We start from the raw sequence: 55,840 nt of genomic DNA, 5'->3' as shown, positions 1-55,840 counted from the left end.
CGACAAGGAGATCAACCGGCTCGGCGAACACATCGGCCAGTCCTTCGTGATTCTCGGGGCCTTACTCGCGCTGGTCTTCGCCATCACCGGGCTGGACGCGTTCTGGATCGCCAACGTGATCTACCTGGCCTTCGTGCTCTCGTCGATCCTGGCCTCCATCGCCAAGATCATCGCGTACCGCCGGGGATTCCAGTCATGGTGAAGGCGACGAGCGTGACCAACAACATCCGCGGGCTCCGCTTCGCGCACGGAGAGATGACCCAGGCCGCGCTGGCCGACCGGGTGGGCGTGACCCGGCAGACCATCATCGCCATCGAGCAGGGCCGCTATTCGCCCTCTCTCGAGGTGGCGTTCCAGATCGCCCGGGTGTTCAATCGACCACTCGACGACGTGTTCCAGTACCCGGCAACTCCCATCCTCACTCGACCTGGAGGCACATCATGAGGGCCATCGTCCACGACAGCTACGGCTCGGCCGACGTTCTACACCCCGCCGAGATCGAGCGGCCGGCCGTCGGCGCCGACGACGTTCTCCTGCGCGTCGAGGCCGCGAGCCTCAATATCGGTGACTGGCACCTGATGGCGGGGCTTCCCTACCTCGTGCGGCCCGCCGTCGGCCTGCGCGCCCCGAAAAGCCGGGTGCGGGGCATGGATGTCGCGGGTCGCGTCGAGGCCGTCGGCGCCAACGTCACCCGGTTCACACCGGGCGATGAGGTGTTCGGTGTCGGTGAGGGCTCCTTGGCCGAATACACGACCGCCCGGGCCGACAAACTCGAGCCCAAGCCGGCGGCCCTGAGCTTCGAGCAGGCCGCGGCCGTGCCGACCTCGGCCGTCACCGCCCTGCAGGCCCTCGCCCCGCTGCGGGACGCCGGCCCGGGGGAGCGGGTGCTCGTAATCGGGGCCTCCGGCGCCGTCGGCGGCTATGCCGTGCAGCTGGCCAAGACCTTCGGAGCGCACGTGACGGGCGTCGCCAGCACCGCGAAGCTCGACTACGTTCTCTCGCTCGGGGCGGATGCGGCCGTCGACTACACCCGCGGCGACATCACCCGGTCGGGCGAGCGCTACGACCTCGTGCTCGAAACCGGCGGCAACCGGTCGGTCTCCTCGCTGCGCAGACTGCTCGCGCCCCGCGGCACCCTGGTACTCGTCGGCGGCGAAGGCGGCGGCCGGGTGACCGGCGGTTTCGAGAGGGCCCTGCGGGCCCTGCTGCTGTCGCCGTTCGTATCCCAGAAGCTCACCGGTCTGGTCTCGGTCGTACGTCAGGATGACCTGCACACCCTCGCGGGCCTTCTCGAGAGCGGCGCGATCAGGCCCGTCATCGATCGGGTGTATCCGCTCGCCGAGGCCGCGACAGCCATGCGCCGTCTCACCGATGGAAGCATCCGGGGCAAGGTCGTCGTCATACCCTGACGCCCGCGCTCCTGATGACTAGTACTCCTGACGCTGGGCCGCGCCGCCGGAGACGCCGAGCAGCCCGGCGGCACGGCGCAGTTCGGCGCTGGGATCCTGGGCCCACCGGTCGAGCACGATCTGCGCCCGGCTGCGCGCCGGACCGGTCAGGGCATCGACCAGCGGCCGCACCACATCCGCTGTGAGCGGGTCCAGGAGAGCGGGCAGCTGTGCGGTCCGCAGGAAACCCTCGATGCGGGTGAGGTCGGAGGCGCGCAGCATTCGCACGTGGGATTGCAGCAGCACCACGGCCGCCAGCCGGCGCTCGTAGACCGGCACCGCCCACAGTTCGGAGCTCAGGGCCGTGATCTCGTCGTGGCCAAGGCCGGGGTAGCGCCGCCCGGCATCGCGGATCGTGCCGCGTATCGCGCCGACGGATGCGCCGTAGAAGGTGAGGCTGCCGCCCAGCCGGGCCCGATCGGCGTCGGCGCGCTCCCAGGAGCTCTCCCGCTGCAGGGTGGCGTCGATGAACTCGCCGGCAGCACTCATGGCTCCATTCTCGCCGATCTGCAAGGCTGGTCGGCATGACCGACGCCGACATGACCGCAGATCTCCGCCGCTACCTGCAGGAGGCCCGGGAAGCCCTGGTCTGGAAGCTCGAGGGTCTCGGCGAGTACGACATTCGCCGGCCCCTGGTGCCCACCGGCACCAACCTGCTGGGCCTGGTCAAGCACATGGCCGGGGTCGAGGCCGGGTACCTCGGTGAGACCTTCGGCCGCACCTTCCCGGAAGAGCTGTCGTGGATGGGCGACGACGCCGAGGACAACGCCGACATGTGGGCGACCCCGGATGAGTCCCGTGACGCGATCGTCGACCTGTACCGGCGGGTCTGGGCGCACTCGGAGACCACGATCACCGAGGTGCCGCTGGATGCCACCGGCCGGGTGGCCTGGTGGCCCGCCGACCGCAATGTGGTCACGCTCCACCGCATCCTGCTGCACCTGATCGCCGAAACCCACCGGCATGCCGGCCACGCCGATATCGTGCGCGAACTGATCGACGGGGCTGCCGGGCTGCGGGCCGGAAACGAGAACCTGCCGTCGGGAGACGCCGGCTGGTGGGCCGGCTACCGGGACCGGGTGGAGCAGTCCGCCCGCCCGGCCTGAGGCCGTCGGGCTGCAGCCCGACTGCGGTGTTCGCGGTTCGGACGCCTAAAGTGGACTGCGCCTGAAAAGGCCAAGCTGTTTACGCGCCCGAACCCGAAGGACGATGCCACTCGTGTCGAGAATCTCTGCCCGCCGGACCCTCCTGGGCGCGAGCGCCGGCTTCGCCCTGCTCGCCCTCACCGCCTGCACCGGCCAGCCCGTCGCCGGAGCCGGCTCGGGAGCCGGCGCAGCCCCGGCCGACGACTCCGGCCGCACGTACGCTCTCGTGGTGCACTCGGTTCCCGGCGACGCGTTCTGGGACGTCGTGAAGACCGGCGCCGAGGCCGCCGGAAACCGCTACGGCGCCACCGTCACCTACCAGGGTGACCCCGATGTGCAGAAGCAGAGCCAGCTGATCGAGACGGCGATCGCCGCCAAGGTCGACGGCATCATCGTGTCCATGGCCAACCCCGAGGGCCTGCGCGGTGCCGTCACGGCTGCCGTGGCCGCCGACATTCCCGTGATCACCATCAACTCCGGAGCCGAGGAGTCCGCCGCGCTCGGCGCCATGACCCACATCGGCCAGGGCGAGTACCTGGCCGGTCAGGGCGCCGGCCGCCAGCTCGCCGAGGCGTCGGCGAAAAAAGTCATCTGCGTCATCCACGAGGCCGGAAACGCCGGGCTCGAGGACCGCTGCCGAGGGGCCGCGGACACCCTCGCCGGCAGCCTGACCAACGTGCAGGTCGACATCGCCAACGTCGCCGAGGCCCAGAGCACCATCACGAGCGCCCTGCTGGCCGACCCCGGCATCGACGGCGTGCTCACCCTCAACTCCGCGGTGGGTGTGGCCGCCGCGCAGGCCGTGGCCGAGGCCGGCAGCGACGCCCAGATCGGTACCTTCGATGTCTCCGCCGACGTCACCAGCCTCATCACGGACGGCAGCATCCTCTTCGCCGTCGACCAGCAGCCCTACCTGCAGGGCTACCTGCCGGTGGACTTCTTCGAGCTGTTCTACACCAACGGCAACGTCGTCGGCGGCAGCCAGCCGGTTTACTCCGGGCCGGGCTTCGTGACGAAGGAGAACGCCGAGCAGGTGGCGACGTTCGCCGGCAACGGCACCCGATGACGATGCTGACCGCACCGGGCGCCGCGCCGGATGCGTCGCCGGACGAGCGCCTGACGCGCACGCATCCGATGGTGCGGCTGCTGCGTCGGCCGGAGATCGGCGCCCTCGTCGCCGCCCTGGCGATCTTCGGGTACTTCTCCGTTGCGACGACATCCTTCCTGTCGACGGCGGGCGTGGCCACCTGGCTCTACTCCGCGTCGCTGTTCGGCATCATGGCCGTCGCCGTGGCGATGCTCATGATCGGCGGCGAGTTCGACCTCTCGGCCGGAGCCATGACCGGCACCACCGGGCTGCTCGTCGGCGCGTTCACCACCCAATGGGGCATGAACCTGTGGTTCGCGATGCTGCTCGCCCTACTGATCGCCCTCGCCGTCGGCGCCTTCAACGGGTTCCTGGTCGTCAAGACCGCCATCCCCAGCTTCATCGTCACGCTGGGCACCTTCTTCATCCTGCAGGGGCTCAACCTCGCCGGCACCAAGCTCGTCACCGGCCAGGTCGCCATCCAGGGCATGACCCTGGTGCCCGGCTTCGACGCCGGCAAGGCGATCTTCGGCTCGACGATCCCGGTCTTCGGGGTCAACCTCAAGGTGTCGGTCTTCTGGTGGCTCGGCATCACCGCCGTGGCCAGTTGGCTGCTGCTGCGCACCCGTTACGGCAACTGGATCTTCGCCATCGGCGGGCAGTTGCAGAGCGCCGTTCAGACCGGCGTGCCGGTCAAGCGCACCCGCATCGGCCTGTTCATGGGCACGGCGGCGGCCGGCTGGCTGGTAGGCATGCTCTCGCTCTTCGACGTGGCCACGGTGCAAGCCACCACGGGCATCGGCCAGGAGTTCATTTACATCATCTGCGCCGTCGTCGGCGGGTGCCTGCTCACCGGCGGTTACGGGTCCGCGATCGGCGCCGCCCTCGGCGCGCTGATCTACGGCATGATCCTGCAGGGCATCGTGTTCGCTCAGTGGGACAACAATTGGCTCAAGGCCTTCCTGGGCGGGATGCTGCTGCTCGCCGTGCTGGTGAACCTCTCGGTGCGTCGCCAAGCCGGGGTACGCGCATGAGCGCCGCAGGAGCAACCCGGCCAACGCCCATCCTCGAGGTGCGCGGCATCGGCAAGGTCTACGGGTCGGTCATCGCGCTCAGCGACATCTCCACCTCGGTCGGCGCCGGTGAGGTGCTCTGCGTGCTGGGCGACAACGGCGCGGGCAAGTCGACCCTGCTCAAGGTCCTCGCTGGTGTGTACCCGCACTCCTCCGGCGAACTCCTGCTCGACGGGGCCGCGGTGCGCTTCACCGGGCCGCGCCTCGCTCTCGACGCCGGTATCGCCACGGTCTACCAGGACTTGGCGATCGTGCCGCTGATGCCGGTGTGGCGCAACTTCTTCCTCGGCGCCGAACTCAGCGCCGGGATCGGCCCGTTCTCCCGCCTCAAGGTTGCCGAGATGCGCGCGATCACGCTCGCGCAGCTGGGCCGGATGGGCATCGACCTGCGTGACGTGGACCAGCCCATCGGCACCCTGTCCGGCGGAGAACGGCAATCCGTCGCCATCGCCAGGGCCATTTACTTCGGTGCCAGGGTCGTCATCCTCGACGAGCCCACCTCGGCGTTGGGCGTCAAGCAGGCCGGGGTGGTGCTGCGCTACGTGGCGCAGGCCAGGGACCACGGCCTCGGCGTGGTGTTCGTCACCCACAACCCGCACCACGCGTACCCGGTGGGGGACAGGTTCCTGGTGCTCAACCGCGGGGCCAGCCTGGGCGAGTTCGACCGGAAAGGCATCACCATCGACGAGCTGACCCGGCTGATGGCCGGCGGGGCCGAACTGGAGTCCCTGGCCCGGGAGCTCGAGCGGGACTGATCCCGCCAGGCCAGCGCGGGGTCGGGCACGCCTCATCCGTTTCGGACGATTCCGGAACGGCGCCATCGGCGGGACGCGGATTGGTTGCTACCGTCTGCGGCGTGAGGCCGGCGTGCCGTCGTGGTGCGCCCGTCGAACACCGAAGAATCCGGAAAACGCGAACACCAACAGGGTCCAACCCTGGAAATGGAGCGATACCCATGGCCACAGGAACAACCCCGGTACTGGATGCGGCGGCCGAGATCAACGCTGTCTCGCTGTCCCGCACCGACCTCGATCCGCGCACGCTGATGATCGCCCGGATCGCGGCCCTGGTGGCCGTGGATGCACCGGTCGGTTCGTACCTCATGCACGTCGGACCGGCAGCGGAGGTCGGGCTGACCGCCGACGACATCGAGGACGTTCTCATCGCCGTTGCCCCGATCGTGGGCACGCCACGGTTGCTGTCATCGGCTCGCAAGATCGTCGAGGCCTTCGACCTCGCGATCCAACTTGACTCCGAGGGCGACACCCAGTAACGCCCAGAGTCCACCGCAGCCGCGTCGTGCGGCAGATCCAGTGAGGAGCACCCCCAGTGAGAAAGCCCATCGTTTTCATGGCCCTGCTGGTGCTCCTTGCCGGATGCGCGCCCGCTGACGGCACCGATCCGACACCGAGCAGTTCGTCGCCATCGGCCGCAACGGCCACCCCGTCACCCGGTCAGACGGCGTCACCTCCGACAGATGCACAGATCACCTGGGCGGGCACGGTCTGCAGCGACGTATCGACCGTGCAGACCGACGTTCAGGGGCTGGCGACGGCGGCGGTCACCGGGGGCGATTCGGTGGGTACCGCGGTGTCCAACCAGATGGATACCGTGTCGGCCTCGGTGAGCGCCCTGGTCGACACTGTGAAGTCGCCACCGGAGAATCTCGGGGACGACCCGGAGCTCCTGGCCGTGCAGGAGTCGATCGACACCGTCGATCAGTCGTTCACGACCTTGCGGGCGAGCGCCAGCGCGGTGGAGGGCACCAGCGGGGCCACCCTGGTCGATGCGCTGGCGACGCTCGTCGGTGACACCGGTACAGTGCTCTCCGACGTGGGTGCCGCCGCTCAGACCATCACCACGGCAACCCAGGACACCTCCAGCACCCTCGGCCAGGCCTTCCGAGCTGCACCCGAGTGCGCCGACCTCACCTCCTAAGACCCGGTGACCCGGCCTGTGTGTCGTGCGCCCGGTGGCAGTGACTTCGGCGTCCGCCGGACGCAGTGCGAGCGCGGATTCAGGGAAATCTCAGGATGCCGCGGGAATGAAACGCGCGCCCAAACGTTGACTTGAGTCGAGGTCACTCAAGTTTTGGGTTTCCTCCTCGTTCAGATTCCCAGGAGGTTTCCTTGCCTACATACTTCGGCCCGACCGGTTCCGACAACGGTTCGTTCGACGAGTTCCTGGCCCGCTACCTGCAGGGCCAGCGCGCCGCGCAGTCCGGCCGCCCCATCGAGATCACCCGGCTCCTCAGCCGCCGCACCCACGAGATCCTCGTGCAGGCGGCCCAGTTCGCCGTCGCCCACGGTCACGCCCACGTTGACGCCCTGCACCTGCTGCGGGTGATGGTCGAACAGGAACCCGCCGCCTCGGCCATCCGCCGTGCCGGTGGTGACCCCGCCGCCATCGCGGCCGCCGCCGACCAACGCCTGCCGGAGTCCGGCGACCGTGAGTCCCAGTCCGCGCCCGGTCTGACGCCCTCGGCACAGCGCGCCCTGCTGGATGCTCACCAGGTGGCCCGCGCCTTCGGCTCCACCTACATCGACCCGGAGCACCTGTTCTTCGCCTTCGTGGTGAACCAGGACTCACCCGCCGCCCGGGTGCTGGCAGAGTCCGGCGTCACGGCCGAGTCACTGCAGGCCGGCGCCCAGCAGGCCGAGGACGACGAGGCCCAGGCCGGCAGCTCGGCCGCCGACAGCGCCTCAGACACCCCGATGCTCGACACCTACGGCATCGACCTCACCGAGCGTGCCCGCTCCGGCAAGCTCGACCCGGTGATCGGCCGTAGCGACGAGATCGAACAGACCGTCGAGATCCTCTCCCGCCGCACCAAGAACAACCCGGTGCTGATCGGCGAAGCCGGGGTGGGCAAGACCGCCGTGGTCGAGGGCCTGGCCCAGGCCATCGTCGACGGCCTGGTGCCCGAACAGCTGCGCAGCAAGCGCGTCATCTCGCTCGACCTGCCCGCCATGCTCGCCGGCACCCGCTACCGCGGCGACTTCGAAGAACGCCTGACCAAGACCATGGACGAGATCAGCGAGCGCAGCGATCAGATCATCGTCTTCATCGACGAACTGCACACCGTGGTCGGTGCCGGCGGGGCCGGCGAGGGCGGAATGGACGCCGGCAACATCCTCAAGCCGCGCCTGGCGCGCGGTGAGCTGCACGTCGTGGGCGCCACCACCCTCAACGAATACCGCAAGGTCGAGAAGGACCCCGCCCTCGAACGGCGCTTCCAGCCCGTGCGGGTGAATGAGCCCAGTATCGACGACGCGGTGCAGATCCTCGCCGGCCTGCAGGGCCGCTACGCCGAGCACCACTCGGTGCGTTACACGGATGCCGCGATCCGCGCGGCCGTCGAAATGAGCGCCAGGTACGTTCCAGACCGGTTCCTGCCCGACAAGGCCATCGACCTGATCGACCAGGCCGGGGCCCGGGCGCGTCTAGCGCTCGGCTCGAGGGTCGACATCGAAGGCCTGCGCGAACAGCAGGCCGGCCTCGAAACGGCCAAGACCATCGCGGTCGCCGCCGAGGCCTACGAGGAGGCGTCCCGCCTGCGGGACGAGACCGAGCAGCTGGCGGAGCAGATCACCGCGGCCGAGGCCGCCCAGGATGCGTCACAGCCGGCACCGTCCGCCGTGGTGGACGAGGCCGAGATCGCCGCGATCATCGCCCGCGCCACCGGCATCCCGGCCAGCCGCCTCACCGCGGGCGACCGCGAACGCCTTGCCACGCTCGAGGACGACCTGCACCAGCGGGTCATCGGGCAGGTGGACGCGGTGACCGTGATCGCCAAGGCCGTACGGCGCAACCGCACCGGAATGGGCGATGCCTCCCGGCCTGTCGGCAGCTTCCTGTTTCTCGGCCCCACCGGGGTGGGCAAGACCGAGCTCGCCAAATCGTTGGCCGAGTCCCTGTTCGGTGACGAGAAGGCGATGCTGCGCTTCGACATGAGCGAGTTCGGTGAACGTCACACCGTGAGCCGCCTGGTCGGTGCTCCTCCGGGGTACGTCGGCTACGACGAGGCCGGCCAGCTGACCGAACACGTGCGGCGGAACCCCTACTCGGTGGTGCTGCTGGACGAGATCGAGAAGGCGCACCCCGACGTCTTCAACCTGCTCCTGCAGGTGCTCGACGACGGCCGCCTCACTGACGGCCAGGGCCGCACTGTGGACTTCCGCAACACCGTGATCATCATGACGTCCAACATCGGCTCCGAGGTGCTCGCCAGCCGCAGCGGCGCGCTCGGCTTCACCGCCGACCTCGACGGAGCGCACAACGGCTTCGGGTCGGAGAAGGCCCTGCGGGACCGGGTGATGGCCAAGCTCCGTGAGGCCATGCGGCCCGAGTTCCTCAACCGCATCGACGAGGTCGTGCTGTTCCGGAAGCTCGATCAGCCCCAGCTCCGCCAGATTGTGCGGCTGCTGCTGAACCAGACCGAGGCCAGGCTGCACGCCCAGGGACACGCGCTCACCGTGAGCGACGCGGCCGTGGACTGGATCGCCGAGAACGGCTACGAGCCCGAGTACGGCGCGCGGCCGCTCCGCAGGGTCATCCAGCGTCAGCTCGACGACAGAATCGCCGACCTGCTGGTGGCTTCAGAGCTCGGCGCCGGGGGAGTGGTGGCCGTGACCGTGGCCGACGGTGCCCTGCACGTGGCGTCCGAACCGGCACGGATGCCGCTGGCGGCGTAACCGCGGATGAGAACGCCCCGACCGGACCTTGACGGGTCCGGCCGGGGCGTTTCTGCGTTCGGCCTGTTCGTGGAAGCTACAGAATGAAGAGCATCTCCTGGTAGGTCGGCAGCGGCCACAGGTCATCGGCCACGATGCCCTCCAGCACGTCGGCCGCCGCGCGCACCGCGCTCATGGCCGGCAGCAGGTCATCCCTGGCGTGCTCGGCCTCGGCCAGCGCGCTGCCGGACTCGGCAGCCAGGGCATCTTTGAGCACGGCCAGGGCGGTGCGCAGCTTGGCGATCGGAGCGCTCACCTCCAACAGGGCGGCTATGTCGGCATCCCCGCCGGCGGCCCTGACGGCGCCGATGTTGAGTGCCACCTCGGTCTGGTGCCGCATCGCGGCCGGCAGGATCTGCGTCGAGCCGATCTCGAGGGTGAGCCGGGCCTCGACGCCGATGGTGAGCGCGTACTGCTCCAGACCGATCTCATAGCGGCTGTGCATCTCCCGGTGGTTGAACACCCGGTACTTCTCGAACAGCTCCAGGGCGGACTCGGTGATCAGCTCCGGCAGGGCGTCCAGCGTCGTCCGCAGATTCGCCAACCCCCGCTTTTCGGCCTCGATGGGCCAGGAGTCCGCGTAGCCGTCGCCGTTGAACACGATGGCGCCGTGCTCGGTGATGATCTGGGTCAGCAGGGCCTGCACGGCGGTGTCGAAGTCGGTGCCGGCCGCGACGGCCGCCTCAAGGTCGGTGGCGATGTAGTCCAGCGACTCCGCCATGATCGTGTTGATCGTCACCATCGGGCCGCTCACGGTCTGCATCGAGCCCGGCGCGCGGAACTCGAACCGGTTGCCGGTGAAGGCGAACGGGCTGGTGCGGTTACGGTCGCCGGGATCGGTCGGCAGCTGGGGCAGCGTGTCGACGCCGATGATCATGGTGCCCTTGTCCTTCGAGGAGGTCGCGGGACCCTTGGCGATCTGCTCGAAGACATCCGCCAGCTGGTCGCCGAGGAAGATCGAGATGATCGCCGGCGGGGCCTCGTTGGCGCCCAGACGGTGGTCGTTGGTCGCCGAGGCGACGGAGACCCGCAGCAAACCGGCGTACTTGTGCACGGCACGGATGACCGCGGCGCAGAAAACCAGGAACTGGGCGTTGTCGTGCGGGTTGTCGCCGGGGACGAGCAGGCTGCCGAGCTGGTTGTTGCCCAGCGAGAAGTTGACGTGCTTGCCTGAGCCGTTGACTCCCTGGAAGGGCTTCTCGTGGAAGAGGCACTCCATGCCGTGTTTCTTGGCGATGGTCTTGAACGTGGTCATCAGCAGCTGCTGGTGGTCGGCGGCGATGTTGCCGCGTTCGAACATCGGCGCGATCTCGAACTGGCCGGGCGCGACTTCGTTGTGCCGGGTCTTGGCGGGGATGCCGAGCTTGAACAGCTCCCGCTCGGTGTCCATCATGAAACCGAGCACCCGCTCGGGGATGGCACCGAAGTAGTGGTCGTCGAATTCCTGGCCCTTGGGCGGCTTGGCGCCGAACAGGGTGCGGCCGGAGTTGAGCAGATCGGGGCGGGCCAGGAAGAAATGCCGGTCCACGAGGAAGTACTCCTGCTCAGGGCCGCAGAACGCGACGACCTTGGCCGGCTTGACGTGGCCGAACAGGCGCAGGATGCGCTCAGCGTGTTCGCCCATCGCCTGCTGCGAGCGCAGCAGCGGCGTCTTGTGGTCGAGGGCTTCGCCGGTCATCGAGACGAAAACCGTGGGAATGCACAGGGTGTTGCCGTTCGGGTTCTCCAGAACGTAGGCGGGGCTGGTGACGTCCCATCCGGTGTAGCCGCGGGCCTCGAAGGTGTTGCGCAGGCCGCCGTTGGGGAAACTGGACGCGTCGGGCTCGCCCTGCACGAGGGTCTTGCCGGCGAACTCGGCCAGCGCGGTGCCGTCGCCGACGGGTTCGAGGAAGCTGTCGTGCTTTTCGGCGGTGAGGCCGGTGAGCGGGTAGAACACGTGCGCGTAGTGCGATGCGCCCTTTTCCATCGCCCAGTCCTTCATGGCGGAGGCGACGGCGTCGGCGACCAGGGGATCCAGCATCGCACCGTGCTCGATGGTGGCCATGACCGACTTGTAGACGAGCTTGGGCAGCCGCTTCTGCATGACGACGCTGCTGAACACGTTCTCACCGAAGATCTGGCCAGGGGTTTCGGCGTCGGTGAAGCTGACGGCCGGGGGCACATAGGCCTCGACATCCCTGATCGCCTGCAGACGCATGGCATTTCCACTCATGGTTTACCCCTCTATTCGGGTCTATTCGGGCTCTGTCCGCGACGGGGTGCGGAATCCGGTAGCCCAAACCTAGGGAGCGTGTATGCCGGGGACATTTCGGCCGCGTGACGGATTGGCTCTGCCGGTGCTCCCGGTTGGGGGTCGAAACCCAGCAGCATCGTCAGCGGCTAAACTGGTCGTTTGATTTGAGGGGTGTTTGAGTGGTTGATACGGAGCTCGCGCGCGAACAGGACTATGTCGCCACGCTGTACGCGCGCCTCGACGCGCTGCAGCGGGAGGCCGAGGCCCAGCTGAAGGCCGTGCGGATTCTCGACGTCGGTGGTAACCACCAGTCCCGGTCCGAGCGCGACACCTTTGCCCGCACCTACGAGGACCGCATCGTGCAGCTGCGCGAGGTGGACGACCGCCTGGCCTTCGGCCGGCTGGAGACCGCCCCGGAAGAGGACGGCGCACCCGTCTACAGGTACATCGGCCGGGTGGGCCTCCGCGACGAGAACCTGCAGCCGATCCTGCTCGACTGGCGGGTACCGCAGGCCAGCGCCTTTTATCAGGCCACCGCCGCGACGCCGCTCGGTGCCCGCTCCCGCCGGCACCTGCTCTCCAGCGGCCGGCGCATCATCCGCATCGAAGACGAGATTCTGGATGCGGCGCTGCTGGAGGGCGACACCGCCAACCTGCATCAGGGCGAGGGGGCGCTGCTCTCGGCGCTGACCGCCCAGCGCACCGGGCACATGTCCGACATCGTCTCGACGATCCAGGCCGAACAGGACCGCATCATCCGCTCGGAGCTGAACGGTGTGCTTGTCGTGCAGGGCGGCCCCGGTACCGGCAAGACCGCCGTGGCCCTGCACCGCGCCGCCTACCTGCTCTACACGCACCGCGACAGGCTGCAGAACGCCGGTGTGCTCATCGTCGGACCGTCCACGTCGTTCCTGCAGTACATCGAGGCGGTGCTGCCGTCACTCGGTGAGACCGGGGTGGTGCTCGCCTCGGTAGGCCAGCTGTTCCCCGGCGTCGAGGCCGGCCACGAGGACGCGCCCGCCGTCGCCGCGCTCAAGGGCCAGACGTTCATGGCCGACCTGATCGCTCGGGCCGTGAAGAGCAGGCAGAAGGTGCCGGCCGCCGCCCAAAAGCTGCTCGTGAACGGCGACACCCTGGTGCTCAAGCCCCAGCTGATCGAGGCAGCCATCCACCGCGCCCGCTCCGGCGGCAAGCCGCACAACGAAGCCCGCGTCGTCTTCGTCAAGCACGCCCTGAACGCGCTGGCCCGCGAGTGGCTCGAGCAGCTCCAGCGCCAGGGCCGGTCGATGGACGACACCGACCTTCCGATGCTGCGCGAAGACCTCCGGCTGGCCGACGATGTACGGGTGGCGCTGAACACCGCGTGGCTGCCACTCACCCCGCAGAAGCTTGTGCAGGACCTCTACGCCCGGCCGCAGTGGCTGGAAGAGCTCACGCCGCGCTGGCGGGCCGCGCAGCGCGCGCTGCTCCACCGACCGCGTGACGCCGAGTTCACCATCGCCGACATCCCGCTGCTCGATGAGGCGGCCGAGCACCTCGGCGAGTACAGCGCCGTCGACGCGGCCCAGAAACGTGAGGCCAAGGAACAGCGCAAGCGCGACATTGAGAACGCCGAGCTGGCGATCAAGAACATGGACGTCAAGGGACTCGTGAATGCGAAGGCCCTCGCCGACAACTTCGCCGAACTCGGCGACCGCGCCACCACGGCCGAACGGGCGGCGCTGGATCGCAGCTGGACCTACGGGCACGTGATCGTGGATGAGGCGCAGGAGCTCTCGCCCATGCAGTGGCGGCTGCTCATGCGCCGCGGCCCGCGCCGCTCGTTCACCATCGTCGGCGACATCGCCCAGGCCGCCGCGGCCGCCGCGGCGGACAGCTGGCGGGAGGCCCTCGCACCCGTGCTCGAGGCCTCGTTCGAAGCCGACAGGTGGCGCCTGGAGGAGCTGACGGTGAACTACCGCACCCCCAGCCAGATCGCCGAGGCCGCCGAGGAGATGGCGGTGGCGCACGGCCTGCCGATCACGGCGTCACGCACGGTGCGCGCCAGCGACTGGCCGGTCGTTATCGTGACGGACGCCGTGGACGCCCTGCGGCGGGAGCGCGCCCTGGGCGTGGGCGGCACTGTCGCGGTGATCGTGGTGGAGGAGCACATCGATGCCCTCGCCGAGGCTCTCGACGCCGAGTTCGGCGACATCGTCGGCCGCGGGGCGCTCGGTCTGCTGCGGGATGTGGCGTTGCTCACCCCGCACGACTCCAAGGGTCTCGAATTCGACGCCGTGATCGTCGTCGACCCCACCGCCATCGTGGCGGCGTCCGAACGCGGAGCCGGAGCGCTCTACGTGGCCATGACCCGCGCGACCCAGCGCCTGTACCTCGTGAGCGACGGTCCGCTGCCCGCCGGGCTGAGCGACCTGCCCTAACGTCCGGCTGCGCTGCCTCGCCGCACCGACGTCGCCACTTCGGGCAATAGTCCCCTTCACGCGTGCAGAAGGAGGTATTTGCGGCAAGTCGGCGGGGGCAGATTCGCCGACTTCGGCAAGAAATCCGCTTCACGGGCGCTGAAAGGGGTTTTTGCGGCAAGTCGGGGGAGACCTGTCTCGGGCCCCTCTGCCTGCCTCGGCGCCGGCCTCCTCAGGACGACTTGCCACTTCGCGCCCATTGCTCGACGGTGACAGGGCCTCACCTGGCAACTCACCGAGTCGGGCCGTGCCGACTCTTCGTCTGGCGCCCCCTCGTTGCCCGCCAATGGGCTAAAACTGGCAACTCGATGCGGGCGGTGCCGGCGGGTGATGGGGTGACGGCGGTCAGGCGGCGCGCGGCCGCAGGGCCCTGATGGTCGCGAGCATCGCTTCGGAATTGATCAAGGCCGAGTTGCGGATCGCCTGGATGGAGGCGCCCTGAATGAGCGCCACGACTGTGGCCGCGAGGTCGGCGCCCGAGACGCCCTCCCCGCCGGCAGGGGACCCGGCCGCGCCGACCGCCTCGCGGCAGACCGGCAGGAACGCCTCCAGGTAGCGCCCGAATGAGGCCTCGATGCGGTCGCGAAACAGGTCGGCGTGGCGGGAGAAGTAGAACGCGAAGAGTAACTCCACGCCCGCGTGGTGCTCGACCAGGCGTTCGAGCTCGACCCTGACCATCCGTTCGAGGCGGTCCCACGGTGCCAGGGCGGCCAGGCTCGGGTCGGTGAGCGCGTCGAGGGTGCCGTCGAGCAGCAGCGCGAGCAGGGCCTGGAGCAGGCCGTCCTTGGACTGGAAGTGGAAGAACACCAGGCCAGGGGAGATACCCGCTGCGGTGGCGACGCGTCGGGCGGTGACGGCATCGAGACCGTCGGTGAGGGCGATCTGGTAGGCGGCGGTCAGGATGGCGTCGCAGCGTTCCTGTTCGGGCAGTTTGGGTCCGCCCATGGGTCAGTTGCCGCCGTCGGTGCGCCGGCCGGTGCGATACTCGCGCCACGCCTTCCAGGCGCCCGTTGACCAGAGCGCCCAGAGCACAAGCACGGGCTGGAAGAGCAGCCGGATGGTGCGGTCGAGGTCGGTGTTCAGCCCGAATGAGTCGGTCTGGGTGACGAGCTGGGAGATGTTGCCGGGAAAGATCGCGACGAAAAACGCGGCCACGATCCAGCCGACCTGCACACGGAACCGGCCCAGCGCCAGCAGCGCCGCACCCAGGATGATCTCGACGACGCCCGAGGCCACGACCACGAAGTCGCCCTCCAGCGGCAGCCAGGTAGGTACCTGGGCGAGGAACGCCTCGCGGTTGACGGTGAGGTGGCTGATGCCGGCGAGCAGTAGGAAAGCGCCGAGCACCAGGCGCAACACTGTGCGGACAAGCGTGGTGCGGGTCTTCTGCGGGGCGAGGAGGGTCATGGCTCCCACCCTACATTGATCACTGGGTCAATGACTCGGCCTACCGCGGGGCGGCGGCCACCAGTTCGGCCACTTCGGCGTCGGTGCGGGCCTCGAACACGCCCCACATCATGTGGGTCGGCCCGCTGCCATCGCTACCCGCCCTGGCGGGGCGGCTGATCCACCGATTGGCGGTTGCCGCGGCGCCCAGGGCGACTAAGGAAGGGGCGATGACGGTCTTGCGCAGAGTGCCGGCCACGACGCTGCCGTCGCTCCCGAGTCGCCAGCCGCGGCTCGCGGCCAGCACCTGGCCCACCTCTTCATCGGTCAGCCAGCGGGAAAAGCTCCGACCGGGCGGGTCGATTCTGGTCAGCTTCATGGGAACAACACTAATCTCGCCGCCCGAGGCGCTTAGGCCGGGACCAGGGCGAGTTCGGCTTCCAGTCGTTCCACGTCGGCCCGGTGGCAGAGCTCGGTGGCAGGTGTCATCGCGGTGGCGCTGCCGGCCGCGACCGCCGCTCTGAAGGCCGCGGCAGGGTCGTGGCCCTGTGCGATGCGCAGCACGAACGCGCCGAGGAAACTGTCGCCGGCGCCGACAGTGCTCTGCACCGTGACCTGCGGAACGGCCAAGCGCATCACGCCGGCCGCCGAGGCGAGCACGGCACCCTTGCCGCCGAGCGTGAGGGCCACGAACTCGGCGGATCCCCGGGAGACGAGGGTGCTTGCCGCGGCGATCTGGCTCTCTTCGGTGTCGAGCGTCGAGCCCACCAGCTCGCCCAGTTCACGTCCGCTGGGTTTGACCAGGAAGACCCCTTCCGCGAGGGCTGCGGCCAGGGCCGGCCCGGACGCATCCACTATGCAGCGCGCGTCGTGCGCGCGGGCCAGGCGGGCGACCCTGGCGTAGAAGTCGTCGGGCGCGCCCGGCGGCAGGCTGCCGCTGGCCACCACGTAGCCGCCGTGCGGGATCGACTCCGCCACCCGGGCGAGGCAGGCACGCCACTCGGGTTCGGTGATTTCCGGACCCTGCAACACGAAGCGGAACTGTTTGCCGGTGGTCGTCTCGTCAACCGTGAAGCTCTCCCGGGTGCTGCCCGCGATAGGCACCACCACGGTGGGGAGGCCTTCGGCTTCGATGAGCTTGCGGTAGGCGTCGCCGGTCGGCCCGCCGGCTGCATATATGGCCAGGGTTTGGCCACCGAGACGCTGGATGACGCGGGAGACGTTGATGCCGCCGCCACCCGGGTCGAGCCTGGAGAGTCCGCAGCGCATCTTGTGCTCACCGACCACGTTTTCTGTCGAGGTGCTGACGTCGAGGGCGGGGTTGACCGTGAGAGTGAGTATCGGTCGCAGCGTTGTCGGCCTGGGAGCATCCATGACCCCAGCGTAGGACTGTGAGCGCTTTTCGCCGTTCAGCCGCGGGAGAACAGCCTGGTGAAGAAGCCTCCCCCGGAGGGCTCCTTCTGGTGTCCGGCGCAGCGATCGATTCGGGGGACGCCCCGCATGACCTGGTCGACGTGTTGACCACAGCCCGCCCAGGTGGTCTTTCCGCAGGTTCTACAGGTCACGGCTCGGCACACGGGGGACTCCTTCTGGTTGGCCAGGCCGGGCGGCCTGGAGGACTCAACAATACCCCATGGGGTATCCAATTCTCTGACCGGATGCTGAGCGTCGCGGGGTCGGGCCGCCCCGGCGGCGTAGGGTGGCGGCGTGCATCCCTCACCCGTGCCGACCTACACCGCAGCCCAGGTGCGCGAAGCCGAAGCACCCTTCCTCGAGCAGGGAGTGCCCCTCATGGCCCGGGCGGCCCGGGCACTCGCAACCGAGGCAGCGGCCCTTCTCGCGGCGCGGCGCGGCGGATCGGATGGCGGAGCGGTTGAGGGTGCGCGCGTGCTGGTTCTGGCCGGGTCGGGCAACAACGGGGCAGACGCCTTGTACGCCGCGGAGCTGCTGGCCGGCTGGGGCGCCACCCTCTGTATCCTGCCTACCAGCGACCGCCCACACCGGGAAGCGCTCGAGGCGGCCCTCGCGCACGGAGCTGACCTGCGCCCGGTGGACGAACCACCCGAGGTCGTCACAGGCCTCGCTCGTTCGGCCGACCTGATCCTCGACGGCATCCTGGGCACCGGGACCACCGGCAATCCCGCCTTGCGTGGAGTGGCGCGCGGCACTGTGTCGGCTATTCTGCCGGCCCTCGCCGGTGAGCATCCGCCCCTGGTCGTGGCCGTGGACCTGCCCAGCGGCATTGGTGTGGACGATGGCAGCGTGCCCGACCCCACTGTGCTGCCGGCCGACCTGACGGTGACCTTCGGCGGTTGCAAGACCGGGCTCATCACGCGCCCGGCCGCCGACTATGTCGGCCGGGTCGTCGTGGCCGACATCGGTATCGGTGGCGAGCTGGAGCGCATCCTCCGACGTGACCTGGGCTAACGCGCCGGGGGCACGGGCTCCGGCAGCGCGCCGACCGCGGCGATCACCCGGGCGCGCAGGCCGTTGCTCCGTTCGGTGAACCCGCGTTGCCGCCGCACGTACTCGGCCTTGCCGGCCGGGGTCTCGATGGCGACAGGGGAGTAGCCCCACTCGGAGAGGTCGTAGGGGGATGCCTGCATGTCGAGTTCCCTGATGTCGCGGGCGAGGTCGAAGCAGTCCAGCAGCAGGTCCCCGGGAATCAGGGGGCCGAGCTTGATGGCCCACTTGTAGACGTCCATGCCCGCGTGCAGACAGCCGGGCTGCTCCAGACGCGGCTGGTTCTCCCGGGTCGGAAGTACGGGGCGGGCCTGCTCCGAGTTGAGGTCCACGGCGGCGGGGGTGAAGAATCGGAACGCGTCGAAATGCGTACAGGCGATCCGGTGGGATTCCACCACGGTGTCGGTGTCGCCCTGGCTGAGCCGCAGCGGAGATTCATGGCGGTGCTCGCCCTGTTTGTACACCATGGCCCATTCGTGCAGGCCGAAGCAGCCGAAATTGCCGGCTCGCTGTGCGGTGCGGCCCAGCAGTGTCACGATGAAGCGGATGCTCCGCGCGTTCTTCTCGATGAAGGCGGCGTGGTCGACGACCAGGTCGTCCCGCTCGGAGCGGTACCATTTCCACCCGGCCCGCTCCTCGGTCGCCGCGCCCTGCAGGACCACGTTCGCACCGGGATGCCACCGCCGCAGCAACCCTGGACGGAACGGGTAGTAGGTGAACAGAAAGTCGTCCACCGGATGCGTGTGTGCGGTGCCGGCGCGTTGCCGGCGTCCCAGCGTGGCGGCGTCGGTCCGATCCTGGTGCCGCCGTTCCAGTTCGCGCCAGTCGCCGGCGGTGAGCGCTGTGAGCGCGGTCGCGGGAGAGATGTGCACCATACGAGGGTACTCGCGGCCGTGCGGGGCCCGTCCAATCCGCAGGTCGGGTCGCCCGCCAACGTGATCACCCCGTAGAGTAGTCACTAGGCGGAACGATGTTCCGTCCAGCAGAACATCCAGCGCGACCCGGCACACTCACAGAGGAGCACCAACATGACCGCGAACCCCTTCGACCTCACCGGCAAGGTGGCCATCGTCACGGGCGCCAGCAGCGGCATCGGGCTCGCCATGGCCGAGGGACTCGCGGCCGCCGGAGCCGACATCGTCGGCGTGAGCGTCAACATGCCGATGACCGGCAGCGAGGTCTCCCAGCGGGTTGAGGCACTGGGCCGCACCTTCACCCCCTACGACGCCGACTACGCCGACCGTGCAGTGATCACCGCCCTCGGCACCGAGCTGGCCGCCCTGAACGCCGACATCCTCGTCAACAACGCCGGCACCATCCGCCGGGCCCCGGCCGCCGTGCACTCTGACGAGTTCTGGGACGAAGTGATCGCCGTGAACCTGTCGTCGCAGTTCGTGCTGAGTCGCGCCGTCGGCGCCAACATGGTGGCTCGCGGCCACGGCAAGATCATCTTCACCGCCTCCCTATTGAGCTTCCAGGGCGGCGTGAACGTGCCCGGCTACACGGCATCCAAGTCGGCTATCGTGGGCCTGGCCAAGGCGCTGGCGAACGAATGGGCCGCGTCCGGCGTCAACGTGAACGCCATTGCACCCGGTTACATCGCCACCGCCAACACGAAGGATCTGCGGGCGGACGCCGACAGGTCCAAGGCGATTCTCGATCGCATCCCCGCCGGACGCTGGGGCGAGGCCTCCGACCTCGTCGGTGCCGCCGTCTTCCTCTCCAGCAACGCATCCGACTACATCAACGGAATCACGCTGCCGGTCGACGGTGGCTGGCTCGCCCGCTAGGCGCGACTGAATTGCAGAAATCCCCCCTTCCTGTTGCCAGGCAAGGGGGGATCTCCGCACCTCAGTGCAGCCTAGAGCGCCGGCACCCGCTCGCTTTCGAGCGGCGCCTCCGGCGGGGTGCCGTCGCCGAACGGGCGGCCGCCCAGGGCCTCGCGGCCGTGCGCGGTCAGCCACCCCGACGCATCCGGCCCAGCGGGCACGATGCCGGTGGGGTTGATGTCGCTGTGCGTCACGTAGTAGTGCTTCTTGATCTGCTCGAAGTCGATAGTGTCGCCGAAGCCCGGGGTCTGGAACAGGTCGCGGGCGTAGGCCCAGAGCACCGGCATCTCGCTGAGCTTGTTGCGGTTGCACTTGAAGTGACCGTGATAGACCGCGTCGAACCGGGCGAGCGTGGTGAACAGGCGGATGTCGGCCTCGGTGATGGTATCTCCCACGAGGTAGCGCTGGTTCGTCAGGCGTTCTTCGAGCCAGTCGAGCCTCGAGAAGAGGGTGCCGTAGGCCCGCTCGTAGGACTTCTGGCTGCCGGCGAAGCCACACTTGTAGACGCCGTTGTTGACGTCGTGGAAGATCAGGTTGGCGACCTCGTCGATCTCGGCGCGGAGGGCCACCGGATAGAGGTCGGGCGCGCCGGGCCGGTGGTAGTCCGCCCACTCGGTCTCGAAGTCCAGGGTGATCTGGGGATAGTTGTTGGTCACGACCTTGCCGGAGGGTACATCCACGAGCGCCGGCACCGTGATGCCGCGGGGGTAGTCGGGAAAGCGCGCGAAGTAGGCCTGCTGGATGCGCTCGATGCCCAGCACCGGGTCTACTCCGTTCGGGTCGAGGTCGAAGGTCCAGCTGTTTTTGTCGTGGGTGGGGCCGGGCATGCCAAGGGAGATGACCCGCTCCAAGCCGAGCAACCGGCGCACGATGGCGGTGCGGTTCGCCCACGGGCAGGCGCGGGCGGCCACCAGGCGGTAGCGGCCGGGTTCCACCGGCCAGCCGTCGCGGCCGTCGAGGGCGATGCGGTCTTCGATGTAATTGGTGTCGCGATCGAAGTCCTTGCCGGGCTCCACGTAACTGGGACGCAGCGTGCTGGGAGTGAGGGTCTCGTTGCTCATGGCTCCACGCTACGGGAAAGAACCCGTGCGTACGCATAGAGTTGCCCTCATTCGTGCAGGTGGTGCACCGGCCAGCCGGCGACGTGGGCGAGCAGGTCCAGCAGCGACTGGGCGGAGGCGCGGGCCTCGGCCTGGCCGCGGGGATCGTGCACATCGAGGGTGAGGGGCGGGGCCTCACCGAATTTCGGGATGTCCACTTCCACCCAGCCGCCCTGCGGTAGCCCCACGAAAGCGGAGGCCGTCCGCGCCCCCTGCACCGGGGCATCCAGCGTCGCGGCGATTACGGCCAGCGCCTCGGGCTTGGTCAGGTGAATATCGGCGACGATACTGGCGACGTGGTCCATGGGGGTCCTTCGATATCGACACTCACAGGCGCTGCCTGCTCAGCGTCAGCTTAACCGACCTTCGGTAGCTGTGGATGTCGGTGTCCCTCCCTGGTCATCGCTCAGCGGCCCGGTGACCTGCACCTCGATGTGGCCGTTTTGGGGGTGCGCGGAACCTTAACGCGCGGCAAACGGCGGCGAGCGGGTTTTGTGACACCCAGTCGCTCCGGTATTGATTTTGTATGAGCTTAGAATTTCCGCCTGTAGCCCGGGAACTGCATGCTGACCGGCCCGTCAGCGTCGGCGAACTGGCCACACCCGCCCGACTGGTACCGGGAGACACCCCGCTGGCCGACATCGACCGGACTTTCCGGGCCGAGCGCCAGCTCCGCTCCCTGGTCGTGCACGACGGTGAACGATACGCGCTGTTGTCGCGCGAGCACGTGGAGTACACGCTCACCGGGCGACTCGGCTACGGACGGGGGTTGCACGTGAGGTCAACCGCGGCGCAGATGGTGTCGGAGAATTCCTTCTCGCTGCCGGGAAACCTCGAACTCGGCCACGCCGCCCAGCGCATCCTCGCCCTGCCGGAGGAGTCCCGATATCGGGACGTGCTGGTACTCACCGATGCCGGGCCCGGTGTTGTCGCGGTGTCCCAGCTGTTCGAGCGGCTGTCGTCCGACTTCCGCTACGCCGCACTGCACGATTCCCTCACCGGACTGGCCAACCGGCGCCAGCTTGAGGAGCGGGGCTCGACGTTCACCGCGGATGACCTGGCCGGCGTGGCCGTGTTGTTCATCGACCTTGACGGGTTCAAGGCCGTGAACGACACCTTCGGACATCGGGCCGGCGACGAGGTCCTCGTCGAATTCGCCGACCGGCTGCGCAGGCTGGTGCGTCCCACGGATGTTCTGGCCCGGCTGGGTGGGGACGAATTCGCGGCGCTTCTGGTGAACGTGACGGAGGCCCAGGCCCTCGACGTCGCGGACCGAGTGCTGATCAGTGCCACCGCACCGTTCCCGAGCGACGGCCACCTGCTGCACGTATCCGCGTCGGTAGGTGTCTCGATGGCCGTCGACGTGGTCGACGAACTGGAGCTGAACCAGCTCGACGCGCTGCTCAGACACGCCGACGGAGCAATGATCAAGGCCAAACAGTCCGGCAAACGCCAAGTGGCAAGGCTCGACGGACAGGGCGCCGCGCCGATCACCCGGAACGCGCTCATCCGCCGTCGGCTCACGGCGGCGTTCGAATCCCGCACCTTCGCACTGAACTATCAACCGCAACTGGACCTGGTCACGGGAGACTGCTCCGCCGTCGAGGCTCTGCTGCGCTGGAACGACAGGGTGCTGGGTGAGGTGTCGCCGGCCGAGTTCATCCCGATCACGGAGCTGTCCGGCGACATCCACCGCATCGGTGAGTGGGTGATCGACCAGGCGTGCGCCCAGGCGCGCCAGTGGCTGGATGCGGGTGAGCCACGCAGCATCGCGATCAATGTGTCGCCGCTGCAGCTGGCCGCCCGCACCCTGGTTCCGCAGGTGCTCGCGGCACTCGCCGCCCATGGGGTGCCCGCGGAGCTGCTGCAGATTGAGATCACCGAGGGGTCCGCGATCACCGACCTGCCGCGGGCGATCGGCCAGCTGCAGGCGTTGCGGGACGCGGGCCTGAGCATCGCGCTCGACGACTACGGAACCGGGTACTCGTCGCTGGCGATGTTGCGTGACCTCCCACTGACAACCGTGAAGATCGACAAGACCTTCATCGACACGATCGAGGACTCGCCCCAGGACGCGCTTCTGGTGGGTGGGGTCATCGACACGGCCCACGCGCTGGGCCTGCGGGTGACCGCTGAGGGGGTGGAACGTCCCGGCCAGTTGCACCTGCTTCGGGCCATGGGCTGCGACACCGCACAGGGCTACCTGATCTCGCGGCCCGTGCCCGCCGAGCTGCTGCCGGTGGCGCAGCCGTGCTGACGCGAACGGCCTGATGCGGCGCACACCTCGCGCATCTGCGCCGTCCGGTTGATAATCGGCAGCGTACGCAGACGCACCTTCCACCACCGATGGCACGGGCAGCGAGGTCCGGGCAGCGAGGAGACATCATGAGCACGAAGCTCAACCCCTATCTCGGATTTCGTGACAACGCCAAGGAGGCGATGGAGTTCTACCACTCGATCTTCGGCGGCGAATTGACGCGCAGCACGTTCGCGGAATACCAGGCCAGCGAGGACCCGAGCGAGCAGGACAAGACCATGCACGCGGCGCTCACCACCCCGAACGGCCTGTCGTTGATGGCGGCGGACACCCCGAACGCCATGGAGTACACGCCCGGCAACAACTACTCGGTCTCGCTCAGCGGCGACAGTGACGACGCCACAGTCTTGCGCGCCTAGTGGGACCGGCTTGTCGACGGCGGATCGGTGACGATGCCGCTGGAGGTCGCGCCGTGGGGCGATAGTTTCGGCATGTGCGTCGACAAGTTCGGAGTGGCCTGGATGGTCAACATCGCGGGGGCCGCGCAATAGGTCGCGCACTAGGCTCGACCGGTCCGACCACCCCGAACTGGGGTGGTCGGTTCTGGGTGTTCGCGGGCTGCCGTCGATAGCCTAAGCACATGGCGACATCTCGGGGGAGATCCATTGTTCGTGCACGTTTATTCGTTCTGATCGGGGCTTTGGCAGTGGCGCTCACGGGCTGCGCCGGGGAGGGATCGGCAGGCACCGCGGCCTCGCCAGAGCCGTCACAGACATCCGTCGCCAGCCCGACCGCAACGCCGGTGCCGACGGAAACACCCGCACCCGCGGCCGCCGCCACCGTCACCGGAATCGTTGTGACGCCCGAGGCCATGCAGGTGACCTCGAGCGACGAAAGCGTGGTGTCCTTCAGCTACTTCGACCCGATCGAGGACGTCGTCGCCGCCCTGACCGCGGCCTTCGGCGTCGACCCGGTCGTGGACAGGGAGTATCCCACCGTCGAGCCCGGCCCCCAGACCCGCTACGACTGGCCAGGGCTGCGGATAGTGGACGAGGACTGGCCCGCCACGGCGCCGCTGGACTCGAACTACTACGTCGTTCTCGAGGCGCCGGAACTGAACGGCGTGTCACTGACGACGATAGACGGTATCCAGATCGGCGACTCGGCGCTTGCGCTCGCCGATCAGTATCCGCACACCGTGACCGACGAGGACAGCTTCACCGTGTTCGTCGGCGGGGTCGCTATCCCCAGAAGCGACGCGAATCCACGAGACAACTCGTCGATCTCGGTGTGGGTGTCGACCGACAATCCCGAGCGCACGATCACCAGCATCTCCTCGCCGGCCGAGGACTACGGCGTCTGACCTCGCTCAGATGAACAGTGTCGTGGTCGGCTCCGAGGGTTCGCCGAGCAACGTTGTGACGCCGCCGAGGTCGACGCCGGGCATCAGGTCGGATTCGGCGCCGCGCGAAGACATCCGCGAGCTGGGAGACAAGCCCCAGAAATCGCGAATTTCTGAGGCTTGACTCACGGTTCGCGGGGGAGATCCGGGTTAGGTTGGGCGCATGGCGAGTGAAGCGACGGAGCTTGTTGTCCAAGGGCCACACGGCGAAAGAGTCATGCGCGTCTCCAGCCCGAGCCGGGTGCTCTGGCCGGAGGTCGGCATCACCAAACTCGACCTGGCCGAGTACCTCGTGGCGGTGGGGGAGTCCTTCGTCGCCGCGAACGGCGACCGCCCGGTGTCGCTGCAACGGTTTCCGGGCGGCATCGACGGCGAACAGTTCTTCTCGAAGAACCCGCCCAAGGGCGCCCCCGAGTTCGTGCGGGCGGTGCCGGTGGTCTATCCGAGCGGGCGCACCCATCCGCAGCTCGTGATCGACGAACCGGCCGGTGCCGTCTGGGCGGTGCAGATGAACACCGTGGTCTTTCACCCCTGGCCATCGCGGGCAGAGGACACCGACAACCCCGACCAGCTGCGTATCGACCTCGACCCGCAGCCAGGCACCGACTTCGACGACGCCATCCCGGTGGCCATCGAGCTGCGTGCCGTGCTCGCCGAGGCGGGCCTCACCGCGTTCGTCAAGACCTCCGGCAACCGCGGCCTGCACGTCTTCGCGCCCATCGAGCCGACCCGCGAGTTCCAGGTGGTGCGGCACGCGGTGATCGCGGCCGCCCGCGAGGTCGAACGGCGGATGCCGACGACTGTCACCACGAACTGGTGGAAGGAAGAGCGCGGGGCCCGCATCTTCGTGGACTTCAACCAGGCGAACCGGGACCGCACCATGGCCGGTGCCTACAGCCCGCGGGCGCTCGCCCATGCGCCGGTGTCGTGCCCGATCACCTGGGACGAACTGGGGAGCACCGACCCCAAGGCGCACACCATCCTGACCGTGCCGAAGCGCCTGCAGAGCACCGGCGATCCCTGGGCGCAGATGCACGAGAAGCCGGGCCGTATCGACGTATTGCTTGAGTGGTGGGAACGCGACCTGGCCGCCGGGCTGGGCGAGCTGCCCTTCCCGCCGGACTATCCCAAGATGCCCGGCGAACCCCCGCGGGTACAACCCAGCCGGGCCCGCCAGGACCCGTAGCGCGGCTCCCGGCATCTCCGCCGAGCGACGGATGTCGGCCGGTCGGTTGCTGACTAGCGTTGCAGCCATGAGCACACCAACCCTCAGCGATCCACAACCCTCGACCACCGCGGCGGCGGTTCCATTTCCGGATCGGGTGCCGTGGACCGCGGTGGCGGTGTTCGTGATTCTGGCGTGCGGCCTCGCCTGGCTGGTGGCCCTCCCGCTCTGGCTGGACGGCAGCGGACTGGCCAACCCGCTCGCCGCACTCCTGCTGCCGGTCATGATGTTCACCCCCGGCATCGCCGCGCTCTTCGTGGTGCTCGTGGTGCAGCGCCCCCGCCCCCGATCCATCCCGGAGTACCTCGGCCTGTGGCCGTTGCGCCCGCTCAAACGCACTCTCTGGATGACCGTGTTCGGCCTTCTCGGCAGTGCCCTGCTGGTGATCACGGGCGTATTCCTCGCCGCGGCGCTCGGGCTCGTGCAGCTTGATCTTGTGACCTTCTCCGGCTTCGCGCAGGTGCTGCAGGACGCCGATCCCGCCGGGACGGCCGCACCGTCCTCGGTTCCGGTTGGGGTCATCGTGCTCCTGCAATTGCTGACGCTCCCGGTGGCCGCGATCTTCAACGGTCTCTTCGCGCTGGGCGAAGAGATCGGCTGGCGCGGCTGGCTGCTGCCGTCCCTGCGCCCGCTGGGCACCTGGCCGGCCTTGCTGATCAGCGGGGCGGTCTGGGGGTTCTGGCACAGCCCGGTGATCCTGCTCGGCTACAACTTCGCCCAGCCCAACCTGCTCGGCGTCGCCCTCATGATCGGGGGCTGCATGTTCTATGGCGTCCTGATCGGCTGGCTGCGGCTCCGCACCGGCTCGGTGTGGCCGGCGGTCTTCGCACACGGCGCATACAATGCCGCCGCGGGCTTCCTGTTCCTGGTGGCCGTTGACGGCACCTCCGCCGACCCTGTGGTGCTCGGCCCTCTGGGCTGGGTGGCCTGGATCGTGATGGCCGTTGTCATCGCGGTGCTCGCGCTCACCGGACAGTTCCGGATTCAGCCGGCCCTGCAGCGTCGGGCGCGTCAGCTGGCGCCGGCCGACCGCTAGGCGCACGTTCACCGGGCGTGTGTTGCGGCGCCCTGGCGGTGGCTAGGCGGGTTCGCGATGGTAGCTCACGAAGCGGTAGCGGAGGTCTGTGCGGGAGGTCTGCCACTCGGTGACGGCGGTCTGCGTGAACGCGGCGTCGATCACCGGAGCCAGGGTGTCTCCGACGGGTTCGGCGTCGACCTCGGTGACCTCGAGATGATCGGCCAGCGGCATGGCCTGGCGATAGATCTCGCCGCCACCGATGATCCAGACGCGTTGGGGGGCGGCAGCGGACTCCTGGGCGGCCCAGTCCAGCGCGGCCGTCAGGGAGTGCAGCACGGTGGCGCCTTCGGCGACCCAGTCCTCCTGGCGGGTGACGACGATATTGTCGCGCCCGGCCAGCGGGCGGAACCGTTCCGGCAGCGAGTCCCAGGTGCGGCGGCCCATGATCACGGCGCCGCCGAGGGTGAGCTCCTTGAACCGGATGAGGTCCTCGGGCAGTCGCCAGGGGATGCTGCCGGCGTCGCCGATGACCCCGTTGACCGCCTGCGCCCAGATCAACCCGATCCGGGCGTCCTCAGACGGCAACTGGAGCCTTGATCGCGGGGTGGTGCACGTAGTCGACGACCTCGAGGTCCTCGAACTCGTAGTCGAAGATGCTGTCGCGCTCGGTGGTGATCTTCAGCTGGGGCGCCGGGAACGGGGCGCGGCGCAGCTGCTCGGTGACCTGTTCGAGGTGGTTGGAGTAGATATGGCAGTCGCCGCCGGTCCAGATGAAGTCGCCGACCTCGAGGCCGGTCTGCGCGGCGACGAGGTGGGTGAGCAGCGCGTAGCTGGCGATGTTGAACGGCACGCCGAGGAACAGGTCGGCGCTGCGCTGGTAGAGCTGGCAGGAGAGCTTGCCGTCGGCCACATAAAACTGGAACAGGGCGTGGCACGGTGCCAGGGCCATCTCGGGGATGTCGGCGACGTTCCAGGCCGAGACGATGATCCGACGGGAGTCCGGGTCGGTCTTGAGGGTCTCGATGACCTGGGCGATCTGATCGATGTGGCCGCCGGCCGGGGTGGGCCAGGAGCGCCACTGCACGCCGTAGACCGGGCCGAGTTCACCCTGCTCGTCGGCCCACTCGTTCCAGATGCGCACGCCGTGCTCCTTGAGCCAGCCCACATTGCTCTCACCGCGCAGGAACCAGAGCAGCTCGTAGGCCAGCGATGGGAAGTGCACCCGCTTGGTGGTGATCAGCGGGAAGCCCTGGCTGAGGTCGAAGCGCAGCTGGGCGCCGAACACGCTCAGCGTGCCGGTGCCGGTGCGGTCGGCCTTGGTGGCGCCGGTTTCCAGAACCAAACGCAACAGGTCTTCGTACGGGGTGGCGATCGGGCTGGTCTCGGCTCGAGTGTTCATCGACTCAAATCTACAGGGCGATGCCAGAAGACGGGAGTCACATCCGGTGCCCTGGCCGCCAGACTCGGTAGCATGGGGCGGTGAAGCCCTTTCTGCTGCTGGCGACCCGTTCCGAGGATGAAGCCGCCGACGACGAGTACGCCGGCTTCCTGGCCGCCGGCGGCCTGCTGCCCGAGCAGCTGCACAGGGTGCGCCTCGAGGCCGCCCCGATGCCGCCGATCACCCTCGCCGACTACTCCGGCGTGATCGTGGGCGGCAGCCCGTTCAACGCGAGCGACGCCGACGAGACCAAGTCGGCGGTGCAGCACCGCGTCGAAGGCGAACTCGCCGGCCTACTCGACGACGTGGTGGCCCAGGACTTCCCCTTCCTCGGCGCCTGCTACGGCATCGGCCTGCTCACCAGCTACCTCGACGGCGTCGTCGACGACACCTGGTCGGAGGTGGCCGGACCCATCGTGGTGAGCCTCACGCCCGAGGGCAGCGCCGACCAGCTCTTCGGCCGGATCACCCCGACCTTCGAAGCCTTCGTCGGTCACAAGGAGGCCTGCACGGTGCTGCCGACCGGTGCAATGCTGCTGGCCACGGGGGAGGACTGCCCGGTTCAGGCGTTCAGGATCGGCCGGAACGTCTACGCCACCCAGTTCCATCCGGAACTCACCCAGGCCGGCATCCTCACCAGGCTGCGGGTCTACCACGACAACGGCTACTTCGAGCCGGATGCCTATGACGAGGTCATCGCCGCCATCGATGCCTCGACGGTGACCGAGCCGGCCACCATCATGAAGGCCTTCGTGGAGCGGTTCGGCACGGCCTAACCCTCTAGAGCAGTTTGCGCGCCGTGGCCCACGCCGTGAGTTCGTGCCGGCTGGAGAGCTGCAGCTTGCGGAGCACCGCTGACACGTGGGTCTCCACGGTCTTGGGGGAGATGAAGAGCGCACTGGCGACCTCCTTGTAGGCGTAACCGCGGGCGATCAGCCGCATCACCTCTTGCTCTCTGGCCGAAAGCCTGTCGAGCTCGTCGGTGGTCGCCGCGGTCTCGCCGGCGACCGCGCCGAAGGCATCCAGCACAAAACCGGCCAGGCGCGGCGAGAAGACGGCGTCCCCGCCGGCCACCCGGCGGGCGGCTTCCGATACCTCGGCCCCTGACGCGCTCTTGGTGATGTATCCGCGGGCACCGGCACGGATGACCGTGACGACGTCGTCGGCCGCATCCGACACGCTCAGGGCCAGGAACAGCGTCGACGGAGCCAGCGGCGCGGCGGCCCGGATCACTTCGGCGCCGCCACCGCCGGTGCCACCGGGCAGGTGCACGTCGAGCAGCACCACCCGCGGCTGGGTGGCGACGACCACCGCGATGGCCTCGTCGACCGTCGCCGCCTCGCCGAGCACCCGCAGCGCCGGGTCCAGCTCCGAGCGCAGCCCGGACCGGAAGATCGAGTGGTCGTCAACGATCACGACGGTGAGGTCATTCATGGGGTGTCTTCCTGGATGTCGAGGGGGAGGGAGAGCCGGATCTCGGTGCCGGTGCCACCCGGGCCGGGGCTTACCGAGGCGGTGCCGCCGGCCCGCTGCATGCGGGCCAGGATCGACTCGCGCACGCCCATGCGGTCGGCTGGGATGTCACCGATCGTGAAGCCCGGCCCGCGGTCGGTGACACTGACCTCGATGGCGGTCGGCGACGACTCCACGTACACCGACACACTGCCGCCGGCGTGCCTTGCGGCGTTGAGGATTGCTTCGCGTGCGGCCGCGAGCAGGGCCTCGGGCACCTCCCGGTCGACGGAGCCGACCGCGACGACGTCCACGTGTACCGCATAGTCGCGTTCGACGGTGGTCGCGATACCGCGCAGCTCCGCGGCCAGGTCGACCGGACCGTTCGCGGCCCCGGTGAACAGCCAGTCCCGCAGATCGCGTTCCTGGGCGCGGGCGAGCCTGGCGGCATCCGAGTGCGGGCCCGCCTTCTGCTGGATGAGAGCAAGGGTCTGCAGCACCGAATCGTGCAGGTGCGCGGCCATCTCGGCCCGGCCGGCCTCCCTCTCGCGTGCCGCCCGCTCGTCGGAGAGGTCGCGGGTGAGCCGCACCGCCCAGGGGGCCACGACCACGGCGACCCCGACGAGCACCGACATGGCCGCCACGACGACGGTCCAGACGTTGGGGTTCTCGCTGGTGACGAAGAACAGCAGGATGCCCAGCGCCACCAGGACCAGCGCCCCGAGGGCTCGCACCAGCATGCCGGAGCTGCGGGGACCGGCGCCGCTGCGCAGCTCGGCGAACTGGCGCCAGGCCAGCCCGGTGCCCGCCAGTGCCACGATCGCGGGGATGATGGCGTCCAACGGCAGGTCGGCGCCGAGCCGGTTGGCGATCAACGCGCCGGCCGTACCGACCAGCGCGAGCCCCAGCAGGATCTCGGTGACCGGCGCGCGACGGGGCTCCGCGGAGCCGGCCTCCGCCTCCGGCCCTGCCGTTCCGACGGCCGGACCCGACGTCGCACCGGCGGACGGGGCGCCCGGCGGGGTGCGCGCATCGGGCAGGGTCACGGTGGAGCCGGTGAGCGCGGCCTTGGGCAGGAGGTCCCGGCGCGGGGCACTGCCGGCCGCGCCATCCGCCGATTCGTCGGGGGTCGTGGCCCACAGCCAGCCGTAGAGCAGCACCCCGGCGCCGCCGCAGAGGGCCAGTACGAAGGTCACGGTGCGCACAAAGGTGACGGGCAGGCCGGAGTGCCGGGCGAACCCCGCGCACACGCCGGCCACGATGCGCAGGCGTGGCCGCACGAGGTGCCCGGTGAAACGGGTGTCGGTGGGACGCAGGTCGGTCACAGCACCATCCAAGCACCCATGGGCTGCTCGCTCGCACCCCGAACCGCTTCGTCAGGGTGCAATCAGGGTCTTCCCCCATGGTCGGCCGCACCGCACGGCAGCAAGATGGAGTCATGACCGAGACACCGTCCTACAACCCGCCGCCGACCCCGTACGGCGCTCCAAGCGCCACCCGGCCGCCCCAGGCCCCTGGCGGCGCCGCGTTCTTCGACTGGGTGCGTGGCCTCGGCTTCGTGCGTGGACAGGATCGTTGGCTGGCCGGCGTCTGCGGGGCCGTCGCGGCACGCACCGGTCTCGACCCGTTGATCGTGCGCGGCATCGCCGTCGTGGTCGCCATCCTCGGTGGCCCGATCTTCTTCCTGTACGCGGTGGGCTGGGCGTTGATGCCCGATGAGTCCGGTCGCAGCCTGGTGGAGCAAGCCGCCCGGCAGATCTTCGAACCCGCCATGATCGCCGTCGGTGTGCTGCTGTTTCTCACCTTCGTCCCGTGGATGCAGGGAATCTGGTGGCAGGGACCGCCAGAGGTCTGGGGGATGCCCGGCTGGCTGGAGGTGCTGCTGCGCACCAGCTGGGCCATCGGACTCACCGCGGGCATCATCGTGCTGGTGATCTACATCGCCAAGCGAGTGCCGTCGCCGCGTAACCAGCCGGCTGGCGGCAAGGGCGCCGGGGTGTACCAGCCCAGCACCGCGCCGCAGCCGGGCACAGCGCAGCCTGGCGCGGCTCAGCCGAGCGCGGCTCAGCCGACCGCTCAGTCCGAGTCAGCTGGTGCGTCCCAGCCGACCCCCACCGCGACCTTCATCCCGCCGATTCCGCCGGTGCCGGAGCCGCCCGCCGCCGGCCCGTCACTCTGGGACGACCTGACGGGCAAAACCAGCGCGGCCGGTTCAGCGCCGTACGGATCAGCGCCGCACGGATCAGCGCCGTACGGCTCTGCGCCCTATGGGTCCGCCGCCCCGTACGGGACGGACCCCGGCCAGTCTGCTCCGGCGTCCACCTTCGACCCGCACAGCTACCGGGCGATCCAGCGCCGCAAGCACCTCGGCGCCGGCTTCATCTCCGTCGTCGCCGGTCTCGCCCTCAGCGCGGGAGCCGTTGCGGCATCCTTCGTTGCCGACGGGGCCTGGTCGAACAGCGCCTTCCTGGTGGGTGCCTCCGCCGCGCTCGCCGTGATCGCCCTGGGCATCGTCGTCGCCGGAGTGCGGGGCAAGGAGGGCGGCTGGCTGAACTTCTTCAGCATCGTCCTGGCCGGCGCCATGGCCTGGACCGCCGTCATCCCGGTGGGAACCGATGTGGTCCCCGTCGGCGATCCCACCTGGCAGTACACCACCAGCAGCCCCAACGGCTTCGCGATGTTCGCCGGCGCACCCGTGATCGATCTGACGGATGTCGACACCGCGCCGGCCGGCGCCGACCACACCGTCGATGTCTGGATCGCGTTCGGCGACGTTGAGCTGCTGCTGCCCGACAACCGCACCGTGGCCGTCGAGGCCAGCAGCCTCGCCGGCGGGGTGGATTACACGGGAATGGACGATCTCGACAGGGGCGGCGTGCTGTTCCACGACTCCCGCGTCGTGGCCGAGGGCCGCGGCACCGGCGTCACGACAGTCCGGGTCTGGACGCTCTTCGGCCAGGTCACCATCAACCAACCGGCACTGCGGTAGCCGGCACTGAGCTCGTAGGAGAACACCATGACCGACCCGAACAGCCCCACCGAAACCACGCCGCTGAAGACCTCACCGGCGTCAGAGACTTCCTCCCCGACGCCTGACCGGCTGCCCAGACAACGACCGCTCTTCGCGACCATCCTCTGGGGCGCCCTGATGCTCGCGCTCGCGGCGTTCATGGCGGCCCGTGAGTTGGTGCCGGGTGGGTTCGACCTGGTCACCTGGCTTCTCACGGCTGTCGTGGGCATTGGGCTCCTGCTCGTGGTGGCCGGTATCATCGCTGCCTCCCGTCGCGCCGGCTGATGATGCCCCAGGACCGCGCGCATTTCCAGCCCCGACGAGCTAAAAGACCCTGAACACCTTGCTGATCACGGGTTCATCATCCGTCAGCTGCCAGTCGGGCTCGCCGAGGTGCTTGCGGACGGCGGGAACCAGGGTCTCCCAGTAGTCGCGGTGCACGGTGCGCCAGTGCTCGAGCGTCGGCGCTTCGTGCTGCGCCTGCTCGAGGGTGACCTCACGAACCGTGGTCTCCACCACCTCGAGGATCTCGAGCACGGCGACCCGGGTGTTGGCGGAGTCGACCAGGGCGTAGAGCGAGCCCACGGTGGGCAGCGCCTCATCGGTCATCTCGTAGGCGACCCGCAGGTTGGAGGAGCCGGTCTTCGCCCCGGTCATGACCAGGGCCACCATCAGTTCGCGGAACTCGCTCGGTTCACCGAACACGAGCGGGGGAAGGGTGTCGATATCGGCGATCATGGTGGCTTTCTTACGCGGGCGCCCGCGTCTACGCGCGCGAGAGGGGAACACCAGCATAAGCGGCACTGACAGCTCAATGTCCCGGCGCGTCGCGCGAGCGGTGCGCCGGTGGCATGATGCGACTAACGCGCTCCGCCAGTTCCGGTGCCTGCGCGGCAACGATGGGAGAAAACCATGGCATCACGGAAGTGGAGCGAGATGACCGGAGGCCAGAAATCCGGCGTCATCGCCGGCGGTCTCGTGCAGCTGGTTCTGGCCGGACTCGCCTGGAGCGACCTGGCGCACCGGCCGGCAAAGAAGGTCAACGGACCCAAGGGTGTCTGGGCCGCCGTGATCTCGATCAACTACGCCGGCCCGATCGCCTACTTCATCGCCGGCCGCAAGGACTAGCCACCGAACGATCGTGACCCCGCGGTGCCGGTGATCGGTCAGCGGCGCATCCGAAAGCGCAGGTGGAGCACCCGGGTGCCCTGAATCACCACGTCCGGATCCTCCAACAGGTGCTGTGCGTGCACCGACCCGAAGTAGCGCTTGCCGGACCCGAACACGACGGGGACGACGTCCATGCGCACCTCGTCGACCAGGCCCGCGGCGAGCACCTGGCCACCGACATCGCCGGCGGCGACCTCGACGATGCGGTCACCCGCGAGCTCCCGCGCCGTGGCCACGGCTGCCTCGACCCCGTCGACGAAGTGAAACGGCGCCTCGGCAGCCCAGCCCTCTGGCTTCGGCCGGTGCGTCACCACGACCACGTGGTCGACCCCGCCCGGAGGCATCCCGTCCCAGCCGTCCGTGATGTCGAAGACGTGACGGCCGACGATCGTCACCCCGATCTGGTCCCAGTAGGGCCGGATGTAGTCGTAGGACGTCTGCGACACCGTCACCGCGCCGCTCTCGTCCACCGGGACGTCACCGCCGGACAGCCAGTCGAACAGCGGTCCGGGCTGGTCGTTCTCGTCCGCGATGAAGCCGTCCACCGACACCGAGCTGTACATGACCACCGTGCTCACGGGGCTCTCCTTTGGTTGGGGGTGCGCCAGACGTCACACCCGGTCATCCGGCCGGTCAGTCCAGCACGTCGCCGAGGTCGTAGTCGATCGGCCGTTCCAGCTGGTCGAAGGTGCAGGACCGGGCGTCCCGGTCCGGGCGCCACCGCTCGAACTGCACGGTGTGCCGAAACCTCTCGCCCTCCATGTGGTCGTACCGCACCTCGAGCACGCGGCTGGGCTGCAACCGCACGAAGGAGGTGTCCTTGTTCGCCGAGAACCGGTTGCGCTCGGTCTCCCCGGTGACCACGGCGCCCTCCTCGTCGCGGAGCACCAGCGGTTCCAACTCGTCGATCAGCCGCAGCCGCCAGGCATCGCTGAACGCGGATGCGCCGCCGACGCTGTGCAGTTCACCGTCGTCGCCGTAGAGGCCGAGTAGCAGCGATCCCACACCGCTGCCGCTCACGTGCGTGCGGTAGCCCAACAGCACGACATCGGCCGAGCGGTGGTGTTTCACCTTGAACATCGACCGCTTGCCCGGCGCGTACACGGCCGCGAGCGGCTTGGCGACGATGCCGTCAAGGCCCGCGCCCTCGAACTCGATCAGCCACCTTCGGGCCAGGGCGACATCCCGCGTGGTTCGGGTGAGGTGGATGGGGTCGCCGAGGTCGCCGATCAGGTCTTCGAGGGCCGCCCGGCGGTCGACGAACGGGGTGTCGAGCAGGCTGTGACCATTGCGAGAGAGCAGGTCGAAGGCGACGAAGGTGGCCGGGGTCTCGTCGGCGAGCCGGCGCACCCGGCTGGCCGCCGGGTGGATGCGCTGCGACAGCTGCTCCCAGGAGAGGTGTTCGCTGCCCGGGTCCCCGGTGCGCAGCACGATCTCGCCGTCGAGGACGCAGGGCTCCGGCAGCAGGTCTTCGAACGCGTAGGTGAGTTCGGGGAAGTACCGGGTGAGCATCTTGGATCCGCGGCTGGCGATCGTGCTGCTGGTGCCGTCGAAGGTGACAATGCTGCGGAAGCCGTCCCACTTGGGCTCGTAGCTCAACCCGCCGGGCACACTGTCCGGTTCGGGAACCGTGGCGACGGCCCTGGCGAGCATGGGGGATACGGCTGTTGCGACTGCCATGCCCGCAGTCTGGCCCGCTTCGGCCTGGCCGAACACCCCTTCGTGCACATATTCCCAGCCAGATGGGTGTCCATGCCCGTGGAGGCATCCAGGGTGAGGAAGATGGAACCATGACTGAGCGCCCGAGTACGACCAACTTCCGCCGCGCCCGCGACCAGCTCCTCGAGCTGCGGGCCGACCACCAGGGCGCCGCCGCCGCCTTCGTCTGGCCGGACGTGGGCGACAGCTTCAACTGGGCCACCGACTGGTTCGACGTGATCGCCACCGGCAACAACAAGACCGCCCTGTGGATCGTCGAGGAAGACGGCCGCGAACTGAAGGTCAGCTTCGACGCGATGGTCACCCGCTCCGACCAGGTCGCCACCTGGCTCGTGCAGCACGGCGTCACCCGGGGCGACCACGTCATGCTCATGCTCGGCAACCAGGTGGAGCTGTGGGAGACCATGCTCGCCATCCTGAAGGTCGGCGCGGTCATCCTGCCCACCTCCACGGTGCTCGGCAGCCACGACCTGGCCGACAGGGTGCTGCGCGCCGGCGTGCAGCACGTGATCGCCAACACCCCGGACACCGCCAAGTTCGCCGACGTGCCCGGGGAGTACTCGCGTATCTGCGTCGGCGAGCCGGCAGCGGGCTGGACCGACTACGCCGAGTCGCACCGCGCCGAAGCCGACAAGGTCGACGTCGCGGTATCCTCCACCGACCCGTCGCTGATCTACTTCACCTCCGGCACCACGAGCAAGCCCAAGATGGTGGTGCACAGCCAGACCTCGTACCCGGTCGGGCACCTCACCACGATGTACTGGCTGGGCCTCCGCCCCGATGACGTACACCTGGCAATCAGCTCACCGGGCTGGGGCAAGCACGCCTGGAGCTGCTTCTTCTCGCCGTGGATCGCCGAGGCCACGGTGTTCATCTACAACTACTCGCGATTCAACCCCGCCGCGCTGGCCCACCAGCTGCACCGCGCCGCCGTCAGCACCTTCTGCGCGCCGCCGACGGTGTGGCGCATGCTGATCCAGGCGGATGTCGGCGCCAAGCCGGCGAGTCTGCGCGAGATCCTCTCGGCGGGTGAACCGCTCAACCCCGAGGTCATCAACCAGATTCAGCGCGCCTGGGGTCTGACCATCCGCGACGGCTACGGCCAGACCGAGACCACCGCGATCGTGGGCAACGTGCCCGGCTCGGTCCTCAAGGCCGGTTCGATGGGGCTGCCGCTGCCCGGTGTTGCCGTGGTGCTCGTCGACCCGGTCACCGGGGCCCTCACCGAGGAGGGCGAGATCTGCCTGGACCTCAGCACGCCCGCCGCGAACCTGATGTCCGGCTACCACGGCGACACCCGGCGAAGCGCCGAGGTGCTGCGCGACGGGTACTTCCACACCGGCGACGTCGCCATCCGCGACGAAAACGGCTACCTCACCTTCATCGGTCGCACCGACGACATCTTCAAGTCCTCCGACTACAAGGTCTCGCCGTTCGAGGTGGAGAGCGTGCTGATCGAGCACCCTGCCGTGATGGAGGCCGCCGTTGTGCCCGCCCCCGACGACACCCGGCTGAACATCGCCAAGGCCTATGTGGCCCTTGCGGCGGGCTGGGCGCCGGATGCCGAGACGGCCCTGGCGGTGCTGCGGCACGCCCGCAACGGCCTGCCGCCGTACATGCGGGTGCGCCGGGTGGAGTTCTTCGAGCTGCCCAAGACCAACTCGGGCAAGATCCGCCGGGTGGAGCTGCGGGCGCGGGAGACCGAGGCTGCGGCAGCGAACGTGCGCCTGGCCGATGAGTGGCGCGACGACCAGTTCCCCGAGCTGAAACAGCGGTCCTAGCGGGGAAACTCGCGGGGGTCAGCCCGGGCTGTGGGCGGCGGCATGGGCATCCTGGGCGAGGCGCCGCACCGCACGAAGCGGAATCGGCAACCAGGTGGGCCGGTTGCGGATCTCGTAGATGCTCTCGTAGACGGCCTTGTCGAGTTCGAACGCGGCCAACAGGGCCTCCTGCCCGGCATGGGCGGTCCCGGCCTGGGAGTCGCCGTCCCCGGCGTGGTAGCCCAGCAGGAAGGCCGCCCTGGCGGTCATCGCCCACTCGATCGCGGCGGGCGCTGCAGCGGGGTCCCGCATGGCGATGGTCGCGCCCACGTAGTCGAACGAGCGGAGCATGCCGGCCACGTCGCGCAGCGGGATGTCCGGCAGCGAGCGTTCGGCGAGCGGGCGCAGAGGTTCGCCCTCGAAGTCGATCAGCACCCAACCGCGCCCGGGCACATCAAGCACCTGGCCGAGGTGGTAGTCGCCGTGGATGCGCTGCAGCCGCGGCCACGGCGCCGCCTTGGCCCTGGCGAAGACGGCCTCGATGGCCTCGCGGTGCGCGGCCAGCTCCGGTACCTCGCGGGCGGCCAGACGGTACCGTTCCCGCATGGTCAGGCACAACTGGTTGATCACATCCGGGGTGGACGCCACGGTGGGGAACACCCTGTCGAGGTCCCGGTGTACCGCGGCGGTCGCGACTCCGAGGGCGTGGGCGGGGATGCTGAAGTCGTCACCGGCCGCGGCAGCAGCCAGGGCGACCCGCCAGGCGTCGTCGACCCCGGGCAGGAACTCCTGAGCGAACACGAGGTGACCGCTGTGCCGGGCGGCAGAGAGCGGGTTCGTCCACTCGCCCGACACGGCTCCGATCGGCTCGGGAACAAACCTGGATCCGGCGCCGGCCAGGGCCGACTGCACCGAGACATCCGGGTTCGACCCGGCTGCGACCACCCTGAACACCTTGCAGATCACCGGGCGGCCGGGCCGGCCGGCCTCGTCGGCGACATCGAGGACGATCGAGGTGTTCGACTGTTCGCCGCTGATGACCCGGCTGGCCGTGACGCTGTACGGGGTCGAGTCATCGGGCCCCATTCCCGCCCGCAACAGCTCACCCCGCGCGGTGACACCGCCCGGGTCGTCGGACGATAGCGACGCGGCCGAGGTGATGAACCTGAGCAGCGCCGCGGCGTAGACGGGATCGTGCGGGGCGTCGTACACGTAGCGGGGGAGCCCGTCGCGACCCACCGTCTGGGCGATGAGAGCCGACGACTCAGGCAACGGCGCCGTGCGCTCGGTCAGCGGCAGCTGGTAAAGCGTGGAGAACCTGCTGGCCGTGTCGAGCACCAGGTGGCAGGCGATGCGCACCCCCGCCTCGTCGGTCGGCAGCGCCCACTGGCCGATGCTGCGCAGCACCGGGCTGTGCGCCTTGCCGGCAAACCAGCGCTGCGCGCCCACCCAGCCGTCGATGGCCGGGGTGAGGTCGATGCCGGTGCCGGCGCTGGCGTGCTTCATGTGGTTCAGCGTAGCCGGACCCGCTACCGCCCAGACGCCGAACGAACCTTCGGAACGGCTGCGCTCAGCAGCGACACGACCACGGTGTCGTTTTTGGTGGCCTGCTGCCCGATCTCGGTGAAGCCCAGCCGGCCGTGAAAGGCCAGCGACTCGGGATTGGCCGGCCGTAGGTTTACCTCGCAGAACACCACATCGGTGGGCAGGGCACGCGCGGTGTCGAAGACCGCCGCGTAGAGCCTGGCGCCGAGGCCCCTGCCGCGATGGCCGGCCGCCACGACGATGCGGTCCACGTAGAGGAAGGTGCGGGCGCGGCCGGAGAAATATCGGTAATTCTCACTGGCATAGTCGGCGCCGGCCGCGAACAGGATCGCGAAGCCGAGCACAGTGTCCGGCTCGGCATCCGCCACGACGACGATCGCGCTGTGGCTCGCAATGATCAGCGCCGCCAGGGCGTCGGCGTCGAGGTCGTTGACGGCGGGCACGGCGGCGCTGTTGAGCGCGAGCACCTGCGCGGAATCGGTGTCGAGGAAAGGACGCAGGGACACCTGAGGCAGCGTTGCGGTCATTCTCTGACGATAATCGATGTTTGCTCCGGTGTATCGCTGGGCACGGGGGCGGGGGCGCTACGCTGATCCCGACGTGAGGGGGAGCCGTGACGCAGGACCCGACGCTCGCGGCGCCCGCCGTCGAATCGTCGTCCGTCCCCACGCCCCGTCCCAGAACGCGCCGCACCATCCTGACGACGCTGGCCGTGCTGCTCGCCGTGGCCGTGGGCGGTGGCGGATTCTGGGGTTGGGGCGCAGCCGCCCAGGACCGCTACGAGACGGCAACCTCTGCGCTCACCGCCCAAGTCGGCGAGGAGACCGACGCCAGGAACGCCTCCGACGCCAGGTCACGCAACCTGGTCCGGCTCGCCGAGCGAATCCGCGCTGTGGCCGCCACTCCCGCCTTCGCCGCCGACGCACTCCCCGAAGCCGACGCGCTTCGCGAGATCCTGGCCGAGCTCGAACCCGTCATCGAGGCATCCGGCACCGCCGAAGCGATCAGACCCCCGGCAAACGACGAGCCCGTCAGCGACAACGACCACAGCCTGCCCTGGCAGGCCATGGCCGAGGCCGAGCGCATCGAGGGCCTGACCGGTCAATCACAGAGTGCCGAAGACCGGCTTCGCGCGTCGGCTCAGGCGGCGACGACCGGCCGGGACGACCTCGATGCGGCGGAGGCGGCATATTTCACCGCGGCGGCGACCCGGGCCGAGCAGACGATCGTCGACAACCGACTCTCGAATCGTTCGGTACAGGTTCCGCTCATCCGTCTGATCGAATACGCGCGGGATCCCGCCATGTCGAGCGCCAGGGACGCCGTGTTCCTGACCTCGATGACGGATGCCGAGGCGCAGGTGCGTTCCTCGGAGGCCATCCACCAGGCCGAGGCCCACGATCCGGCCTGGGCGGTGCGACGGGAGATCGAAGCGTACGCCCGCTCGCTCAGCAACGGCATCGCCCTGGAGTTCATCTGGGCACCCGAGGTATCCGGTCTCGGCGCGGACTGGCTCTCCGGCACCGCAGAGACCTACGATTCCGATGGCGGCTGGTCGATCATCAGCCTCAACTACACCATCGAGAATGTCTGGTACGAGGGCTCGGACGCCCACGCGGTCGTCGCCCACGAGGTGGGGCACACCCAGGTCTACCGGGAGAACTGCTGGCCGCTCTTCTCGGGCTCCGCCTTCAGCCAGGATCAGGAGGCCTGGGCCACGGCCTGGTCGATCAGCCAGGGCTTCGACGAACCTGGGTCGGGCATCGAGGCCTACGGCCGCCCCACCAACGAGCAGATCGCCGTCGCCGGTACGTGCCGCTGAGCCCGGCCCCGCAGGCCGCGGCACTCTAGCCGCATCCGCCGCAGAGCAGTAAGTTGCGGCTGGGGAGTGCGGCGCTGCACCAATGCCAGGAGGAATCATGCGTGGTCGCGAAGTGGTCTGGTTCAATTCCATCGGCCTGACGGACATCCCGCAGGTCGGCGGCAAGAACGCCTCCCTGGGAGAGATGGTGCGCTCGCTCTCGGCGCGCGGCGTGCGGGTACCCAACGGCTTCGCCACCACTGCGGATGCCTACCGCGCGTTCATCGAGGCCAACGGCCTGGAACCGGTGATCCGTGAGCAGCTGGACCGCTACCACTCCGGCGCCGCGTCGCTCCGCGAAACCGGCCAGAACCTGCGCGAGGCCTTCCTGGCCGGCGAGTTCCCAGCGGCCATCGCTGAGGACATCCGGGTGTACTACCGCACTCTGTCCAAGGACGCCGAGGTGCCCAACCTGCCCGTCGCCGTGCGCAGCAGCGCCACCGCCGAGGACCTGCCCGACGCCAGCTTCGCGGGCCAGCAGGAGACCTTCCTGAACGTGAGCGGCGAACGCGACCTGCTCGACGCCTGCCGCCGCTGCTACGCGTCGCTGTTCACCGACCGGGCCATCAGCTACCGCGAGGTGAAGAAGTTCGACCATCTCGACGTGGCCCTGTCGATCGGGGTGCAGCGGATGGTGCGCAGCGACCTCGCCGGCTCCGGCGTGATGTTCTCCATCGACACCGACACCGGTTTTCCCGGCGCCGCCGTGATCAGCGCGGCGTGGGGCCTGGGCGAAACGGTGGTGCAGGGCGCCGTCGACCCCGACAAGTACCTGGTCTTCAAGGCGCTGCTGGACGAAGAAGACTACGAGCCCATCATCGAGAAGACCCTGGGCCGGAAGGACCGCAAGATGACCTACGCGGAGGGCGGCAGCGCACGCACCCGGGTCATCGACACCCCGGAGCGGGAACGCCGGGCGTTTGTGCTCAGCAACACCGAGATCGTGCAGCTCGGGAGGTGGGCGACCATCGTCGAAGACCACTACGGCCGGGCGATGGACATGGAATGGGCCAAGGACGGCCTCACGGGTGAGCTGTTCCTGGTGCAGGCTCGGCCGGAGACCGTGCACTCGCAGAAGAGCCTGACCCGGTTCTCGGTCAGCCGCCTCACCGAGACCGGACCGCTCCTGGTCTCCGGCGTGGCCATCGGCGACAGCATCGCGTCGGGTACGGCCTGCGTCATCCGGGACCCCGCCGACATCGAGAACTTCCGCGACGGCGCCATCCTTGTCACCGAGATGACCGACCCGGACTGGGTGCCGATCATGACCAGGGCGGCCGGCATCATCACCGATCACGGCGGTCCCACCAGCCACGCCGCCATCGTCAGCCGCGAACTCGGCGTGCCCGCGGTGGTCGGCACCCGCAATGCGACCGAGGTACTCACCGAGGATTCGCCCATCACCATCTCCTGCGCCGAGGGCGACGAAGGATTTGTCTACGCCGGCATCCTGGCTTCTGAGACCGAACAGATCGACCTGGGCGCCGTGCCGATCACCCGCACCCAGGTGATGGTGAACATCGCCAGCCCGGCGGCGGCCTTCGAATGGTGGAGACTGCCCACCGCCGGTGTGGGGCTGGCGCGGATGGAATTCATCATCAACAACCTCATCAAGATCCACCCGATGGCGCTGGTGCATCCGGAGCGGGTCACCGACCCGGCCGTGCTCCGCCAGATCACCGAGCTCACCCGCGGTTACGCGGACCTCGGCGAGTACTTCGTGAACACCCTGGCTCTGGGTATCGCGAAGCTGGGAGCGCCGTACTACCCGCACCCGGTGATCGTGCGGCTGAGCGACTTCAAGTCGAACGAGTACGCGCACCTCATCGGTGGCGACGTCTTCGAGCAGGCGGAGGAGAACCCGATGCTGGGCTTCCGCGGCGCATCAAGGTACTACGACGCCAAGTACGCCGAGGGTTTTGCGCTGGAGTGCCGGGCGCTCAAGCGCGTGCGCGAGCGGATCGGCTTCAGCAATGTGATCGTGATGGTGCCGTTCTGCCGCACCACCACCGAGGCCGACAGGGTGCTCGCGGTGATGGCGGGGAACGGCTTGGTGCGCGGCGACAACGGGCTGCAGGTGTACATGATGTGCGAGATCCCGGCGAACGTCATTCTGGCCGAGCAGTTCGCCACCAGGTTCGACGGCTTCTCGATCGGCTCCAACGACCTCACCCAGCTGGTGCTCGGTGTCGACCGGGACTCCGGCGACCTGGCGGCGCTCTTCGATGAACGCAATGAGGCGGTGCTGCGGATGATCAGCGAGGCCATAGACAAGGCACACGCGGCCGGCATCAAGATCGGTATTTGCGGGCAAGGACCGAGCAACTACCCCGATTTCGCCGAGTTCCTGGTGGGCGAGGGTATCGACTCGATCTCGCTCAACCCGGATTCATTCCTCAAGACCGTGCACCGCATCAAGGAGGCCGAGACGGCGGGGGCGGCCGGCGAATGGCCCCAACCCGCCAGGGTGACGAAGCCAGGCTGACGAGGCCAGGCGGCGAACCTAGTCCAGGTCCTCGTTGCCACGCAGATCCGCACCGTCGAGCACGGCACGTTCGTAGTCGGCCTCTGCGGCGTCGGCGACCTGCCGGGCCGCGATCACACGCTCGCTGATCCGGTGTTCGACGGCCTCGGCCATCGCCACCTCGTCCGGGGAGGCGTTGGCCAGTAGGTCCTCGAGAACGTCGGGATCGCGATGCATGGCCTCGATCGCGGACACCTCGGCACGAGCCACCGCCGCCCGGCTGCGCAGGAAGGTGATCCGCGCCTCCCACCGGCTGTCGGTCAGGCTCGGCTTGGGTCCTGGGTCCGGGTTTTCGCTGTTGTTGTCGCTCACGGCGCCTCCCTTGTCGGTGGGAGCCTATCGCCGCAATCCGGCCTGCGGAATGGACCGTCAAACCGGACCGGACCCTCAGTCATAGGCACGCAGCAGCTGCCAGCGGCCGCCGCCGTCGTCGTGCTGGATGTCGAAGACGAGCGAGGTGCCGTCCTCGGCGGTGCCCTGGCAGCGCCAGGCGGCCACCGGTTTGGGCGGATGGGTGAGGAAGTACAGCAGCTCGTCGGGCAGCGACACCGACGCCGTCAACGGCGTGGGGGTGTCGGTCACCCTGAACCGGCGGGCACGCCAGACCAGGCGAACCGGAGAACCCTCCGGCGATACCCAGACCGCGACGGTTTCGTTAATCAGACTCATGGCACATCACCTCAACAGTTAGAACATATGTTCGAAGTTTACCCCTCGGGGTCTGACAATGCGAGATCGGGTTGCCTCCGGTGCGAATGACGCTTCGGGTGATCACCGACCCGGCAGGCCGACTCAACTGCGGCTCATAACCGCCGCATAGCCGACTCATAGGGATGTCCGGCTAGATGGACAACGTTGCGTTACCGATTGTTCATTTGGAGGACACCATGCTGCAGGCCACGATCATCCTGATCGATCTGCTCTTCATCAGCCTGCTCACGTTCGGGCTGTATTTTCCGCGTCACCGGCGCCGGGACCTCGTTGTCGCGTACCTCGTGGTCAATGTCGGCGTGCTGGCCGTGGCCCAGGTGCTCGCGTCCAGCACCGTCGGCGTCGGCCTCGGCCTCGGCCTGTTCGGCGTACTGTCGATCATCCGGCTGCGCTCGAGCGAGATCGAGCAGCACGAGGTGGCCTACTACTTCGCGGCGCTGGCCCTGGGCCTGCTCGCCGGCCTCAGCGCCGAACCGACGGTGCTCACCGTGGTGCTGATGACCCTGATCCTCGCCGTGGTCTACGTCGGCGACAACCCGCGCCTGTTCCGCAGCTACCGGCAGCAGAGCGTGGTGCTGGATGCCGCGTTCGCCGAGGAATCCGCTCTCATCGCTCACCTCGAGGGGCTGCTCGGCGCCCGGGTGCACGGGGTGCACGTACGCAGTCTCGACCTGGTGAACGACACCACCCTCGTCGACGTGCGGTACCAGGTGGGTGCGGGGCGTGCCCCGACTGCCACGCCGGCGCCGGTTCTGCAGGAGACGAGCCGATGAGTGCCGTACCGATGAGTGCCGTGCCGACCGGCGTGGTGCTGGACGTGCCGCTCGCGGGCCTGGGCACCATCGGCCTGGCCGAGCTCACCGACCGGGCCGGTCTGCTCACCCGCATCGACCGCAAGTACGTGGTGCCCCGCTCGGAGCTGGACGCTGTCCTGGGCGACCTGGACCCCGGCGTGCGGGTGCTCGACATCGACGGGGTGCGCTCTGGCGCCTACGAGTCGGTGTACTTCGACACCCCCGAGCTCACCAGCTTCCTGATGGCGGCGCATCCGCGCCGGCGCCGCTTCAAGATCCGCACCCGCACCTACGTCGACTCGGCCCAGAGCTACCTCGAGGTGAAGACCCGCGGCGGCCGGGGCGTGACGGTCAAGGACCGCCTGCCGTATCCGATCGACGACAGGGCAACGCTCACCACCGAGGGGCGCCGGTACACCGACACCGTGCTCGACGAGGCCGACATCACCGGCGCCGAGGGGCAGGACCTCGTGCCGACCCTCACGACCAGGTACCGGCGGACGACCCTGTTCCTCCCGGAATCCAGCAGTCGCGCCACCATCGACACCGGACTGTCGTGGTCGACGGTTCGCCGGGGGAGCACCCCGCAGCTCCGGCTGGACCGGCCGGGGCTGTCGATAGTAGAGACCAAGTCCGGCTCCCGGGCATCCGCCGTTGACCGGATTCTCTGGGCCCACGGCCATCGCCCGGCCACCATCTCGAAGTACGGCACCGGCCTGGCCGCCCTCCGCAGTGACCTGCCCGACAACAAATGGGCGCCGGTGCTTCGCCGGTACTTCCGCTAGCGGGCCCCGCACTCCTTGATCCTGTTCGACCCCACCGATTGTGAGTACCCCATGAAGAAATCTCCCCAGACCCCCTCTCCCCGGACCGCCCACCGGGTCCTGCCGTTCCTCGTCACCGCGGCACTGCTGACCGGCTGCACGGCCGTCACCGCGACCACGGACTCGACGGGAACCACGTCCGCCGGCACCGCCGCGGTCGCGATCGACGAGTCCACCACGGCCGCCGAAGTGCTGGCCGCCAACCAGGCGACCCACGCCGACGCCGACGACGACGAGTGGGACGCCGCCGACGTGGTGCAGATCACCCTGGCCGGCGACAGCGTGTCGGCAGAAGGCGGCGCGTCGGCAGAAGGCGGCGCCGTGACCGTCGCCGGCAGCACGGTCACCATCACCGCGGCCGGCACCTACGAACTGAGCGGCACCCTGGAGGACGGTCAGATCGTCGTCGCCTCCTCGGGCGAGGGCACCGTGCGCCTGATCCTCAACGGCGTCGAGGTCAGCAACTCCACCGGGGCAGCACTCGTGGTGACCGAGGCCGACGAAGCGATGATCGTTCTCCCCGACGGATCTGCCAATACCCTGGCCGACACCGACTCCTACGCCGAGGACACCGACGCGAACGCGGCGCTCTACAGCGCGGCCGATCTCACGATCACGGGCAGTGGGTCGCTCGAGGTGACCGGCAACGGCAACGACGGCATCACGAGCACGGATGGCCTGATCATCAGCTCGGGCACGGTCACTGTGACGGCGGTGGACGACGGCATCCGGGGCAAGGACTATCTGGTGGTTGACGGTGGCACCGTCAGGGTGACCGCCGGCGGCGATGGCCTCAAATCCGACAACGACGAGGACGACACCCGCGGCTACCTCGCTCTCATCGGCGGCGCCGTCGAGGTGATCGCCGGCGGCGACGGCCTGCAGGCGTTCACCGATGTCGTGTTCGCCGGGGCCACCGTCACGGTCGAATCCGGCGGCGGCCACACCACCGCGGTGTCGGAGGACGCGTCGGCGAAGGGCGTCAAGTCCGGGGTGGTCACTGTCGTCGACGGCGGCACCCTCACCGTCGACGCGGCGGACGACGCGCTGCACTCGAACGGCACCGTGCGGATCGCCTCCGGAACGGTGAGACTCGCGGCCGGTGACGACGGCGTGCACGCAGACACGGCGCTGGACGTCATCGGCGGTGACACCACCATCACGACCTCGGATGAGGGCCTGGAGAGCACCGCCATCAGCATCGGCGGCGGCACGGTCTCGATCACCGCCAGCGACGACGGCATCAACGCGTCCAGCGGCACCGAGACCGGTGCTGAGACCGGCACCGAGGCACAGGGCGGCGGCGGTGGCGGTATGGACGCCGACGGCGGGGAGACCATCACCATCACCGGCGGCACCACCACGATCGACGCCGGCGGAGACGGGTTCGACTCCAACGGGTCGGCGACCATGAGCGACGGCATCCTCGTCGTGAACGGGCCGACCGACAACGGCAACGGGGCACTCGACGTGAACGGCAGCTTCACCGTCACCGGCGGCACCCTGCTGGCCGCGGGCAGTGCAGGAATGGCGGTGTCGCCGGAAGCCGGGTCAGAGCAGACCTTCGTGGCGATCGCCCTCGACTCGACGCCGGCTGCCGGCACCGTCGTGCAGCTCGTGGACAGCGCCGGCGACGTGGTGATGGCCTACGAGTCGGCCAAGGACTTCCAGTCCGTGGTGTTCTCCTCCGAGGAACTGGTCGCGGGTGAGACCTACAGCGTCTACGTGGGAGGCACGGCGTCCGGCGAGATCGCCCCAGGCGTTTATGCCGACGGTGATTACGCGTCGGCGACGAACACGACCACCGTCACGGCCGGCGAGGCCGCGACGGGCACCATGGGCGGCGGCGGCGCCGGCGGACCCCGCTGACCGAGACTCTCACCGCAGTGCGACGGCCGGCCCCGACGGGCCGGCCGTCTCGCGGTGCGGAGCCTCCCACAGCGGGTGGAGCAGCCACAGGGCGGCCGGGGATGACGCGGACCCGTGGCGGCGCTACCATCGCGGCATGATTCGCATCCTGCTGCGCGCGCTGGTCTTTCTGCTTTCGGCGGCCCTGGGCCTGTGGGTGGCGTCCCTGGTGCTGCCCGACCTCACCGTCACCCCGAGCGGATTCGTGACCGCGGTGGTCGTGTTCGCGGTGACCCAAAGCGTGCTCTCGCCATTCCTGGCCAAGGTCGTCGCGCGGGGAGCGCCGGCGTTCCTGGGCGGCATCGGCCTGCTGTCGACGTTCGTCGCGCTGTGGATCGCCTCGCTGTTCCCGGGCGGCCTCACCATCGAGGGCTGGCAGACCTGGATCCTGGCCGCGCTGGTGGTCTGGCTGATCACGGCCGTGGCGACTCTCCTGCTTCCGCTGGTGTTCCTGCGTGAGGCGAAGGACAAGCGAGGCACGACCGCGCGCCCGACGCCCTGACAGCATCCTGAAGCCGGCGCTCACCGGTTACGCGCGGCGCAGTCCCACCGCGGTCAGCGCCAGGCAGCCGGCGCACGCGGCGGCGAGCAGCCAGAGCATGGTCGGGTAGTTCGCGAACTCGGTCAGGCTGGCGAAGGCCACCGGGAGCAGGAAGCCCAGGTAGGTGAGGCTGTAGTAGACGCCGGTGATGCCGGCCAGGTCGGTGGCGGTGGAGATCCGCTGGATCTCGACGAGGCCGGCGACGACCGTGATGCCGTAGGCCGCGCCCAGCACGATGCCCGTGATCAGCGCAAGTAGCGGGGAGAGGGTGACTGCTGTTCCCACGGCACTGAGGGTGCCCGTGAGCATGAGGCCCATGCCCACCAGGAGAGCCCGGCCGTTGGTGATCGAGTTGAGCCTGGAGACCTGAGGCTGCACCAGGGCTCCGGTGCCCAGGGTGACCACGGTCAGGAGGGTGGCGAAGGCCAGGTTGAGCTCGCCGAGCTGCGACTCCACGAGCTTGGGCATCATGGCGTAGGCGATGCCGGCGGCGCCGAACACCCACGGCGCCGTCGGCAGCACCACCCGCAGGAAGCGGCGGTGGCCGGCCAGCGGCACCTGCAGGTCGAGCCACAGCGACCCGTGTGCCCGGCTGCGCGGCACGGTCTCCGGGGTGCGCAGCAGGCGGGGCAGGATCAGCAGGCTCAGCACGACATGCACGACGTAGGGGAGCAGCGTCGGCATCGGGCCCCACTGTGCCAGGAGGCCGGACACCCCGGCGCCCAGGCCGAAGCCGACGGTCAGGGTGAGCGCGGGACGCCGGGCGCCGGCGGTCGGTCGGGCCACGAGGTCGAACGGGGCGCTCGAGAGTTCCTTGATCCACGCGGTGCCGACCGACATTGCCACGCCCACGCTCAGGCCGGCGAGGAACCGGCCCAGGCAGATGACGACCTCGCTGGAGAACCCGAGCCCCAGCAGGATGCTCGCGGTGATGCCGGCGAGGACCCCGGCGACCATGAGGGGCTTGCGTCCGTGGCGGTCGGAGAGAGCCCCGGCCAGCAGGAGACCGGGAACCAGGCCGACGACGTAGAAGCCGAGGAACAGATCGGCGGTCACCGTGGAGTAGTTGCCGAGGGTCTCGTACATGTGCAGGAGCGGGGTGAAGTGGTTTCCGCCCCAGGCCATGACGAACAGGGCGGGTGCGGCGAGGTGCCACGGGGGAGTAGAGCGGGGAGTGCGGCGGCTGGTCATGGTTCTTTCTGGTTGCTAGAGCATCCGGGGCAGGCGGTGCCCGGATTCCAGGTGGGCCCGCAGCGCCTGGTCGTAGGCGACGGTGTCGCCTGCCCGTAGGTGCTCGGCCAGGAGGCGGTGTTCCGCGATGAGCCTGTCGATGCTGTCGGGGTCACGGGCGGCCACCCTGTGCACCAGGCGTTCGAGCCGGGGGCCGAGGCGGGCGTAGATCCCGTCGATGACACTGTTGTGGGTCTCGTCGACGATCCGCGCGTGGAAGCGGTGATCGGCGCGGGCGTAGGCCAGGAGGTCGCCGGCGGCGGCGGCATCCGTTTGTGTCTGGATCAGGGCAGTCAACTCGGCCTCGACGGCGTCGATCTGGCTGGGGCGCTCGCCGAGGACCTGCACGGCCTTGGTCTCGAGCAGGATGCGCACCTGCAGGAGCTCGGCGGTCTCGGTGTCGTCGGCCGCGGTGACGATGGCGCCCTTCTTGGGGAAGAGCCGCAGCAGGCCAGCCGACTCCAGTGCGAGAAAGGCCTCCCGGACCGGGGTGCGGCTGAGTCCGAGGGAGGCAGCGACATCACCCTCGGTGATCAGGGCGCTCGCCGCGAGCTCGCCGGAGATGATCGCCTCGGCCACGTGGGTGTACGCGCGGTCCACGGCCGAGGAGCCGGCCGGGTGGGAGCGTGCCGATAACTGCATTCCTTCATCGTACCGAAAAACCGGGCTGATAAATGCATCAATAACCTCAACAGGGTTCGGCGGCGGTTCGGCTGCGGCCCGTTTGACGGCGTCCCGGCCGCCCGCAGTAGAGTTCAGGCACTGTGAGTCGACGATGCCTCGCCCCGAAATGAGCGGAAGAGCACCAGATGACCGACCGAACCATTGTGATCACCGGCGCCAGCGACGGCATCGGTGCGGCAGCCGCCCGAGCCTTGGCAGCGACCGGTGAGCGCATCGTGATTGTCGGGCGCTCGCCGCAGAAGACCGAGGCCATCGCCGCCGAGCTCGGTGCAGACCACTTCATCGCCGACTTCGGCCGGCTCGCCGAGGTGCGCACCCTGGCCGCCGAACTCCTGCAGCGCTATCCGCGCATCGACGTGCTCGCCAACAACGCCGGCGGCATCATGGGCAACCGCGAGATCACCGTCGACGGCCACGAGAAGACCTTCCAGGTGAACCACCTGGCGCCGTTCCTGCTGACCACCCTGTTGATGGATCGCCTGCTCTCCAGCCGGGCGTCGGTGATCAACACGTCGAGCACCGCCAACCGGTTCGGTCGAATCGACCTCGACGACCTCGAGAACGACCGCAAGTACTCGCCCAACAACGCTTACGGCGATGCGAAGCTCGCCAACATCCTCTTCACCCGCGAACTGCACCGGCGCTACAATTCGCGCGGCCTGGTCACGGCGGCGTTCCACCCGGGTGTGGTCGCCACGAGCTTCTCCACCGACTCCACAAGCATCATGCGGCTGGTCTACCAGACCGCACTCAAGCGCATGCTCATCACGCCGGAGAAGGGCGCGGACACCCTGGTCTGGCTGGCGAGCACGGCCGCCGGCGTCGACTGGCAGTCGGGCGAGTACTACGAGAAGCGCAAGGTGCACTCCACGAACCATCAGGCGACGGATGCCGGCCTCGCGACGGCGCTCTGGGAACGCAGCATCGACATGGTCGCCACCGACCTGCTTCCACAGGGCAGCTGAGCCCGACCGATACCTGTCCGGCCTAGGCGATCTTGGTCAGGGCCGTGAACGACATGGTTGAGGATTGCCCGTTCTGGCAGGTCTGGTAGAGCAGGTCGTAGCCCCGCGGAATGTCAGCGGTGCTGTCCCGGTCGGCGTTGAGCATGACCACGATGCCGTCCACCCGGTAGGTTCCGGCGTGCACCCCGGTGAGGGTGATCACGGTGCCGGCGTCGTCCGGAAAGTCCTTGCCGCCGCACGACCAGTGCTCGGCGATGGTCGGAACGTCCTGATAGTGCGCGGTCACGTCCACGGAGCCGATGCACTGGTCGAGCTCCGGCGTCCAGCCCGTGGCGTGCACATTGTTGGTATACCTCTCGCGCAGGATCCGGTCTTGCTCGGCCTGCCACTCGGCCATGGCTGCGTTGACGGCCGCCACCGGCACGGCGAGGTCCTCGGCGACGCCGACGACGCCGTTCGCGGCACCGAAGTCGAACGCGGAGAGGGTGCGGGCGTCATCGCGCACCCCGACGCCCATCTCGAAGAGGGTGGTCGAGGCGGCCGACGATGCAGCGGTGCTCTCGGCCGACGTGAGCTCCTGGGCGGCCGCGCTCAGGCGCATGGTCGCGGTATCGATGGCGTCGGCCAGCTCGAGTCTGGGTTGCTCGGTGAAGACCTTGCCCTCGCTCGCGGCCAGGGTGGCGATGGCATCGTCGAGCGCGGTCTCGCCATCGGTGACGGTTCGCGCGGCCGCGGCCTGATCACTCTGGAAGGCGGCAGCGGCGGCATCGTATTCGCTCTGGGCCGCCGCCAGGGAAACCGCCCGTACGACCAGGACGACAGCCACAACCAGTACGAGGGTGATCGCGGCCACGATCATCCGGGCGCGGTGGCCCGTCGCCCAACGCGCCGGTGGCAGGCGTGGGCGAGACCTGTGTCGAACATCCCCTGAAATCCGTGCCACCCCCGCTGCGTAGACGTGCCGGTCATGTCGCCGGACCGTGACTTGAAATACTACAGACCCGGTGTTATGACCGGACCGATGATTCACATCGGTACCTCGGGCTGGAGCTACGACCACTGGGAGAACGTGCTCTATCCCATCGGCCTGCCCGCAGCGAAGCGGTTGGCGTACTACGTGGCGGCCTTCGACACCGTCGAGCTCAATGCGAGCTTCTACCGGTGGCCCCGCACGACGGTGTTCGCGGGCTGGCACCGACGGTTGCCCCCGGGCTTTCAGATGTCGGTGAAGGCACCCCGGGGCCTGACCCACGCGAAAAAGCTCTACGCGCCGGAGGTCTGGGCAGAGCGGATCGGCGCGGGCTGGCACGAGCTGGGCGATCGGCGCGGCGTTCTTCTGGTGCAACTGGGCCCAGGCCAGACCCGCGACGACGCACGCCTGGACTACTTCCTCGGCTCCCTTCCGTGCTGGATCCCGGTGGCGGTGGAGTTTCGGCACGAGAGCTGGCTCGACGACGAGGTCTTCGCCCTGCTGGAGCGGCACGGAGCCGCCTATTGCGTGATGAGCGGGGCGGGGCTGCCCTGTGTGCTGCGCGCGACCGCGCCCTTCGTCTATCTCCGGCTGCACGGCCCTGCGCATGACTCCCTCTACGCGGGGTCGTATTCCGATGCCGACCTGCGGTGGTGGGCAGGCCGCATTCGAGAGTGGTCGGCCCAGGGCCGGGAGGTGTTCGCCTACTTCAACAACGATGGCGACGGCAACGCGGTGCGGAATGCCTGGGCGCTGCGCGCGGAACTCGGGGTGTGACGGAACACGGTTCCCCGGGTCACAATGCCCGCACAAGGCCCCTAGCGCCCGCGGCGAGGGTGAGATATGCAAAGCGGTATGGACGCCCAGAATTACCGGGCCGGCCTTGCCAAAGCGCGGGTCACGGTGAAATCACCTGCATAGAATTGTGGCCCCGGGCGCGGTCTGACGAGTGAGCGCGTCGATGAGGCACCGGTCGACGGTGCGATTCCAGCAGAGGTATTCATGACCGAGACCCACGTCGCGTCCACAGTTGTCACCGAGCTCTCCGCCGTGCTCTCCGCCGCGCAGATCGTGACGGGTCCCAGCACCGAGAGCAACCGTCGGGACCAGTCCGAAGGAACCTTCAGCGGTGAGCCGCTGGCCGTGGTCTTTCCGGCCAGCACCGAGGAGGTCGCCGCGGTCGTCACCATCGCAGCCGCCCACCGCATCCCGATCGTGCCGCAGGGAGCTCGCACCGGGCTGGCCGGCGGGGCGAACGCCATCGACGGCGCCATCGTGCTGAGCACCACCCGGCTCAAGAAGATCCTGGCCGTCGATGCCGCAAACCAGACCGCCACGGTGCAGGCCGGCGTGCGCACCATCGCGCTGGCCCGCGCAGCCGAGGCCGTTGACCTGTTCTACCCGCCGGACCCGGGCTCGTGGCGCGCCTCGACCATCGGCGGCAATGTGGCCACCAACGCCGGCGGGATGCTCTGTGTCAAGTACGGCGTCACCGGCAACTTCGTGCGCCAACTCACGGTGGTGCTCGCCGACGGGTCGATCGTGCGCACCGGGCAGCGCACCATCAAGGGCGTCGCCGGTTACAACCTCACCGCGTTGCTGGTGGGCTCAGAAGGAACCCTGGGCATCATCACCGAGATCACCGTGGGCCTGTTGCCCAAACCCGGCAGCCCCTCCGGCGTGGCGGCGACCTTCGCCAACACCGCGGATGCGCTGGCGGCCGCCAATACGATCGTTGCCGGTGACCGCCGGCCGAGCGTTGTCGAATTCCTCGACGGTGCCTGCATCGCCGCGATCAACGCGTTCGATCCGGCCTCGACTCTGCCTGCCGGGGCCGGCGCGCTGCTGCTTGTGCAGTCGGACCAGATCGGCCAGGCCCACGACGACGTCGAGGTCTACGCCGAGGTGCTGCGAACCGCCGGAGCCGGCGTGGTCACCATCGCGCACGATGCCGAGTCGCTCGAGCGGCTGATGAGCGCACGGCGTCTGCTGCACCCGGCCGTGCAGGCCGTGCGTGGCGGCTGCCTGAACGAGGACATCACGGTGCCACGCTCCCAGCTCGGCGCCCTGCTGCAGGGTCTGGCCGAGATCTCCCGGGAACTCGACGTGCCCATCAGCACCGGCGGCCACGTGGGCGACGGCAACCTGCACCCGGTGATCGGCTACGACCCCGAGGTGCCCGGTGAGATCGACAAGGCGCACGCGGCGTTCGCCAGGGTGATCGACCTGGCGATCTCGCTCGACGGGTCGGCGTCGGGGGAGCACGGAATCGGTGTGCTCAAGCGGGCGCACCTCGATGACGAGCTCGGCCCGGTGCTGCGCGACCTGCAGTTGCGGGTGAAGGCGGCCTTCGACCCGCACTCGATCCTCAACCCCGGCAAGAAGCTCTAGGGCGTCGGCCCGCGCGCGAGGTCCGAGCGCTGGTCGGGCGCGGGAGTGTTCTATCCCCGCTTGTCGTGCCTGTCGATTTCGTGGTGACCATGCCGAATCCGAACCCGCAACCCGTCCTCGACAACGTGCCCGTCCCGTCAGTCGAGCCTGTCGAGACCCCCGAGCCATCCTCTGCAGTGCGGAAATGTTTTCGATATCCGTTCCGGAATTTACTGACGTATCCTCGCATATCCGTGCGATTCGTGAGAGAATGGGGGTATGGACGACGAGCTGGATAGTGGCTCCACCGCACCGACGGGAACGACTCCCACCGGGTCGAACCTGCACGACTGGAACACTGGCCTGTCCGGTCCAGATCCCCTCACGGCACTGGATGCCCACAGTCTGAGCGGCACCTCCGGCACGAAGGCCGCCGCTGCAGCCGACACTGCGGCCGGCCCCGCGACGGGCTCGTCCCGTCCCGGCCAGACCGGTCGGGGCCCGTCTAAGCCGCGGCCCGAGTGGCGGGATCCGGCCGAGCTGCTGGGGGTGCAGCGCGCGCATACCGGTGCGTTCGGTCAGAAGCTCCAGGCTCTGGATGATGCGGCGCGGACGGTGATGGCGGTGATGGACTCCATTGATGTGAACGCGTTGAGTGACCCGGAGGTGGTCGCGTTGACGCAGATGGTCGAGCGCACCGGTCGGCCGGTGGATGCGGCCCGGGTGGCCACGGCGACTGTGGTGGGTTACCGGTCCCGCACGGGGCTGGGTTCCGAGTCGTTGGCGTGGCGGTTGGGGGCGTCGCACCAGAATGATCTGCTGATCGGGCTGACCGGCACGTCGGTGCCGGAGATGAAACGGCGGGTGAGCCTGGGTGAGAAGGTCGCACCGCGGATGCTGGGCGGCACGGTCCTCGAGCCCGAGTTCCCGTTCGTGGCCGCAGCACTGACCTCCGGGGAGATCGGCATCGACGCGGCCGAGAACATCGTGAAGGGCCTGGCCGACTACAAGGTGCACGGCCGGTTCGATGCAGACCAGTCGCTGGTGGACGGTGGTGAAGCCGAGCTGGTGGAATCGGCGACCGGGTCGGTATTCGGCCGTACCCCCGGCCCCGGCGACACCAACACCGATACCGATACCGACACCGACGGTGCCGGGCCCGCCTGCACGGGACCGATCGCTCGCCTGGGCGACTCGACCGGGTTCACCTTCCCGGCGGACCGGATTCGGGAGATGGCGGCGACGTGGCAGGCGGTGTTGAACCCGGACGGTGCCGCGCCCACCGCGGAGATCCTCGAGGCCAAGTCCACGTTCTCGTTCGGCAAGCTCAGCCAAGGCCTGCACCCGCTGCGCGGTGGGGTGACGCCGGAGCTCAAGGGCATCATGCAAAACCTGTTCAACACCTTTCAGTCCGCGCGCAGCGCCCCCGCGTTCCCGTCCGCGGACGAGCAGCAGCGCATCGAGGCCGGCGAACTCGTTCCCTGCGCGATCCTCGACGAGCGCGAC

Annotated in this window: 55 protein-coding genes and 1 pseudogene (1 of these 56 cut by a window edge); 33 read left to right on the top strand and 23 right to left on the bottom strand. The window is 68.9% G+C overall.

Annotated elements, in window-relative coordinates; genetic code table 11:
* The 3 genes in view from C3B61_RS12605 to C3B61_RS12595 are tightly spaced (each overlapping or abutting the next) and all read left to right on the top strand, a layout consistent with a single transcriptional unit that may run on beyond the window.
* Positions 1-202: the 3' end of a hypothetical protein gene (locus C3B61_RS12605; RefSeq protein ID WP_103461021.1), read on the top strand. It extends 227 nt beyond the left edge of the window; the window shows 202 of its 429 coding nt (coding positions 228-429); the start codon falls outside the window, past its left edge; the stop codon is at positions 200-202.
* Positions 196-444, top strand: a complete 249-nt coding sequence (locus C3B61_RS12600) for a helix-turn-helix transcriptional regulator (protein ID WP_103431556.1) — start codon at positions 196-198, stop codon at positions 442-444. Before C3B61_RS12605 ends, C3B61_RS12600 begins: the two co-directional genes overlap by 7 nt.
* On the top strand, positions 441-1,409 hold the full coding sequence (locus C3B61_RS12595; RefSeq protein ID WP_103461020.1) for an NAD(P)-dependent alcohol dehydrogenase: 969 nt from the start codon (positions 441-443) through the stop codon (positions 1,407-1,409). The genes C3B61_RS12600 and C3B61_RS12595 overlap by 4 nt, the downstream gene beginning before the upstream one ends.
* A gap of 18 nt (positions 1,410-1,427) precedes the next feature.
* On the opposite strand, the gene C3B61_RS12590 is transcribed toward C3B61_RS12595, so the two are convergent.
* Positions 1,428-1,937, bottom strand: coding sequence for a DNA alkylation repair protein (locus C3B61_RS12590; RefSeq protein WP_103461019.1), 510 nt, complete (start codon positions 1,935-1,937; stop codon positions 1,428-1,430).
* A gap of 35 nt (positions 1,938-1,972) precedes the next feature.
* Here C3B61_RS12590 and C3B61_RS12585 point away from each other — a divergent pair, with 35 nt between their 5' ends.
* The 7 genes from C3B61_RS12585 (at position 1,973) to C3B61_RS12555 (ending at position 9,447) form a co-directional block, all read left to right on the top strand.
* A complete protein-coding gene (locus C3B61_RS12585; RefSeq protein ID WP_103461018.1) occupies positions 1,973-2,554 on the top strand; it encodes a DinB family protein in 582 nt (193 codons plus the stop codon).
* Between the two features lie 112 nt (positions 2,555-2,666).
* Positions 2,667-3,659, top strand: coding sequence for a sugar ABC transporter substrate-binding protein (locus C3B61_RS12580; protein ID WP_241990282.1), 993 nt, complete (start codon positions 2,667-2,669; stop codon positions 3,657-3,659).
* A complete protein-coding gene (locus tag C3B61_RS12575) occupies positions 3,656-4,714 on the top strand; it encodes an ABC transporter permease (RefSeq protein ID WP_240632432.1) in 1,059 nt (352 codons plus the stop codon). The genes C3B61_RS12580 and C3B61_RS12575 overlap by 4 nt, the downstream gene beginning before the upstream one ends.
* Positions 4,711-5,508 (top strand): ATP-binding cassette domain-containing protein, encoded by a 798-nt coding sequence (locus C3B61_RS12570; RefSeq protein WP_103461016.1) that lies wholly within the window; start codon positions 4,711-4,713, stop codon positions 5,506-5,508. The genes C3B61_RS12575 and C3B61_RS12570 overlap by 4 nt, the downstream gene beginning before the upstream one ends.
* Positions 5,509-5,708: 200 nt before the next feature.
* Complete coding sequence (locus C3B61_RS12565; protein WP_103461015.1) at positions 5,709-6,026, top strand: carboxymuconolactone decarboxylase family protein; 318 nt, start codon at positions 5,709-5,711, stop codon at positions 6,024-6,026.
* Between the two features lie 56 nt (positions 6,027-6,082).
* Entirely contained in the window at positions 6,083-6,691 is a 609-nt protein-coding gene (locus C3B61_RS12560; RefSeq protein WP_088455891.1) for a hypothetical protein, read from the top strand.
* A gap of 191 nt (positions 6,692-6,882) precedes the next feature.
* Positions 6,883-9,447 (top strand): ATP-dependent Clp protease ATP-binding subunit, encoded by a 2,565-nt coding sequence (locus C3B61_RS12555; RefSeq protein WP_103461013.1) that lies wholly within the window; start codon positions 6,883-6,885, stop codon positions 9,445-9,447.
* Between the two features lie 76 nt (positions 9,448-9,523).
* Here the strand turns inward: C3B61_RS12555 and C3B61_RS12550 are convergent, their stop codons facing one another.
* The gene (locus C3B61_RS12550; protein WP_103461012.1) at positions 9,524-11,698 is read right to left on the bottom strand and encodes a glutamine synthetase III family protein; all 2,175 of its coding nucleotides are present in this window, start codon (positions 11,696-11,698) and stop codon (positions 9,524-9,526) included.
* A gap of 200 nt (positions 11,699-11,898) precedes the next feature.
* Between C3B61_RS12550 and C3B61_RS12545 the strand changes: the two genes are divergently transcribed.
* Positions 11,899-14,139, top strand: a complete 2,241-nt coding sequence (locus tag C3B61_RS12545) for a UvrD-helicase domain-containing protein (RefSeq protein ID WP_103461011.1) — start codon at positions 11,899-11,901, stop codon at positions 14,137-14,139.
* Between the two features lie 384 nt (positions 14,140-14,523).
* Here C3B61_RS12545 and C3B61_RS12540 read toward each other — a convergent pair whose 3' ends face one another.
* The 4 genes from C3B61_RS12540 to C3B61_RS12525 are packed head-to-tail and all read right to left on the bottom strand — an operon-like array spanning position 14,524 to position 16,938.
* The gene (locus C3B61_RS12540; protein ID WP_103461010.1) at positions 14,524-15,123 is read right to left on the bottom strand and encodes a TetR/AcrR family transcriptional regulator; all 600 of its coding nucleotides are present in this window, start codon (positions 15,121-15,123) and stop codon (positions 14,524-14,526) included.
* 3 nt (positions 15,124-15,126) lie between these two features.
* Positions 15,127-15,585 (bottom strand): DoxX family protein, encoded by a 459-nt coding sequence (locus C3B61_RS12535; protein ID WP_103461009.1) that lies wholly within the window; start codon positions 15,583-15,585, stop codon positions 15,127-15,129.
* A 40-nt stretch (positions 15,586-15,625) separates the two neighbouring features.
* Positions 15,626-15,943, bottom strand: coding sequence for a hypothetical protein (locus C3B61_RS12530; RefSeq protein ID WP_088455897.1), 318 nt, complete (start codon positions 15,941-15,943; stop codon positions 15,626-15,628).
* A 32-nt stretch (positions 15,944-15,975) separates the two neighbouring features.
* Positions 15,976-16,938: a 1-phosphofructokinase family hexose kinase gene (locus C3B61_RS12525; protein WP_174776302.1), complete on the bottom strand. Its 963-nt coding sequence runs from the start codon at positions 16,936-16,938 to the stop codon at positions 15,976-15,978.
* A 333-nt stretch (positions 16,939-17,271) separates the two neighbouring features.
* Between C3B61_RS12525 and C3B61_RS12520 the strand changes: the two genes are divergently transcribed.
* On the top strand, positions 17,272-17,991 hold the full coding sequence (locus C3B61_RS12520) for an NAD(P)H-hydrate epimerase (RefSeq protein ID WP_244285929.1): 720 nt from the start codon (positions 17,272-17,274) through the stop codon (positions 17,989-17,991).
* Here C3B61_RS12520 and C3B61_RS12515 read toward each other — a convergent pair.
* Complete coding sequence (locus C3B61_RS12515; RefSeq protein ID WP_103461008.1) at positions 17,988-18,902, bottom strand: 3-methyladenine DNA glycosylase; 915 nt, start codon at positions 18,900-18,902, stop codon at positions 17,988-17,990. The genes C3B61_RS12520 and C3B61_RS12515 overlap by 4 nt on opposite strands.
* Positions 18,903-19,055: 153 nt before the next feature.
* Here C3B61_RS12515 and C3B61_RS12510 point away from each other — a divergent pair, with 153 nt between their 5' ends.
* A complete protein-coding gene (locus C3B61_RS12510) occupies positions 19,056-19,817 on the top strand; it encodes an SDR family oxidoreductase (protein WP_103461007.1) in 762 nt (253 codons plus the stop codon).
* A gap of 71 nt (positions 19,818-19,888) precedes the next feature.
* Here C3B61_RS12510 and C3B61_RS12505 read toward each other — a convergent pair whose 3' ends face one another.
* The gene (locus C3B61_RS12505; RefSeq protein WP_103461006.1) at positions 19,889-20,917 is read right to left on the bottom strand and encodes a glutathione S-transferase family protein; all 1,029 of its coding nucleotides are present in this window, start codon (positions 20,915-20,917) and stop codon (positions 19,889-19,891) included.
* Between the two features lie 47 nt (positions 20,918-20,964).
* Positions 20,965-21,261 (bottom strand): hypothetical protein, encoded by a 297-nt coding sequence (locus C3B61_RS12500; RefSeq protein WP_088455902.1) that lies wholly within the window; start codon positions 21,259-21,261, stop codon positions 20,965-20,967.
* Positions 21,262-21,482: 221 nt separating this feature from the next.
* On the opposite strand from C3B61_RS12500, the gene C3B61_RS12495 reads away from it, so the two are divergent.
* From C3B61_RS12495 to C3B61_RS12475, 5 genes and pseudogenes are all read left to right on the top strand, one after another.
* Entirely contained in the window at positions 21,483-23,213 is a 1,731-nt protein-coding gene (locus tag C3B61_RS12495; protein ID WP_103461005.1) for a putative bifunctional diguanylate cyclase/phosphodiesterase, read from the top strand.
* A 128-nt stretch (positions 23,214-23,341) separates the two neighbouring features.
* Positions 23,342-23,764: pseudogene (locus C3B61_RS12490) on the top strand (VOC family protein).
* Between the two features lie 251 nt (positions 23,765-24,015).
* Complete coding sequence (locus tag C3B61_RS12485) at positions 24,016-24,576, top strand: hypothetical protein (RefSeq protein ID WP_103461004.1); 561 nt, start codon at positions 24,016-24,018, stop codon at positions 24,574-24,576.
* Between the two features lie 202 nt (positions 24,577-24,778).
* Positions 24,779-25,801, top strand: a complete 1,023-nt coding sequence (gene ligD, locus C3B61_RS12480; protein WP_103461003.1) for a non-homologous end-joining DNA ligase — start codon at positions 24,779-24,781, stop codon at positions 25,799-25,801.
* 67 nt (positions 25,802-25,868) lie between these two features.
* On the top strand, positions 25,869-26,876 hold the full coding sequence (locus tag C3B61_RS12475; RefSeq protein WP_103461002.1) for a CPBP family intramembrane glutamic endopeptidase: 1,008 nt from the start codon (positions 25,869-25,871) through the stop codon (positions 26,874-26,876).
* A 42-nt stretch (positions 26,877-26,918) separates the two neighbouring features.
* On the opposite strand, the gene C3B61_RS12470 is transcribed toward C3B61_RS12475, so the two are convergent.
* A complete protein-coding gene (locus tag C3B61_RS12470; RefSeq protein WP_240632434.1) occupies positions 26,919-27,443 on the bottom strand; it encodes a dihydrofolate reductase in 525 nt (174 codons plus the stop codon).
* Positions 27,433-28,257, bottom strand: a complete 825-nt coding sequence (locus C3B61_RS12465; protein WP_103461001.1) for a thymidylate synthase — start codon at positions 28,255-28,257, stop codon at positions 27,433-27,435. The genes C3B61_RS12470 and C3B61_RS12465 overlap by 11 nt, the downstream gene beginning before the upstream one ends.
* 80 nt (positions 28,258-28,337) lie before the next feature.
* Between C3B61_RS12465 and C3B61_RS12460 the strand changes: the two genes are divergently transcribed.
* A complete protein-coding gene (locus tag C3B61_RS12460) occupies positions 28,338-29,072 on the top strand; it encodes a glutamine amidotransferase (RefSeq protein ID WP_103461000.1) in 735 nt (244 codons plus the stop codon).
* Between the two features lie 4 nt (positions 29,073-29,076).
* Here C3B61_RS12460 and C3B61_RS12455 read toward each other — a convergent pair whose 3' ends face one another.
* Together C3B61_RS12455 and C3B61_RS12450 are read right to left on the bottom strand one after the other, a co-directional pair.
* Positions 29,077-29,730 (bottom strand): LuxR C-terminal-related transcriptional regulator, encoded by a 654-nt coding sequence (locus C3B61_RS12455; protein ID WP_103460999.1) that lies wholly within the window; start codon positions 29,728-29,730, stop codon positions 29,077-29,079.
* Positions 29,727-31,073 (bottom strand): ATP-binding protein, encoded by a 1,347-nt coding sequence (locus C3B61_RS12450; RefSeq protein WP_244285928.1) that lies wholly within the window; start codon positions 31,071-31,073, stop codon positions 29,727-29,729. Before C3B61_RS12450 ends, C3B61_RS12455 begins: the two co-directional genes overlap by 4 nt.
* Positions 31,074-31,186: 113 nt before the next feature.
* Between C3B61_RS12450 and C3B61_RS12445 the strand changes: the two genes are divergently transcribed.
* Both C3B61_RS12445 and C3B61_RS12440 read left to right on the top strand, forming a co-directional pair.
* Positions 31,187-32,737, top strand: a complete 1,551-nt coding sequence (locus tag C3B61_RS12445) for a PspC domain-containing protein (protein WP_165791164.1) — start codon at positions 31,187-31,189, stop codon at positions 32,735-32,737.
* Positions 32,738-32,764: 27 nt separating this feature from the next.
* Positions 32,765-33,043: a hypothetical protein gene (locus tag C3B61_RS12440; protein WP_103460997.1), complete on the top strand. Its 279-nt coding sequence runs from the start codon at positions 32,765-32,767 to the stop codon at positions 33,041-33,043.
* A 39-nt stretch (positions 33,044-33,082) separates the two neighbouring features.
* Here the strand turns inward: C3B61_RS12440 and C3B61_RS12435 are convergent, their stop codons facing one another.
* Positions 33,083-33,496, bottom strand: a complete 414-nt coding sequence (locus C3B61_RS12435) for an ASCH domain-containing protein (protein ID WP_165791163.1) — start codon at positions 33,494-33,496, stop codon at positions 33,083-33,085.
* A gap of 174 nt (positions 33,497-33,670) precedes the next feature.
* Here C3B61_RS12435 and C3B61_RS12430 point away from each other — a divergent pair, with 174 nt between their 5' ends.
* Positions 33,671-33,886 (top strand): PLDc N-terminal domain-containing protein, encoded by a 216-nt coding sequence (locus tag C3B61_RS12430; RefSeq protein ID WP_088455915.1) that lies wholly within the window; start codon positions 33,671-33,673, stop codon positions 33,884-33,886.
* 38 nt (positions 33,887-33,924) lie between these two features.
* On the opposite strand, the gene C3B61_RS12425 is transcribed toward C3B61_RS12430, so the two are convergent.
* Positions 33,925-34,506, bottom strand: a complete 582-nt coding sequence (locus C3B61_RS12425; protein WP_103460995.1) for a dihydrofolate reductase family protein — start codon at positions 34,504-34,506, stop codon at positions 33,925-33,927.
* Between the two features lie 55 nt (positions 34,507-34,561).
* Positions 34,562-35,608, bottom strand: a complete 1,047-nt coding sequence (locus C3B61_RS12420) for an ATP-dependent DNA ligase (RefSeq protein WP_103461136.1) — start codon at positions 35,606-35,608, stop codon at positions 34,562-34,564.
* A 110-nt stretch (positions 35,609-35,718) separates the two neighbouring features.
* Between C3B61_RS12420 and C3B61_RS12415 the strand changes: the two genes are divergently transcribed.
* On the top strand, positions 35,719-37,428 hold the full coding sequence (locus tag C3B61_RS12415) for an AMP-binding protein (protein WP_103460994.1): 1,710 nt from the start codon (positions 35,719-35,721) through the stop codon (positions 37,426-37,428).
* A gap of 18 nt (positions 37,429-37,446) precedes the next feature.
* On the opposite strand, the gene C3B61_RS12410 is transcribed toward C3B61_RS12415, so the two are convergent.
* Complete coding sequence (locus C3B61_RS12410) at positions 37,447-38,913, bottom strand: maltokinase N-terminal cap-like domain-containing protein (RefSeq protein ID WP_103460993.1); 1,467 nt, start codon at positions 38,911-38,913, stop codon at positions 37,447-37,449.
* A 23-nt stretch (positions 38,914-38,936) separates the two neighbouring features.
* A complete protein-coding gene (locus tag C3B61_RS12405) occupies positions 38,937-39,479 on the bottom strand; it encodes a GNAT family N-acetyltransferase (RefSeq protein ID WP_103460992.1) in 543 nt (180 codons plus the stop codon).
* Between the two features lie 86 nt (positions 39,480-39,565).
* Here C3B61_RS12405 and C3B61_RS12400 point away from each other — a divergent pair, with 86 nt between their 5' ends.
* Together C3B61_RS12400 and ppsA are read left to right on the top strand one after the other, a co-directional pair.
* Positions 39,566-40,774: a hypothetical protein gene (locus tag C3B61_RS12400; RefSeq protein ID WP_103460991.1), complete on the top strand. Its 1,209-nt coding sequence runs from the start codon at positions 39,566-39,568 to the stop codon at positions 40,772-40,774.
* Positions 40,775-40,871: 97 nt separating this feature from the next.
* A complete protein-coding gene (gene ppsA / locus C3B61_RS12395) occupies positions 40,872-43,298 on the top strand; it encodes a phosphoenolpyruvate synthase (RefSeq protein ID WP_103460990.1) in 2,427 nt (808 codons plus the stop codon).
* Between the two features lie 18 nt (positions 43,299-43,316).
* Here the strand turns inward: ppsA and C3B61_RS12390 are convergent, their stop codons facing one another.
* Together C3B61_RS12390 and C3B61_RS12385 are read right to left on the bottom strand one after the other, a co-directional pair.
* Positions 43,317-43,649: a hypothetical protein gene (locus tag C3B61_RS12390; RefSeq protein ID WP_088455922.1), complete on the bottom strand. Its 333-nt coding sequence runs from the start codon at positions 43,647-43,649 to the stop codon at positions 43,317-43,319.
* A gap of 75 nt (positions 43,650-43,724) precedes the next feature.
* The gene (locus C3B61_RS12385) at positions 43,725-44,006 is read right to left on the bottom strand and encodes a hypothetical protein (RefSeq protein ID WP_088455923.1); all 282 of its coding nucleotides are present in this window, start codon (positions 44,004-44,006) and stop codon (positions 43,725-43,727) included.
* A gap of 218 nt (positions 44,007-44,224) precedes the next feature.
* Here C3B61_RS12385 and C3B61_RS12380 point away from each other — a divergent pair, with 218 nt between their 5' ends.
* The 4 genes from C3B61_RS12380 to C3B61_RS12365 all read left to right on the top strand — a co-directional run bounded on the left by C3B61_RS12380 (position 44,225) and on the right by C3B61_RS12365 (position 48,076).
* Complete coding sequence (locus tag C3B61_RS12380; protein ID WP_088457951.1) at positions 44,225-44,821, top strand: DUF4956 domain-containing protein; 597 nt, start codon at positions 44,225-44,227, stop codon at positions 44,819-44,821.
* The gene (locus C3B61_RS12375) at positions 44,818-45,627 is read left to right on the top strand and encodes a VTC domain-containing protein (RefSeq protein WP_241990285.1); all 810 of its coding nucleotides are present in this window, start codon (positions 44,818-44,820) and stop codon (positions 45,625-45,627) included. The genes C3B61_RS12380 and C3B61_RS12375 overlap by 4 nt, the downstream gene beginning before the upstream one ends.
* Before the next feature lie 51 nt (positions 45,628-45,678).
* Positions 45,679-47,535: a carbohydrate-binding domain-containing protein gene (locus C3B61_RS12370; RefSeq protein WP_103460989.1), complete on the top strand. Its 1,857-nt coding sequence runs from the start codon at positions 45,679-45,681 to the stop codon at positions 47,533-47,535.
* A 136-nt stretch (positions 47,536-47,671) separates the two neighbouring features.
* On the top strand, positions 47,672-48,076 hold the full coding sequence (locus tag C3B61_RS12365) for a phage holin family protein (RefSeq protein ID WP_088455925.1): 405 nt from the start codon (positions 47,672-47,674) through the stop codon (positions 48,074-48,076).
* Between the two features lie 27 nt (positions 48,077-48,103).
* On the opposite strand, the gene C3B61_RS12360 is transcribed toward C3B61_RS12365, so the two are convergent.
* Together C3B61_RS12360 and C3B61_RS12355 are read right to left on the bottom strand one after the other, a co-directional pair.
* Complete coding sequence (locus tag C3B61_RS12360) at positions 48,104-49,306, bottom strand: MFS transporter (RefSeq protein ID WP_103460987.1); 1,203 nt, start codon at positions 49,304-49,306, stop codon at positions 48,104-48,106.
* A 15-nt stretch (positions 49,307-49,321) separates the two neighbouring features.
* Positions 49,322-49,987: a GntR family transcriptional regulator gene (locus tag C3B61_RS12355; RefSeq protein WP_103460985.1), complete on the bottom strand. Its 666-nt coding sequence runs from the start codon at positions 49,985-49,987 to the stop codon at positions 49,322-49,324.
* A gap of 167 nt (positions 49,988-50,154) precedes the next feature.
* On the opposite strand from C3B61_RS12355, the gene C3B61_RS12350 reads away from it, so the two are divergent.
* Positions 50,155-50,994, top strand: coding sequence for an SDR family NAD(P)-dependent oxidoreductase (locus tag C3B61_RS12350; protein WP_088455928.1), 840 nt, complete (start codon positions 50,155-50,157; stop codon positions 50,992-50,994).
* Between the two features lie 22 nt (positions 50,995-51,016).
* On the opposite strand, the gene C3B61_RS12345 is transcribed toward C3B61_RS12350, so the two are convergent.
* On the bottom strand, positions 51,017-51,853 hold the full coding sequence (locus C3B61_RS12345; protein ID WP_103460983.1) for a hypothetical protein: 837 nt from the start codon (positions 51,851-51,853) through the stop codon (positions 51,017-51,019).
* A gap of 150 nt (positions 51,854-52,003) precedes the next feature.
* Between C3B61_RS12345 and C3B61_RS12340 the strand changes: the two genes are divergently transcribed.
* From C3B61_RS12340 to C3B61_RS12330, 3 genes are all read left to right on the top strand, one after another.
* Positions 52,004-52,741: a DUF72 domain-containing protein gene (locus C3B61_RS12340; protein WP_244285927.1), complete on the top strand. Its 738-nt coding sequence runs from the start codon at positions 52,004-52,006 to the stop codon at positions 52,739-52,741.
* A 225-nt stretch (positions 52,742-52,966) separates the two neighbouring features.
* The gene (locus tag C3B61_RS12335; RefSeq protein WP_088455930.1) at positions 52,967-54,355 is read left to right on the top strand and encodes an FAD-binding oxidoreductase; all 1,389 of its coding nucleotides are present in this window, start codon (positions 52,967-52,969) and stop codon (positions 54,353-54,355) included.
* A gap of 258 nt (positions 54,356-54,613) precedes the next feature.
* A partial coding sequence (locus C3B61_RS12330; RefSeq protein ID WP_425266420.1) for a hypothetical protein occupies positions 54,614-55,840 on the top strand: 1,227 nt, incomplete at its 3' end.

The sequence above is a fragment of the Cryobacterium zongtaii genome, from assembly GCF_002909375.1.
GTDB lineage: Bacteria > Actinomycetota > Actinomycetes > Actinomycetales > Microbacteriaceae > Cryobacterium > Cryobacterium zongtaii.
The sequence above is the reverse complement of the archived record's forward strand: the minus strand, read 5'-3'. Positions and strand labels throughout refer to the sequence as shown.

Excerpts from the sequence above, each read along its gene's own strand:
- C3B61_RS12600 (WP_103431556.1), top strand. The coding sequence starts at position 196 with ATGGTGAAGGCGACGAGCGTGACCAACAACATCCGCGGGCTCCGCTTC.
- C3B61_RS12595 (WP_103461020.1), top strand. The coding sequence starts at position 441 with ATGAGGGCCATCGTCCACGACAGCTACGGCTCGGCCGACGTTCTACAC.
- C3B61_RS12590 (WP_103461019.1), bottom strand. The coding sequence starts at position 1,937 with ATGAGTGCTGCCGGCGAGTTCATCGACGCCACCCTGCAGCGGGAGAGC.
- C3B61_RS12585 (WP_103461018.1), top strand. The coding sequence starts at position 1,973 with ATGACCGACGCCGACATGACCGCAGATCTCCGCCGCTACCTGCAGGAG.
- C3B61_RS12575 (WP_240632432.1), top strand. The coding sequence starts at position 3,656 with ATGACGATGCTGACCGCACCGGGCGCCGCGCCGGATGCGTCGCCGGAC.
- C3B61_RS12570 (WP_103461016.1), top strand. The coding sequence starts at position 4,711 with ATGAGCGCCGCAGGAGCAACCCGGCCAACGCCCATCCTCGAGGTGCGC.
- C3B61_RS12565 (WP_103461015.1), top strand. The coding sequence starts at position 5,709 with ATGGCCACAGGAACAACCCCGGTACTGGATGCGGCGGCCGAGATCAAC.
- C3B61_RS12550 (WP_103461012.1), bottom strand. The coding sequence starts at position 11,698 with ATGAGTGGAAATGCCATGCGTCTGCAGGCGATCAGGGATGTCGAGGCC.
- C3B61_RS12540 (WP_103461010.1), bottom strand. The coding sequence starts at position 15,123 with ATGGGCGGACCCAAACTGCCCGAACAGGAACGCTGCGACGCCATCCTG.
- C3B61_RS12535 (WP_103461009.1), bottom strand. The coding sequence starts at position 15,585 with ATGACCCTCCTCGCCCCGCAGAAGACCCGCACCACGCTTGTCCGCACA.
- C3B61_RS12530 (WP_088455897.1), bottom strand. The coding sequence starts at position 15,943 with ATGAAGCTGACCAGAATCGACCCGCCCGGTCGGAGCTTTTCCCGCTGG.
- C3B61_RS12525 (WP_174776302.1), bottom strand. The coding sequence starts at position 16,938 with ATGGATGCTCCCAGGCCGACAACGCTGCGACCGATACTCACTCTCACG.
- C3B61_RS12515 (WP_103461008.1), bottom strand. The coding sequence starts at position 18,902 with ATGGTGCACATCTCTCCCGCGACCGCGCTCACAGCGCTCACCGCCGGC.
- C3B61_RS12510 (WP_103461007.1), top strand. The coding sequence starts at position 19,056 with ATGACCGCGAACCCCTTCGACCTCACCGGCAAGGTGGCCATCGTCACG.
- C3B61_RS12505 (WP_103461006.1), bottom strand. The coding sequence starts at position 20,917 with ATGAGCAACGAGACCCTCACTCCCAGCACGCTGCGTCCCAGTTACGTG.
- C3B61_RS12500 (WP_088455902.1), bottom strand. The coding sequence starts at position 21,261 with ATGGACCACGTCGCCAGTATCGTCGCCGATATTCACCTGACCAAGCCC.
- C3B61_RS12495 (WP_103461005.1), top strand. The coding sequence starts at position 21,483 with ATGAGCTTAGAATTTCCGCCTGTAGCCCGGGAACTGCATGCTGACCGG.
- ligD (WP_103461003.1), top strand. The coding sequence starts at position 24,779 with ATGGCGAGTGAAGCGACGGAGCTTGTTGTCCAAGGGCCACACGGCGAA.
- C3B61_RS12475 (WP_103461002.1), top strand. The coding sequence starts at position 25,869 with ATGAGCACACCAACCCTCAGCGATCCACAACCCTCGACCACCGCGGCG.
- C3B61_RS12465 (WP_103461001.1), bottom strand. The coding sequence starts at position 28,257 with ATGAACACTCGAGCCGAGACCAGCCCGATCGCCACCCCGTACGAAGAC.
- C3B61_RS12455 (WP_103460999.1), bottom strand. The coding sequence starts at position 29,730 with ATGAATGACCTCACCGTCGTGATCGTTGACGACCACTCGATCTTCCGG.
- C3B61_RS12445 (WP_165791164.1), top strand. The coding sequence starts at position 31,187 with ATGACCGAGACACCGTCCTACAACCCGCCGCCGACCCCGTACGGCGCT.
- C3B61_RS12440 (WP_103460997.1), top strand. The coding sequence starts at position 32,765 with ATGACCGACCCGAACAGCCCCACCGAAACCACGCCGCTGAAGACCTCA.
- C3B61_RS12435 (WP_165791163.1), bottom strand. The coding sequence starts at position 33,496 with ATGATCGCCGATATCGACACCCTTCCCCCGCTCGTGTTCGGTGAACCG.
- C3B61_RS12430 (WP_088455915.1), top strand. The coding sequence starts at position 33,671 with ATGGCATCACGGAAGTGGAGCGAGATGACCGGAGGCCAGAAATCCGGC.
- C3B61_RS12420 (WP_103461136.1), bottom strand. The coding sequence starts at position 35,608 with ATGGCAGTCGCAACAGCCGTATCCCCCATGCTCGCCAGGGCCGTCGCC.
- C3B61_RS12415 (WP_103460994.1), top strand. The coding sequence starts at position 35,719 with ATGACTGAGCGCCCGAGTACGACCAACTTCCGCCGCGCCCGCGACCAG.
- C3B61_RS12410 (WP_103460993.1), bottom strand. The coding sequence starts at position 38,913 with ATGAAGCACGCCAGCGCCGGCACCGGCATCGACCTCACCCCGGCCATC.
- C3B61_RS12405 (WP_103460992.1), bottom strand. The coding sequence starts at position 39,479 with ATGACCGCAACGCTGCCTCAGGTGTCCCTGCGTCCTTTCCTCGACACC.
- ppsA (WP_103460990.1), top strand. The coding sequence starts at position 40,872 with ATGCGTGGTCGCGAAGTGGTCTGGTTCAATTCCATCGGCCTGACGGAC.
- C3B61_RS12385 (WP_088455923.1), bottom strand. The coding sequence starts at position 44,006 with ATGAGTCTGATTAACGAAACCGTCGCGGTCTGGGTATCGCCGGAGGGT.
- C3B61_RS12380 (WP_088457951.1), top strand. The coding sequence starts at position 44,225 with ATGCTGCAGGCCACGATCATCCTGATCGATCTGCTCTTCATCAGCCTG.
- C3B61_RS12375 (WP_241990285.1), top strand. The coding sequence starts at position 44,818 with ATGAGTGCCGTACCGATGAGTGCCGTGCCGACCGGCGTGGTGCTGGAC.
- C3B61_RS12370 (WP_103460989.1), top strand. The coding sequence starts at position 45,679 with ATGAAGAAATCTCCCCAGACCCCCTCTCCCCGGACCGCCCACCGGGTC.
- C3B61_RS12365 (WP_088455925.1), top strand. The coding sequence starts at position 47,672 with ATGATTCGCATCCTGCTGCGCGCGCTGGTCTTTCTGCTTTCGGCGGCC.
- C3B61_RS12360 (WP_103460987.1), bottom strand. The coding sequence starts at position 49,306 with ATGACCAGCCGCCGCACTCCCCGCTCTACTCCCCCGTGGCACCTCGCC.
- C3B61_RS12355 (WP_103460985.1), bottom strand. The coding sequence starts at position 49,987 with ATGCAGTTATCGGCACGCTCCCACCCGGCCGGCTCCTCGGCCGTGGAC.
- C3B61_RS12350 (WP_088455928.1), top strand. The coding sequence starts at position 50,155 with ATGACCGACCGAACCATTGTGATCACCGGCGCCAGCGACGGCATCGGT.
- C3B61_RS12345 (WP_103460983.1), bottom strand. The coding sequence starts at position 51,853 with ATGATCGTGGCCGCGATCACCCTCGTACTGGTTGTGGCTGTCGTCCTG.
- C3B61_RS12340 (WP_244285927.1), top strand. The coding sequence starts at position 52,004 with ATGACCGGACCGATGATTCACATCGGTACCTCGGGCTGGAGCTACGAC.
- C3B61_RS12335 (WP_088455930.1), top strand. The coding sequence starts at position 52,967 with ATGACCGAGACCCACGTCGCGTCCACAGTTGTCACCGAGCTCTCCGCC.